Raw genomic sequence first — 42,334 nt, 5'->3', positions numbered from 1 at the left:
AAACGAACCCGCACCGTCATCCCGCCACGCCGCCAACGAGGCATCCCCGCACGGGGCTTGACCGGCCTCAACGCCCGCCCCTGAACCACCACGTTCCCGAGCAGGGCGGTTGCGGGACGCCGGGGAACCGACAGGCCCTGAAGGTCCGCCAGCTTGCGCCACGACCAGTAGAACCGCAGCACCGCCACCGGGTACCCGCACAACGGCCACCACACATTCGGCACCCGATTGCGCAGCACCGGCGACACCACCGCCAGCAGCAGCGCGACCGCCCCCAGCGCACCCGCCGCCCACACCACCGGCGGCGCCGACGCCCCGGCCGCCATCTCGATCGTGCTCACTTCCTCACCTCCGCGATTTGGTTGATCACATCGATGTCCACGACCACCGACCGGCTGATCTGATCGGCCCACGTCTGCCGGCGGTGATGCACCAGCGGCCGGACGAACCCGAAGAACCCCGGCGCCGCATCCACCACGTGGAGCAGGCTCCGCACGATCGATCGGGCCGGGCCCAGCGGACGCGCGGTGTCCTCATCCACCGTCACGATCCGCATCACGCGCTGCCCCAGCGACTGACCCGTCCGCCCCCGCACCGCCCACTGCCACACCAGGAACACCAGCGGCAGCGCCCAGTACAGGAACCGGTACACCGGCTCCAGGTGCACGCCCAGCAGCAGCGCGACGGCTTGCAGCAGCGCCAACGGCGGGCGCGCGTAGTACAGGAGAGCCGTGTACGTCGTCATGATCCCCCCGGCGATCGAGACCTCCAGAAGGAAGGCACACGCCCGGGTACTCCAGTCCGCTATCCCCGGCACGGCCGGCCGAGGTTCCTTCCTCGCCCGCCCCGGCCCGACGAGGGCCTTCCACCGTTCCTCGCTCACCGGCTCTCACCGTCGCCCGGGTCCGACCGGGGCAGGATCACCCCGTGCTTGGCCGCCAGCACGTACAGCTCGCCCTCAAGGTCCCGGGCCAGCAGCGCGGCGTCCTCCGCCATCGGCGCGATGATCGCGTACAGGAACCGCGCCCGCCCCCAGTCCATGTCCGGACGCATCTCCTCCGCGAAGGCCCCCAGGTCGTTCAACCGCTCCCGAAGGTCCAGCCAGGTGCGATCCGCCCTGCTCACTCCGAGCCCCCAGCAACGGCACGGGGATCAGCCGACTGCCGGGCCGCACGCGCCGGGGCGGGGGCCGGGACCACCGAGTCCGCCCGGTAGGACAGGCCCGCGCGCCCGTTCATCTCCCACCAGAACGCCTCCAGGCCCTCCAGGCTCACCACCTGACCGACCATCACACCCGTGGGCTCGCCACTGACCGCCACCTCGATCAGCGCGGTCCGCCGACCCTCCGGCCGCACCGCCACCCCGACCGTCCACACCGGAACCCCATCGCGGTCCGCCTTGACCTCACCCGTCTCGGGAACGGTCTTAGCCTCCACGGAAACGCACAGAGCGACACCCAGACGCCCGGCGTCCAACGGGAGATTCTTCAAGGTCATGCCCTACTCACCCCTCCCGGACGACCCCCCAGATAGGTCAGTCGTCATGATGAATTGTGCGGGAGGTCGATGATGAGCCCCCTTGACGCCGGACGCAAGGGCAATCATCCTGACGACTGCTGAATTTAGGTCGCGGCACGCGGCTTGAGCAGCGCCGATGTCCGTTGGAAAACGAACGTGACGGATGCGAACGACCCGTCACCAATGGGGCCGAGGGGGCCGAAGTGGCGGTTGTGAAAGGACAAGCGCTCTACAAGCAGGTGGCCAGCGAGATGCGCAAGGCCATCGCCAAGGGCGCATGGAAGCCAGGCGAGAAGATCCCGACCGAGGACAAGCTGACCGCCCTCTACGGAGTCTCCCGACCCACCGTCCGCCAAGCGGTCGCCGAGCTACGGGCGGACGGACTGCTCGACGTCCAGCAGGGGCGCGGCACGTTCGTCCGGGGACCGCAGCCCGAGCAGAACGCGACGATCAACATTCAGCGCACCGTCATCTGCAACGGCGATCAGTACCACTGCCCGGCCGGCTGGCAGGACGCCGAGACGCCCACGGTCTATCGAGTGCGACTGGAACCCAGCGCGGCGGCAACCCTGGAGACCGACGAAGGGGAAGCCGCCTTTTTGGTGCAGCGGCTCTACACCCATGAGTCCAGCGGAGTCCGGGCCCGCTACTCAGGCCTGCTGCCCATGGAACAGATCACCAGCACCGTGCTCGCCCAGCGCCCCGAGGTCTTCAACACCGACGCCTACGCCGCACTCGCCGCAGCACACGGCCCCATCGAATGGCAGGAGGCCGTCAGCGCGCGCATGCCCAACCCCGACGAACGCGCCGCCCTTCACGTCCCCGAGAACACCCCACTCCTCGTCTCCCAACGCGTCACCCGCACCCAGACCGACGCCCGCCCCCTCATGCTCGAAACCCTCACCATGACCGCAGCAGCCACCCAACTCACGATCACCCACCGCCCCGTCAACCGATAATTGGCTCTAGCAGGAGTCGAATCAATAGGCTGCAATGGCAAGAAAAGGGCGGTCCGCACTATTTGAACGGACCGCCTTTCAATATATTTGAGTCGCCAAAACGGACCGGATAGTTTAATGTAAACCGATCAGCCCGCGATACACAACCCTTTTCCCGTCCTCGACTATGGCAGCGGCTCCAGTGGCTGAGCATTAGGCAGAACAGCCGAGTTGGCCTGCTGCCCAGGAATGGCTGGCACGCGACCAGGCCCACGCCGACCCTGGCCTGTAGATCGCTGCCGAAGAACGAACAACGATGCAACACCAAGCATGGTGGGACCTGCCAGCGTCACAGCCAATACCGCTTGCCCGTTGACTGCTTCGACAACCGATCCAACAAGCATTCCAGCACACAGCGAAAAACCAGCAATGAGGCCTGTCATGTATAGGCGGTAGGAGCGCTGCGCGTGCCGCTCCTCCGCTTCGCGCGCCGCAACCCGCTCCTGCTCCTCCATGTCCGCGCGCTTCATTCGCAGCTCGTGCGCACGCTTGAGCTCCGGCTCAAGCGCCTTCAGCGCTGCGGCCAGGTGCTCCGGCGGGAGCTTCCCCCACTCCAAGGCAATGTCTAGACCGCTCAACTCGCGGCCGGCATCGCGTCGTGCCCTCGTCACTGCTTCCCGCCCCCATCGCCAATCAGCACCACTTTCGCGTCTCCGGCCTGTGACGTCGGAGGAGGCCCCAGAGTGCGAAACAAAGAATCCAACCCCTCGGCCAGATGGCTTGAAGCTAGCAACGCGTCCGGATCGCTAGCCATTCGGACAAGATTCGCGCTCTGCTCGCCATATTGGGTTGCAATCTCGTCGGAATCCCCATGGAGAAACTGCCGAATATCGAGACGGTCTGCGTTGATCCGAATATCCCCAGAGATCATCAAACCGTTAATTGTCGGAGATTTGAACTGCGCGTCGACAGTCGATTGACTTTCCGATGCTGCCAAATTGCCGCTCTCGGCAACCACGCGAGTCAAATGCCGCTCAGTATTTGCAGTGAAGACGGCGAGGGTGGTTATGCGGCTTTTGACTCCCCATATTACGCGCACCAGCAGCACGAGCAGTAGAAACGTCACTCCCGCACCAAGGCTAAAGATCAAAACCGCCTCAAGCATCGTCCTCCCCAGATCCTTGGACCCACCCCGGCATCTGCCCCAGATTCTCCGAGGTGGGCACGGGCAGGCGCAAGCGAATCGCCGAACCCAGTGCGGGGCGTCTACCATGCCGACCTCATGCCAGCGCAGTTAGGGCGGCATCACCCGACCGCCGCCGAGTCAGGCCCACCCCACGGCGGGGCCGATCTGCCGCCCCGGGCCCGTCGGTCTTGCGCCTGGTGATGACGGTCGTTGCCCGCGAGATGATCTTCATCATGTCCGACGGTGGAACTGACCGGACCAGCATCAGGTGGAGCAACCAGTCCCTACCTAGCCGGTTACCGGACGACCTTTCTCAGGCTGTCGAATACTTTCTTCACTCACTCAAGGGGCGGCGCACAGCGCCGCCGGTCGCCCATGGCGCCCCGGCCGGGCATGCGGCCTGACGGCCGGTCCCGGCCGGGCGCCGGGCTCCCGACGGCCACACGCAGCCCGGCATGGTGATCAGCTACCAGCCGACGTCTCAGGGTTGGGATCCGCGTCGTCGACAGCGCCGCCCCGGGTCGCCATGCGGTCGAGCGTGGCGCCGAGCTTCCGCGCGCCCGAGAGCGTTCCTCTCAGGAACACCACGCCGTGACCGTCGTCCGACCAGCCGGCTTGGGCCTTGACCTGATCATCGCCCTGCAACCCCAGCGCCGCGAGCACCGAGTTCAGATGGATCGCTGCGGCCCTGGCCTCAAGCCAGGCGGCCTCATAGTCCACCCCTTCGACCGTCGGCCCGCCGCCAAGGAAGACGTCCCCGCTCTCGTCGCCGCCGTCACGCCAGTTCGACATGCCTGCCGCTCCCCGCATACCCGTCCCGAGCACCCCCGCGCCGATGGGCATCGGCTGTCTGAAAATCGATACCACACCGCACCGACAGCGACACGGCCATACGGTGAACACACAGGCGAAAGCCCCCGAGCACAAGTCTCCCGGGGCTGCCAACGGCCGATCGAGCCGTCCAAGTTACTCGCAGTTGCCAGCCACCGCCACTGTCTCAGCCACGCCCAGCCGCCCCTCCGCAAGTCCAGGCAGCGAAGTGCCCCGCCCGGATACGGTCCGCGCGGGGCAACGTATGTTCTGCTAGCGGCAGTTCGGCGAACACACCCACCTGGTGAACCCGGGACCGGTCGCCGCCTCCTCATGGCCGCTCGCAACCGGGCTCATGGCTTCCTTCCCGCACCGGGCGCAGTAGACCGGACCGACGCGCGGCCAGCCTTCCCCAAGCGCGTTCACGTGACCACCTCCGTGGAACGGGGCGAGTGCGCAGGGAGACGTGCGGCCAGGGCTCCGAGCGCCACACACCGGCTTTCGATTGGTCGCCGGAGTCATGACGCCACCGCCCCAGTGAGGGCGTGCGCACCCTCATACGAGTAGCCGGGATCGGGAAGCCCCTTGGAAGCCGCCACAAGGGCGCGTCGGCGCTCAGCGCGACGGCGCTCTTCATCCCGCTCCCACAGCGGCACCACGGTCACGGGTGCCGGCTCGATCGCCTCGGGAACGTGCACGGCACGCCGCTCCCGCTCGATCGCTGCGGATTCGATGTCCTGCCGGGTGGGGACCAGGGACGGCACGACCGTCGGCGCGGGCAGCACGGCGGGTCGAGGTGCCGGTTCGGCACGGGGCGCAACCGGCGCGGGACGGTGGTGGTACGCAGGGGCCCGGAGCCCTTTCAGGTCGATCCGGATCGAGTCCCCGGTCGCCCGGTGACGCCCCTTGGGAGTGGCGTCAGGGGTCAGCCAGAGCGCGAGGACCGCAGCAGCAGCTAAGCAGCCAGCGGCCCCAACGCACCAAACCCAGAAGGTAAGGTCAGACATGTCGAGTGCTCCCTATAAGCCTCGGCGGTTGACCCCCGGTGGCCCGGCCAGGCTGCTGGGGGTTCTTTCGTTGGCGACGATACTCAACCTGTCCATGCCTGTCCATGGATAGCCTTGGCTATGCCTGGTAGGCCCTCGCGGCTACGGTCGAGGCGTGTTTGAGTTCAGTCCAACCCGCTCGAAGTGGGAACAGATCGCCGAGGTAGTCACTGAGCGGATTACTTCCGGCATGCTTCGACCCGATGACAAGCTGTCCGAGGTGGAGCTGACCGCCGAGTTTGGGGTAGACCGGAAGACGGTCCGCAAGGCAGTCGCGCACCTGCGGGCGGGCGGCATGGTGGTTACCCGTACGGGCATGGGGAGCTTCGTGACTTCCCCTGCCGAACGCGAGTAGGGCCCAGTCCTGCTGGAGTTCACCAGAGGGACGGGGCCGAGGGGCGCGGGGTGACATGGGTCGAATCAGTCACAGTCCCGCGCCCCTGTCTCACTCTATCGGCGCCCCGTCGGGCCGCTTCGCCCGAAGGTCATCCAGCTTGCCGCGGAACAGGGTCTTCGCAGCCCATGCGCCGTACTCCCGCGTGGGCACCGCCGTTTCGATCACGTGATGCGCCCTAGCCTTGAGTTCGGAGCCCCAGATAACCGCGTGCTGTTGGGCACTGCGCCCGCACTCGTTCGGCTCACCGGGCAGGCACAGCGGCAACGGGTCGCCGAGCTTGTTCGCGGCATGCCGGACGTACCGGGCCACGGTCAACCACTCGTCGGGGGTCCTCGCCGGCCACCCGTTCGGCGCGTCTCCGGGCCACGGGGTCCAGTCCCCGCCATAGTGGTCGCCGTGGTCGTCCATGCCGCTCCCTTGGTACCTGGTTGGGGCTCCGAGCCTAGGCGATCGCCGCCCCGGGCGGGTCGCAGTGGCCGATGGTGGGGACACAGGGCTGGCACGGCCCACAGGTGGGCAAGAATTGCGGCGGCGTGCACGACTGGGCGGTGTCGCACTCGCGCTCGATCTCGGCGAGGGCGGCGGCGAGCCGGGGGCCCGACCAGATTTCGGCGAGCGGCTGGTCGAGCACGTTGCCGACCGGCATGAAGCGGCCGAGCACGCACGGCACGACGTCACCGGACGGTAGGACGGCGCACTTCTCATGTGCGCAGTGCCCGCACAAGTCCTTGACCTGTGGTGCCGCGCCCTGGCTCGCTCGCCCGAACGCGCGCATCCGGTCGCCGCCGACTTCCACGACCCCGAGGCTTGCGAGATCAGCCATCGCCTCGTGTGCGCGCTGCCCCGGCAGAGCGGTCACGACCCCGCCACGGATGGGGATTCCGAGGTCGACCGCCTTCGCCACGTTCGCCCGGGTCTTTCGGTGCGACCCACGGTGACGGGTGATGGTGTCGTGTTCGTCGGCCTGGTCGCTGTAGTAGGACGTGGCGAGGCTGGCACCGGTCGCCTTGAGCACGGTCCACAGCGAGTCCGTGATGTAGGTCATGTTCGAGAAGACCTCGACCCCGAGGCCCCGCTCGTGGGCGTGCGTGATCAGCTCGCCGATGTGCGGGTGCAGGGTCGGTTCCCCGCCGATGACGCTCACGCTCTCGGTGCCCATGGTGGCGAGCTGGTCGATCACGGATCGCCAGGTGTCCAGAGTCATGGTGCCGTGCGTACCCTGCGGCCCGGAGTCCGCGTAGCAGTGGTCGCAGGACTCATTGCAGAGCCCCGTCAACTCCAGCCACACGAACTTGAGCGGGGCCGGGGAGTGGGGCGTCAAACCGGCCTCGATGGTGGTGATGGCCACTGGTGCTCCCTCCGTAGAGTCGGCCGCCGACTTGGATCGGTCGGCGGTGTCTCGCTGGCGGTGCGGCCCCGCCCCGGTCGTCCGGGTCCGTCCTGTCCCGTCACCGGGGCGGGGGCTGTGCGCCCGTCCCTGGGCAATCAGCCATGACAGCCAGGGGCGGGGGTCTGTGTGCTACGCGGCGGGGCCCAGCGACGCGCATTTCAGCGCCCACTCGAAAGTCCGGCCGTCCGCGTTGCAGTGCGCGAACACCACGGCCGTCTGAGCGACCATGAGTGTGGTCGGGTCGTGTCGGCGCCACCGACCGATGAGGTTCCCGCGACGTCCGTCGTGGTGGACGTACAGGCCCAGGCGGGGCGGCAGGGGTAGGTCGTCGACACATCCTCGGTACCGCCGCCACGGGCACCGGCACCGGCTGTCGTAGTCCTCGAACGCACGCGCCCAAACCAGGCCCTCGATGCTCTCGTACGCGTCCGGTGCGGTCGGCTCGGCGTATCGCGGTCGCGGGGTGAGCATTGCGTCTCCTAAACGGCCGGCTCGCCCCAGTACAGAAGCGGGATGCGCGTTCCGTACAGGACTGAGGTCACGGCAGCTCGGATGCGACGCACCATGAACAGCTCGCAACGGTCGGACAAGTTGTCGAGCGGCACCCACTCCACGGCACGGATCTCCGCCGCAGCCTCGATCGGCGGCACCAGGGCACCAGCGGTGTTCACGACCCCGCCGTCGCACACGATGTTCACGCCGGCGGGGGCGCCCGTGTGGGGGTTGTACGGCACCTGGTCGACGACCAGGCCATGGGTGATCAGCCTGTCGAGCCCCAGCTCTTCGCGCAGCTCGCGCCGAGCAGCATCGGCCACGGACTCTCCGGGCTCGACGCCGCCACCCGGCAGGATCCAATCGGTGCGGTAGGTCGGGTGGACCAGCAGAACGGACGTGGCAACCGGGTTGAGCAGGAGAATCTGCGCGCCGAGCCGAAGAGGGGCCAGCGGAGCGGGAGGAGGTGCGCCCATGGCGGCTAGTCCTTCTTCTCGTCGTCGTCGCCGTTGCCCTTGCTCTTGTCCCAGAACTTGTCCAGCAACTTCCCCTTGTCGGCGCCCTGCTTCTTCTTGTTCGCCGTCGCCTTCGTGTCCGTCCTGCGCGTGATGTCCTGCTTTTTCTTACCGAGCGCCATGCGGAAAGCTCGTCTCCTTGCGATGGTCAGTAGAGGGTGCCCGCCCCGGACAAACGACCCATGTCAGGGGCGGGCAAGTGGGCGCTCACGGCGTGCAACGCACGGCCGGAGCGGCCCGACCCGAAAAGGTTGCTCCCTGCCCTCTCCGGGGGTTTGCGTGGCTCCGCCCGCCCCACGCTGGGGACGGAGGACGGACGGAGTGGTCCCGGCCGCTGGTCGCGAGAAACGGCCGGGGGCTTGGGTGCCCGCCCCCGGACAAACAACCCATGTCAGGGGCGGGCAATTGGGTGCCCACGGACAAGACGCTCAGTCGTCCCGGCACCCGCCCGGAGGTCGGCGCACTCCATGTACCTACTCCGGGAGTGTGTGTGGCTCCGCCCGCCCCCGTTGTGGGGGACCGAGCCGGGCGGAGCCTTCCCCGCTGGCGCTGTAGCGGGGTGTCGCCCGTCGGATCACCGCCATGGGCGGCCCGGACGACTCCCGGCCCGCTGGTTAACCAGCAGCGGACCGGGGTTGGGTCCCGCCCTCGCACCGGGTGTCGGATGCGGTGCGGGGCGGGGGTCTTGGGGGGCTAACTGCTGTGGAAACTGGCGGTCGGCCGGTCGCGCTCCGGCGCCGGGGTGTCCGGGGCCGGGACGGGCGCCGTGTCGCCCTGGCGGTCACTGCCGGACGCGTCGGACGTGTTGGACGTGTTGGACGAGTCCTTGGGCGGTTCGTTCAGCGTTGCTCCGTTCCTGGCTACGTCGGGACGGGGTGGTTGTGGTTGTACAGGTCGGCACGCAGACCGGCCCGGTTGATCCAGCGGGCTCCGCGTTCGAAACAGGAGCGACAGAACGGCAGGGTGCGGCCCCAGAACACAACTGCGGGCGCAACCTCGGTGACCGCGTCGCATCGAAAGCACCGCGCGTCCACCCACCCACGTTCGGGCAGGACATCCGCGGGATTCACGCGGCCGAGTCGATCGGCTCGATCTGGGTGGGCTTGACCGTCCACTCGGCCCCGCCTTTGGGGAGCCGGAGGAAAAGTTCTCCGCCCTCGGTGCCCATGTAGACACCGACCCGCCCGCCATGCGCCAAGTCCCTAACAAGTTCGCCGACTTCAGGAACATAGGTGTTCTGTCGGCGCGTTCTGTGCGTTGCCATTGAATCCACTCCGCTCCGTGGCCGCAGGAACAGGATTGCTCGGCAAAGAAGTGGCCAACAGGGATGGAACGTCCTACTTCTGAGCACTAATCGGCTACGCCGAGCGCCTCAGCCAGCTTCCGCAGGCCCGCCGGTCGAACGGGTCCGGCCCACAGGTCCGCAACAATGGACACCGCGAGGGTGTGGTGTCGCATCCAGCCGGGGGCCACCCGTTGCAGCTTCTCCAGCGTCGACACAGCCCCGGCAGCATCCCCGACGTCTGCATAGGCACGTGCTACGTCCAGCAGTAGCCACGTTCTCCAGGACACAGGGGTGTCCATGCTGAGCCGTGTCCCCCGGGCCAGCGTCAACGCCTCCTCCGGCCGGGCATGCTGGACAGCCAGGCGAACCCGTTCGATGCGCACGGACGACCGGCTAAAGACACTCACCATGCGCCCGTCAGCGGGAGCCGGCAACCGAGCAAGCCGAGCCGTTGCCGCTTCCGCCACCAGCATCATGTCTGCCGCACCGTCGTAGTCGCCGCTGCGGGCCGCGCTGGTGGCAGCCGACATAACCAACCCACCCCATACGCGTAGCCCCTCAGCGCTGGTCACATGTTCCCGCTCGACCGCGTCGGCAGCGCGAACGGCTAGGGCCTGCGCGTCAGTCAGTCGGTTCTGTCGCTGGTATGCCCACGCCACAGAGTTGTAGATCATTCCGGACAGCAGTGGGTCCTCGGAAGAGTCGGCCGCCGTCACGGCCCGTTCCAAGCTTGACAGTCCAAGATCCGTTTTTCCCAAGCGAATTGACAGGTGACCGCCGAGTTGAAGCGCCTTACCCAGAGCGTGTTGGGCTGCCAATCGGCTGCGTCCCTGGCCAACGGCGGCAGCCAAGCGAGCGTCAGCGAGTATGCCGGGAAGGACGGCCATCACCCGCCCAAAGTCTGCCGCGTGGTAGAGGCTCCATGCTTCCGCAATCTCGGCCCGGAGCATTGGTAGAGACAGCCGGTCGGCTCCATCCGGCTCGGGTGCTAGCGAGAACAGTGGAGGCATGATCGCGCGGCGGACAGCCACCAGTTCCGGCGGATCAGCATCACCCGTGGACGGGACCGCCGGAGGATCGCCCAGCAACGCCGTAAGCTCCATGCTAAGCCCTTTAGCCAGAGCGTGGAGAGTTGGCAGTCTGGCAGATTGCTTCCGGTGCTGCTCCAACTTCCGCACCACGTCAACGGAAACACTGGATGCTTCCGCCAAGCCTTCCTGCGTCAAACCCGCCATGCGGCGCAGACGTGCCAACCGGTCGCCGAGGTGATCGCTAGCCATAGACTCGACAGTACGCCTCAGCAGCCGCGCTCTGGACTCGTCCGGTCCCACGCTGGTCTTCCCGGCCGACGCGTGGCGCGCGAGTTCGACGCCGTCTGATGTTGCGCCCCGGGGCTCGGAGGCTGCCGCGCCCTGGTTGCGGCCGGTGGCGGGAAGTTTTACGCACCCACCACTGGCGGGGCCCGCGTCGGGCAAACCCGGGGGGCCACTCGGCCAAATTGCGGTCAGGCCCAAAGAGCCCTGACCGAGTCGCAACAGCTTACGGCCCCCCGGCCATGCCCGACCCCACCACCGGCAGGACCCCGCCCAAAGCTTCCCGCCACCTCGTGGGTTGCCCGCCGGCCCGCACCGGGTGATCCGTGGAAGGGGCTCTGACCAGCGAAGCTATACCCCCGTGGGGGTTTGAATCCAAGCGTCCATGGGCAAAGTATGTATAAGGGAAGTCGCTGCTCGCCCAGTCCTTCCGCGACTTCGAGGCGCTGGTGGTCGTCGACCGCTCCCCCGAGTGCCCGGCGCAGCTCGCCGAGCGCTACGCCGCCCGCCACCCCCAGGTCTCCGTGCTGCGCCTGGACGCGGCCGTCGGCGTCGGCGTCAGCCGCAACGCGGGCGCCGGCCACGCCCGGGGCGAGTACCTGCTCTTCCTCGACGCCGACCACCTGCTCGCCCGCGACGCCCTGCGGTCCTTCGCCGACCGGGTGGCCGTGACCGGCCCGGTCGACCTGCTGCTCTTCGGCCACACCCGGCAGCACGCCGGGCGGGACTGGCCCGGCGCCGCCGAGCCGCTGCTCGCCGAGGCCGGACCCGAGGTGTTCGGCCCGCTGGAGCGCCCGGAGCTGCTGGGCGCGCCCGCGCTGATCTGGGACCGCCTGGTCGGCCGCGCGCACTGGCACCAGCAGGGCCTCACCTTCCCCGACGGCCGCTACGAGGAGATCCCGCCGGTGCACCGGGCGATGCTGACGGCCGGCCGGATCGCCGTCCTGCCGCGCGCCTGCGTGCAACTGCGCCGTCGGGAGACCGTCCACCCGACCGGCTCCCCGGGCGACAGCAGCTTCGACGTCTTCGACCAGTACGAGCGGACCTTCGCGCTGCTGGACGTCCTGGGCTCCCCGGACGCCGTCCGGGAGGCGCTGTTCACCCGGATGATCCGCCACTACCTGTTCGTCTTCGAGCTGGCCGGCTGCGTCGCCCGCGCCGAGCGCCCGCAGTTCTTCCACCGGGCGGCCGAGCACCACCGCCGCTTCCAGCCCCCCGGCCACCGCCGCCCGGCCGGCCGCGAGGGCGTCAAGTTCTCCCTGCTGGCGGGCGGCGCCTACCCGGCGTTCGAGGTCGCCAAGCTCTCCCACATCGCCGCCGGCACCCTCACCGGAGCCGCCCGCCGCCGCTGACGCCGGCTCGGCGTCAGCGCGGCCCGCGGTACTCCAGGCGGACGGCGTCGAGGTCCACCGGCCGCTCGTCGTACGCCTCGGCCCCGTCGCGGAAGGCCTCCGGGGTGCCGTCGACCAGCAGCTGGAACAGGTGGTCGGCGCCGTCGGGGTCCTCGCCGTCGGCGGGGTCGAAGCGGACGTCCCCGGTGCGCCACCGATCGTCGCCGGCCTCCCGCCACAGACAGACCGTCACATCGGGCACGTCGTCGCCGGCCGCCTCCCCGGGCAGGGGTCGGAACACCTCCGGCACCGCGTCGAGCACGCCCGGCCACACCGTGCCGTCGCCCGCGTGCGGGCTCAGCGGCGACTCGTGGTCGAAGCCCAGGGCCACCGCGCCGTCGGCCGTGAAGACGATCGCGTAGGAGTCCCCGGCGCCGTTGTCCATCCAGGCCACGTCGCGGCCCGGCGCCTCGTCGGCGGCGAAGCCGTGCCGGCGGTACGGGTCGTCCGGCGCGAGAAGGGCCTCCGCCGCGGCCGACGCGCGGCAGAGCTCGCGCGGGGCGGGGACGGCGGGCAGCCGTCGGGCGACGTCGTGCACACTCATGGCCGCATTCCAGCGGACGCCTCCGACAACGGCGCCGGTGACCGGGCGGTCAGCGGTGCGCGGTGCCGCCGTCGGCGGCGAGGGCGGCGGCGATCCGGCGCAGGCTGTCGGCGCGGACGTCGTCCGGCAGCGGCGGCAGGAGGTCCATCCACAGCGGCAGGGTGGAGCCGAGCAGCTGCCGCTGGCCCTCGGGACGGGCGATCAGCCACAGGTGGAGGTGGGCCGCGCCGTCGCCCCAGCGGCTCACGTGGACCCTGCCTATGCCGCCGAGCCCGAGGATCGCCCGCTCCGTGCGCTGGAGCACCGGGCCGAGCTCGGCGGCCCGGGCCGGCGGGAGGTCGAGCAGGTCGTGGTGGCCGCGCGGGTTGAGCAGCAGCACGGCGGGCAGGCCGTGCGGCTCGCCGTAGGCGCGCAGGCGCCAGTGCTCGTCGGTCCAGACGTAGTCCTCGTCCGGGCGACCGCACTCCCCGCACTCGGCCGGGCCCGCCTCGCCGTGCCGGGGCGGTTCGGGCAGCTCGGGGGCGTCCAGCGTCCGCACCCGCAGCCCGCCGCCCTCGGAGGGCTCGTACGGGAAGATCGACCAGGACGGCGCGGCGTCCTCGGGGATCGGGAGCCGCTCGCCGACCGGCAGGTGGGCGAGGAAGGGGCGGGGGGCGTCGTGAGGGTCGGTGATCATGGGAAGGACACTGCCAGACGCCCCGGGTACCCGGCCAGCCCTTTCCCGGTACCGCCCGCCGGTCGCGGCTGCGATGATCGGCACAGCCGCACAGCCGCACAGCCGCACCCCTGCACAGCCGTGCCTTCGCGCCGCCGCACCCCCCGCACCGCTCCGCGTCCCGCCCGGGAGGACCCGCCCGTGAGCCGCCCCGACACCGCGCCCGGCACCGACCTGGCCCGCGAGCTGTCCGCCGTGCTGCGCGGCGACGTCCGCTTCGGCGCCGCCGAGCGCACCGTCTACAGCCACGACGCCTCCAACTACCGCCAGCCGCCGCTCGGCGTGGTCAAGCCCGCCGACCTGGACGACGTGCGCACCGCGCTCGCGCTGTGCCGCCGTTACGAGGTGCCGGTGGTGGCGCGCGGCGCCGGGACGAGCATCGGCGGGCAGGCGATCGGCCCCGGCGCGGTGGTGCTCGACTTCCACCGCCACCTCGGTGCCGTCCTCGCCGTGGACCCGGAGCGCCGCACCGCACGGGTCGAGCCCGGCACCGTGCTGGACGACCTGCAGCGCGCCGCGCGACCGTACGGGCTGCGGTTCGGGCCGGACCCGTCCACGCACAGCCGCTGCACCCTCGGCGGCATGATCGGCAACGACTCCTGCGGCGCGCACTCGGTGGCCTGGGGCCGGACCGCCGACAACGTCGAGTCGCTGGACCTGCTGCTCGCCGACGGCACCGAGCTGACCGTCGGCGGCCCGCTCGGCCCGGAGGAACGCGCCGCGCTCGCCGCCCTGCCCGGGCGCGTCGGCCAACTCCACCACCGGCTCCAGGAGTTCACCGACCGGAACCTGTCCGTCATCCGCCGGGGCATGCCCGCGCTGCCGCGCCGGGTCTCCGGCTACCCGCTGGACGCGCTGCTCCCCGAACGCGGCCACCACCTGGCCCGGGCGCTCACCGGCACCGAGGGCACCTGCGCGCTGCTGCTCGGCGCCACCGTCAAGCTGGTCGAGGACCCGCCCGCGCGCGCCCTGGTGGTGGCCGGCTACCCGGACGAGACGGCCGCCGCCGACGCCGTCCCCGCCCTGCTGCCGCTCGGCCCGCTCACCGTCGAGGGCATGGCCGCCGACCTGCTCGCCGCGCTGCTCGCCGCCGGTCCGCGCCCGCCCGTCCTGGACCGGCTGCCCGACGGCGCCTGCTGGCTGTTCCTGGAGGCCGGCGGCGCCACCCCCGCCGAGGCGCTGGACGCGGCCCGCCGGCTCGCCGACGCCGTCCGGCGCGAACGCACCGCCACCGCCGCCGTGGTGACCGACCCGGCCGAGCAGCGCCGACTGTGGGGCGTGCGGGAGGCGGGCGCCGGCACCGTCACCCGGCTGCCCGGGGGCGGTGAGGCGTGGCCCGGCTGGGAGGACTCCGCCGTCCCGCCGGAACGGCTCGGCGACTACCTGCGCGAACTGCGCGTGCTGCTGCGCCGGCACAGCCTGCGGGGCGTCCCGTACGGGCACTTCGGCGAGGGCTGCGTCCACCTGCGGATCGACTTCCCGCTCGCCCAGCCCCACGGGGTGCTGGTGTTCCGGGAGTTCCTGGAGCAGGCCGCCGATCTGGTGGTCTCGCACGGGGGTTCGCTCTCCGGCGAGCACGGCGACGGCCAGGCCCGCGCCGAACTGCTGCCGCGCATGTACCCGCCCGAAGTCATCGACCTGTTCCGGGAGTTCAAGCGGATCTGGGACCCGGAGCGACTGCTCAACCCCGGCAACCTGGTCGACCCGCGCTCACTCGACGCCGACCTGCGGTTCACCGGCCCCGCGCCGACGCTGCCACTCGCCCTGCCGTACGAGCAGGACGACGGCAGCCTCGCCAAGGCGGTGCGCCGCTGCGTGGGCGTCGCCAAGTGCATCGATACGAGCACCGGGGTGATGTGCCCCAGTTACATGGCCACCGGCGAGGAACGGCACTCCACCCGCGGCCGGGCCCGGCTGCTCGCCGAAATGCTGCGCGGCGGCGGCCCGTTCGGCGGCGCGATCGCGGACGGCTGGCGCTCGGCGGAGGTCCGCGAGGCACTGGACCTCTGCCTCGGCTGCAAGGGCTGCGCGAGCGACTGCCCGGTCCACGTCGACATGGCCACCTACCGGACCGAGTTCCTGTACCAGCACTACCGGCACCGGCCGCGGCCCGCCGCGCACTACGCGCTGGGCCGGCTGCCGCTCTGGCTGCGCGGCACGGCCCTGGCGCCCGCGCTGGCGCCCGCCCTGGCCAACACCCTCGCCCGCTCACCGGCCGCCGGGGCGCTCAAGCGGCTCGCCGGGATCGACCCGCGCCGGGTGCTGCCGGTCCTGCCGCCGGAGACCTTCACCCGCTGGTACCGGCGCCGCCGCGCCGCCGCCGGCCCCGCCCCGGCGGGTGTGCCGCCCGTGCTGCTCTGGCCGGACACCTTCGCCAACCACCTGCAGCCGGAGGTACTGCGCGCCGCCGTCGAGGTGCTGGAGCACCTGGGCTTCGACGTCCGGCTGCCGGCCGGTCCGGTCTGCTGCGGCCTGACCTGGTACTCCACCGGCCAACTCACCGGCGCCCGCCGGGTGATGCGGCGCAGCCTGGCCGCGCTCGCCGCCACCGGTCTGCCCGCCGGCACACCGGTCGTCGGGCTCGACCCGAGCTGCACCGCGACGCTGCGCGAGGAGGTGCCGCGCCTGCTCGGCGCCGAGGGCCGCCCGCTGGCCGAACGGACCCTTACGTTCGCCGAGTTCATCGACGCGTACGCGCCCGACGCGCCGCTGCCGCAGCTGCCGGTGGACGCGGTCACCCAGACCCACTGCCACCAGCACGCGGTGCTCGGCAGCGCGGCGGACCGCCGGGTGGAGCGGCGGATGGGCGTCAACAACCGGGTGCTGGACTCGGGATGCTGCGGGCTGGCGGGCAACTTCGGCTTCGAGCGCGGCCATTACGAGGTCTCGGTGGCGATCGCCGAGCGCGTCCTGCTGCCCGAGCTGCGCGCCGCCGGGCCGGACACCGTGGTCCTCGCGGACGGCTTCAGCTGCCGCACCCAGATCGCCCAGCTCGCCGAGGGCCGACGGGCCCTGCACCTGGCGGAGCTGATGCGGCGGGCGCTGCACGCCCAGACGTCCGGCGACCGGCGGCCCCCTCGGTGACGGCGAAGCCCTGACACCGTGCGGCGCAGCCGTCACACTGACCGCACGGCCACGCTCAGCATCGGCCTGAGCGCGGAGGACGGAGAGCGGAGGGCGAGCGACGAGGCGGCCCACGCCACCGCGGTCCACGCGCCGGCCTGAGCCTCCTCATTCGGTCCTCACACGGTCTGCGGCGTCTCCAGCACCTCCTTCGAGCGCGGCGAGTCCTCGGCGCAGACCGCCGTCACGAACTCCGCCACCCGGGCCTGGGGCATGCCGCGCGCGATGTCCGCCTCGCTGATCATGCCGACCAGCTCGTGCTCGGGGTGGTTGATCACCGGCAGCCGGCGCACCCGGTACTGCTCCATCACCCGCAGCACCTGCTCGACGTCCTCGTCCGCCTCCACCGTCATCGGCCGCCCCTGGGCCACGTCCCCGGCCGTCACCCGCTCCGCGTCGAGGCCCTCGGCCACGCACTTGAGCACGATGTCCCGGTCGGTGAGGATGCCCAGGAGCTTCTGCCGCTCTCCGCAGATCGGCAGTGCCCCGACTCCGCGTTCCTTCATGATCCGGGCCGCGGCGGCGAGCGTCTCGTGCTCGCCCACGCATTCGGCGCCCCGGTGCATGATGTCGCCCGCATTGGTCATGATCGGCCTCCTGACGTGCCTGCCACTGCCACTTCTCCATCGTGGTCCGGCGCCGGGAGCCCCGCCACCGGGCCCGCTACGTCCTTCCGTCGCTCTTCTCGCTGTCGTTCTTGCCGCCGTTCTTGCCGTCTCCGGCGTACCGTTCCGGCGGGTCCACCGGCGAGCTGTCCAACACCTCCTCCAGCGGAGGCAGTTCGAGCTGCTCCATGCCGGGCAGCGGCGGGGCCTCGACCTTCCCGGGCTGCACCGGTTCCACCCCGTCCACGCCCGAGCCGCCCTGCTCCGCACCGCGCCGGTGCGTCTCGGTGGCGCTGTCCAGGAACCGCAGCAGCTCCACCGGGAACGGCAGCACCAGCGTCGAGTTCTTCTCCGCCGCGACCTCCACCACCGTCTGCAGCAGCCGCAGTTGCAGCGCCGCCGGGGTCGCGCTCATCACCTCGGCCGCCTCCGACAGCCGCGCGGACGCCTGGTACTCGCCGTCCGCCGTGATGATCCGCGCCCGCCGCTCCCGCTCGGCCTCCGCCTGCCGCGACATCGAGCGCTTCATCGCCTCCGGCAGGGCGACGTCCTTGATCTCCACCCGGTCGATCTCGATCCCCCAGCCCAGTGCCGGACTGTCGATCATCAACTCCAGGCCCTGGTTGATCGGTTCGCGGTTGGCCAGCAGGTCGTCCAGCTCGCTCTTGCCGATGATCGACCGCAGCGAGGTCTGCGCCACCTGGGAGATCGCGAAGTTGTAGTCCTGCACGTTGACGATCGCCTTCACCGGGTCCTCCACCCGGAAGTACACCACCGCGTCCACCCGGACGGTCACGTTGTCCCGGGTGATGCCCTCCTGCGCCGGGATCGGCAGCGTCACGATCTGCACGTTCACCCGGCGCAGCCGGTCCGCGACCGGCACCAGCGCGACCAGCCCCGGATCGCGCACCTCGTCGCGCACCCGGCCGAAGCGGAACACCACACCCCGCTGGAACTGCTGCACGACCCGCAGGCTCATCCCTCCCACCACGGCCGCCAGCAACAGCACCGCGACTATGACCCCGACCACCACATCGACGACCATGACGGCCTCCTCGCGCAGCAGCGAGCCCCGGCCGTCGCCGACCCGCTCCGGCCGACGGCCACCGGAACCACTGGTTCCACGCTACGCCTGCCCGGTCGGTGCCAGAACGAACCCGATTCGCGGGCCTAGGATCGTCGCCATGCCGCAGTCCCCCGCCGACCCGGCGCGCCCCTCAGGCCCGTCGGACCCCGCCGGCCCGCCGGACCCCGCCGACGACCCGGGCCACCCGCGCCACCCCGCCGAGGCGGCCGCCCGCGCCGTGGACCTGGCCGCCCTCGACCGGGTCGTCACCGGCTGCCGGGCCTGCCCGCGGCTGGTCGAGTGGCGCGAGGAGACCGCCCGCACCAAACGCCGCGCCTACCTGGACTGGGACTACTGGGCCCGCCCCGTCCCCGGCTTCGGCCCGCCCGACGCCCCGCTCCTCCTGGTCGGCCTCGCCCCCGCCGCGCACGGCGCCAACCGCACCGGCCGGATCTTCACCGGTGACCCGTCCGGCGACCTGCTCTACGCCGCCCTGCACCGGCTGGGCCTCGCCAACCGCGCCGAGTCCGTCCGCCACGGCGACGGCCTGGCCCTGCACGGCGTGCGGATCACCGACCCGGTCCGCTGCGCCCCGCCCGACAACAAGCCCAGCACCGCCGAACGCGACACCTGCCGCCCCTGGATCACCCGCGAACTCGAACTCTGCCGCCCCACCGTGCGCAGCGTCGTCGCCCTCGGCGGCTTCGCCTGGCAGGCCCTGCTCCCCGCACTCGACGCGGCCGGCTGGACGCTCCCCCGGCCCCGGCCGCGGTTCGGCCACGGCGCCCACGTCACCCTGCCGGCCCGCGACGGCGGCCCGCCGCTGGAGCTGTTCGGCTGCTACCACGTGAGCCCGCGCAACACCAACACCGGCCGCCTCAGCACCGCCATGCTGCGCGACCTGCTCCGCACCGCCGCCCGCACCGCCGGCCTCGACCCGGCCGAGGAGTAGCCCCCGCCCTCACCCGAACCGCGCCAGCTTCGGCCGGGCGGCCCGCGCCCACACCTCCGGCAGCGCGCGCCGGGCCCGCTCCGCCTCGGCCAGCTGCTGCCCGTAGAGCACGCCGTAGGCGAACGGCTCCCCGGTCGCGCCCGCCCGGTCCCGCAGCGCGGCCGACGCCACCACCGCGTCCTGGTGCTCCCCCAGCACCTCCTGGACGGCCCTCATCCGCTCCACGTACCGCTCCGCCGCCCGGCCCGCCACCGGCACCGCGGTCTCGCCCGCGTACCGGGCGCGCTTGGCCGCCTTCCGGGCCTCGTGCAGGGCCGCGTCCGGTGCCGAGGCGTCCGTGAGCGCCGACCGCACCCGCTCCGCGGTCCGCCGCTGCTCGCGCCCGGCCACCCGGGCCAGCTCCGGACCGGCCGCCCGGTCCGCCCGTCGGCGCAGCGGCGGGTCGGCCAGCAGCGCCGCCAGGCCGGCCGCCAGGGCGCGGCGGCGCGGGCTGTCCAGCGCGGCCACCACCTCCGGCCGGACCCGCCGGTACTCGGCCCGCCCCCAGTGCTCCAACTCCGCCGCGATCCGCTCGGGCCCGCACTCCGCGGGCAGCTCCCGCGCCCGGGCCGCCAGCCGCTCGCCCAGCACCTCGCGGTCCCGGGCCCGCCCCAGCGCCGCCGCGAGCCACCGCAACTCGGCCACCAACTCGTCCGCGGCCCCGGGCGCGAGCAGCCGCCGGTAGGTGCGGAAGGCGCTGCGCAACCGCCGGCACGCGACCCGCATCCGGTGCACCGCGTCCGGCTCGTCCGCCCGTACCGCCTCGTCCAGCCCGGCCAGCACCTCGGCCTGCGCCCGGATCCGCCCGAGCACCACCTCACCCACGGTGACCACGTCACCCGCCATCCGCCCGCACCCCCTCCAGGGGCCGTCCAGAACCCCTCCAGGCTAGCCCGGCCACCCCACCCGCCACCAAGCCGCAGCGGCTCGAACTGACAGGAGCAAGCGGCGCAGGAGGTCGATCCGGCCGACCTTTGGCGCCAGAACCGCGGACCGCATCACCGGATCGAGAAGTCGGCGCAGCTGACTCTCCGGGCCGCGCCGGGCCGCTGTCGCCTTGGCGGGGTCGCAGGGACGGTGGGTGAGGGAGCGGATCCGCGCTCGGACGGACGCCGGGTCGGACTTCCCCCGTGTGGGCCCGGGCGGGCTTCAGCGCCGCGAACACCACACTGGCCACAAAGACCGCCGCACAGCCCGAAGCGAGCCACAGCCACCCCCGGTGATGCCCCCGCCTCCTGGGCCCCGGCCTCACCCGAGGCCCCCGCACCCCACGGCGGACGGGGCATGAAGCCGACGCGGCAGGGCGGCACAACTGGCGTGCGAGCAAGCTGACATGACATCAGGATGCCCCGCGAGCAGTGGGCGACCACAAAACCCGTCCTTCGCGCGCCACCGCGTACCCCGGGTTCGCCCGGTCTCGACGAGCGCCTCGGCCCAGCTCGGAACCGGGCCGGTCCGGCACCCGGAATCCCGCCGAGGCGCGGCGGCAACCGACACCGGAAGTCGGCCAGGCCGACTTCCGGTGCCATCCCCCCGGCTTCCGCACCCCCGCCCTGTCAGGAAACCGCAGCGCCCGATCCGGCACCTGCCCGCCGACACCTGGCGCCGGAACCCCGCACAGCAGCGCCGGATCGAGAAGTCGGCGCAACTGACTCTCCGGGCCGCGCCGGGCCGATGGGGGCGGGTCAGGGGCGGAGCTGGACGGCGAGGGACATGGTGTAGCCGACGAGGGCGGCGAAGAAGACGACCGCGGTGGTGTAGCGGGTGGTGAAGGGGAGGCCGGCGAGGGCGGGGTAGAGGAGGACGGCGGTGCCGGCGGCGAGGTCGGCGAGGTAGAGGCCCCGGGGTGGGACGGTGCCGGTGGTGCGGGCGGCCCAGCCGGTGGCGACCAGGAAGCCGGTGAGCAGGATGAAGCCGGACAGCAGGCCGGAGCCGATGCTGGAGAGCACGGGGTGGGGTTCGGGCGGGAGTTCGCCCTCGGGAACGGCCGGGCGCACCTGGTGGGCGATGGCGAGGGCGCCGACGGCGACGGTCACGCACGCGGCGGCGCTCAGCAGGGGGGCGGGGTTCATCGGCGGCTCCGGGAGGTCGTGCGGTGGTGGCCCAGGGCCGCCGCGAGGGCGGCCGGGAGGAGGACGGTGAGGACGAGCACGGCCGTCCAGGCGGTCGGGTCGAGCTCACCGGCGGGCGGTGCGGCGGGCGGCGGGGGCGCCGCGGCGACCACCGCGACGGTGGCCGTCGGGCCGGGGGCGGGCGGCGGCGCCGGGGGCGGGGGCGGGGGTTGCGCCGTCCAGCTCGGCGAGGCCTGCACCGGGGCGGGGGCGGGTGGCCGGACGGGCGGGACCGCTTCCACGGTGATCGGGGCGCGTGGCGGGGGCGGGGGCGGTTTCACCGCGTGCGGCGGCGGGGGCGGTGAGGGGGCCAGGGCGGCCGGGGAGGTCGGGGAGGTCGGCACCGCCGGCGAAGGCGGAGCGGGTGTGGACAGCGGCGAGGGCGAGGGGGCCGGCGAGGGGTCCGGGGATGGAGTCGGCGCGGCGGTCGACACAACAGGCGACGTCGACGTCGGCGAGGGCGAGGGCGGCGGGGCCGACGGCGACGGCGACTGGCAGTGCCACGGCCAGGGCCAAGGCGGCCACGGCGGCCACGGCCACGGCGGCGCCGTCGGCCCCGGGCCAAGGGCGTAGTCCATCGCCCGATTGTCGGACCGTCCCACCACCCCCGTCAGGGCCTGACGGCCCTTCACCCGACCCGCGCCCCGTCAAACCCATCGCCGCGGTGAACTCCTCACCCCCGATCCCCGAACACACGACCGCTGCGGGACAACCTGTGCCCGGATCCGGCCGTACCCTGGGGACGCACCCTCGTGCCCGATGTAAACGCCGTGACATACTCCCGAACGTGATGACGACCTCCACCCACGCGACGAGGGCCCTGCGGGCCGCGGTGTTCACCGCGCTCGCCGTGCCGCTGTCCGCGCTGGGCCAGGTCCTCATCACCGGCCGTCCGCTGCCGCTCGCACTGGTCGGGATGGCCACCGCCGTCGTCTTCCTGGTGTCGGCCGCGCTGGCCGGCGGGGAACGGCGGCTGTCGCAGATCGCGGCCGTGATGGTCCCGGTCGAACTGCTGCTCAACACGACCTTCAACCTGGGCCAGACCAGCTGTGGTCCGGTCCTCGGCGGCGACCTGCCGGCCCGCGGCATGAACCTGCTGGTCTGCGGTGGCGGCTCGGTGGACGGATCGTCGCTGTTCTACGGCCAGTTGGGCCATTCCGGACGGCTGGCACCCGCCGCCACCCAGGTACTGCTCCTGCTGGTGCACCTGGTGATCGCGCTGGCCGCCGCCGCCTGGCTGCGGCTCGGGGACGCCGCCCTGTCGAGCCTCGGGCGGGCGCTGCGCGCGCTGCGCCAGGCCGTCGCCGCGCCGCTGCGGGCGCTGGTCCTGCTGCTCGTCCCGGCGCCGGCCCGGCCGGTGCTGCGGGTGCCGCTGCCGGTCTCGGACCGCCGCCGCCCGCGCCGCGAGGACGTGGTGCTGAGCCCGGCGCCGCGCCGCGGCCCGCCGCTGCTCGCGCCTGCCTGCTGACGAGCCCCTGAAACCCGGTCCCTCGCCCGAAGTCCGAAGAAGCGACGGCCGGTCCTCCGTGGGCCCGTGGCGGGCGGCGCACGACTCCGCCTCCCGTCCAGTCACCCCTCCGACCCCGCGCGCCCGTGCCGAGCACGCCGTGCCGCGCGCCGGAGCGGGACACCCCCGTGCGCCCTGTTGCGCGCCCCCAATACGGAGTTGACCGAGCATGGCTCAGCCCACCCAGAAGCCCTCCCAGAAGCCCTCCCGCAAGCAGGCCCAGAAGATCAGCGCCCGCGAGCGCATCCAGGAGGCCCAGCGCCAGGAGAAGCAGGCCGCCAAGCGCCGTCAGCGGATCGTCGTCGGCGTCTCGGCCGTCGTCGCGCTCGCCCTGGTCGGCGGCACCGCGCTCGCGATCAGCATGGCCGGCGACAACAAGTCCTCCTCGACCGCGGCCGAGCCGACCGCGCTGGTCGTGCCGGCCAACACCTCCGGCCCGGACGGCACCGTGATCACCTACGGCAAGCCCGACGCCGCGCACACCCTCCAGGTGTTCGAGGACTTCCGCTGCCCGGTCTGCAAGACCTTCGAGGCCACCAACGGCGACACCATCAAGAAGCTGGCGGACGACGGCACCGTCAAGGTCGAGTACCACCTGGCCGCGTTCCTGGACAAGAACCTCGGCGGGAAGGGCTCGCGCACCGCGCTGGCCGCGATCGGCGCGGCGGTGAACGAGGGCGTGGACAAGTTCAAGGCCTACCACGACGTGCTGTACGCCAACCAGCCGGACGAGCGCGAGGACGGTTTCGGCGACGTCAACCACCTGCTGCAGCTGGCCGACCAGGTGCCGGGGCTGAAGTCGGACGCGTTCGTCAAGGCGGTCACCGACCGGACGTACGCGCCGTGGGCGAAGAAGGTCGCGGACGCGTTCAACGACAGCGGGGTGACCGGCACCCCGACGGTGAAGGTGGACGGCAAGCCGCTCACCCTGTTCAGCGGCAACCGCGCGATGACGCCGGAGCAGTTCACCGCCCAGGTGAAGCAGGCCGCGGGCTTGCAGTGAGCACCACCGGCCCGGCCGATTCCCGGCCGGGCCGGCCCCTTCCTCACCCACGGAGTGCTCTGCCATGACCGCATCGACCGCTCTGCCCCCCTCCTCCCCGTCCTCCCGCCCCGCCTCCCCCGCGCCGGCCGCGCCCGGTTCGGCGCCGATCGGCGCGGGCCGCGCGTTCTCGGTCTTCCTCCTGATCGCCGCCCTGATCGGGCTGGCCGCCTCGGCCGTGCTGACCTTCGACAAGCTCCGCATCCTGGAGGACCCCTCCTACATCCCGAGCTGCAACCTCAACCCGGTGATCAGCTGCGGGTCGGTGATGCGCACCGACCAGGCCGAGGTGTTCGGCTTCCCCAACCCGCTGCTCGGGCTGGCCGCGTTCGGCGCGCTGGCGGCGGTCGGTGCCGGGCTGCTGGCGGGGGCCGCGTACCGCCGGTGGTTCTGGCTCGGTCTGCAGGCGGGGACGCTGTTCGGGGTGGGCTTCGTGCACTGGCTGATCGACCAGGCGCTGTACGACATCGGCGCGCTCTGCCCGTACTGCATGGTGATCTGGGCGACGGTGGTGGCGCTGTTCTGGTACACCACGCTGCACAACCTGCGCTCCGGGGTGATCCCGGTCGGGCCGCGGCTGCGGCCGGTGGTCCGGGAGGCGGCCCGCTACCACTGGGCACTGCCGGTGCTGTGGGCGGCGGTGATCGCGCTGCTGGTCCTCAACCGGTTCTGGTCGTACTGGTCCACGCTGATCTGACGCCGCGCCACCCGGACGGTCCGCCGGTTCGCCGATCCGTACGGCGTTCGCGACCCCGTACGCGACCAGTTCTCGCCCTGGACCCGAAGTGTTCGCGAGGCATCGAGTACAGCCCTCCTCCCCTGCTAGAGATGACGTGTCCCCGACGGATCCGGGTCGGCCGCAGCTGCGGCGGCCGGGTCCGGTCCGGGGGCACCGTCGTCCCTACACCCGGTGAGAGGAGGTGACCTTCATGAAGAAGATCGCCATTCGCAAGGCGGGCTCCGTCCGTCTGACCAGCGGCGCCTCGCTCTACGGCGGCGGGCCCTGTGGCCCGACCTGGCCGCCCGTGGTGCTCCCGGCCTAGTCCCGAGCGCTACGACCCCGGCGGCGGGCGTTCCAGATCCCCGCCCGCCGCCGGTGGCCCGCGCCCACCGGCCGCGCCCACCGGCCATGCCCGCGAACCGCACCCGCGAACCGCGCCGAGGACCAGGCGCGCCGACGACCCGTGCCCGGCGATCCGCTTGGAGGAGCGATGCCAGACCGGCCTGCCACCGCACCGCCGCCCGGACCGGCGAGCGACGACCACCCCGCCTCCGAACAGCCGCACGGAGCAAGCCCGTTGGCGTTCCACCCGCTGGTCTTCCAGTCGGAGGGCGACGAGGTGACGGTCGGCCGGCTCGACGAGGGCACCTTCGTCGTACTGCCCGCCGACGGCGCCGCCCTGCTGCGGCGGCTGGTCGACGGCGCCGAACCCGCCGAGGCGGCCCGGTGGTACGCCCGGAGCTACGGCGAGACGGTCGACATCGCGGAGTTCGTCACCGACCTCGGCGAGCTGGGCTTCCTGCGCGACCCCGACCAGGCGCCCGCGCCACCGCCCGCGCCGGTGCGCTGGCAGCGGCTGGGCCGTGCGGTGTTCTCCCCCGTCGGCGCCGCGCTCTACCTGGCGCTGCTGGCCGGTTCGGTGGTCGTCCTGGCCCGCTCGCCCGAGCTGGTCCCCGGCTACCGGCACCTGTTCTTCACCCCGTACCTGTCGGTGCTGGTCATCGTGATGTTCGTGGCCCAGGCGCCGCTGATCCTGGTGCACGAGGCCGCGCACGCGCTGGCCGGCCGCCGGCTGGGCCTGCCGTCCCGGCTGTCGGTGGGCCGGCGGCTCTACTTCGTGGTGGTGCAGACCGAGCTCGACGGCCTGGTCACGGTGGACCGCCGGCGCCGGATCCTGCCGATGCTCGCCGGGGTGCTCGCCGATCTGGGCGTCCTGGCCGTGCTGACGCTGGTCGCGGCCGGCACCCGGCACTCCGACGGCGCGCTGTCGGCGGCCGGCGGCGTCGCACTGGGCCTGGCCTACTCCACCGTGCTGCGGGTGATCTGGCAGGCCCTCTTCTTCCTGCGCACCGACGGGTACTACCTCGTCGTCACCGTCCTCGGCTGCGTGGACCTGCACACCACCGCCAAGCAGCTGCTCGCCGACCGCTGGGCGCGGCTGCGCGGCCGCCCGGCCCCGTACGACCCGGAGGGCTGGCACCCCCGGGACCGCGCGGTGGCGCGCTGGTACTCGGTGCTGATGGCGCTCGGCTACGCGACGGCCCTGGCGACGCTGGCGGTCAACCTGCCCCCGATCGTGGCCAGGGCGTCCCGGTCGGTGCTCGACCAACTGTCCGCAGGCGGCGGCCACCGCTGGGCCGGGCTGGCCGACAGCGTCGTCTTCCTCTTCCTGACCGTCGGTGAACTCGCCGTCTCCACCGCCCTGTACCTGCGCGAGCGGCGGGCCCGGCGCGCGGCGGCCGTCCCCGACGCGCTCCCGGCGGCCCCGTGATCCCGCGCCGTCCTCCGCCCCGCGATCCAGCCCCCTCCCGCCCCGCTCCCGCCCCTCCCGTCCCGCCCGCTCCCGTCCCGCCGCCCCTGGAGGTCCGATGTCCACACCGCCCACCGGATCCGGCCACCACGTCCTGGTGACCGGGAGCCTGCGCCGCGACCGCGCCGCCGCCCGCGCCGCGCTGGCACTGCCGGCGCCGCTGCTGCCCGGGCTGCCCGAGGTCTCCGCGCACCGCCGCCTGCGCGGGCCGTACACGGCGGCCGGTACGGTGCTGCGCGCCGTGGTGCCCGCGGCGGCGGAGCGCTGGCCGGAGCTGGTCGCCGCGCACCAGGTGGAGCTGCTGACCGCCGCGCCGGAGCTGCGCGAGCGGGTGCCGGCCGACCGGGAGACGCTGACCTCGCTGGCCGTCCCGCAGGAGCGGACCAGGTTCTACTCGCGCTGGCGGACGCTGCGCATCGCCCACGGCCTCCAGGAGTTCCTGACCGAGCTGCTGACCCGGCGGGCCGACGGACCGCACGCCCTGGTCCTCGAGGACCTCGACCACGCCGACCCGACCGACCTGGAGTTCCTCTCCGTCCTGCTCCGCCGCACCGACCCGGCGCTGCTGACCGTGGTCGCGGGCGGGACCGCGGCGCTGCTCGACCCGCTGCCCGTGGACCGGGCGGTGGAGGCCGGCACGCCGCTCGGCGAGAACCTGCCCGAGGTGCTGACCCGGTACTGCGCCCTGGTCGAGGCCCCGGCCGCCCCGAACGACGAACCGCAGGACGAGCCGCAGCGCGGGACCGACCCGGGCGCCCTCGCCGCCTGCTACGTAGCCGCGGACGGCACCGACGACGACCCGGCCGTCCTGGCCGGCTACCGGGCGCTGCCCGTACGGGAGCGCCGCGAGCTGCACGACCGGCGGGCCGCGGAGCTGGCCGCGCTCGGCGAGCCCTCGCTCGACCTCGGCGCCCTCCCCTACCACCTGGAGCACGGCACCGACGTGGGCGGCGCCGGCCTGCCGGCCCTCGCCAAGGCGATGGACGCCTGCATGCTGCTCGGCTTCTACCACGCCAGCCTGGAGTTCTGCCGCCGCGGCCGCTCCCACCTCGACCCGGTGGCGTTCCCGCAGGCCTGGTGGCACTTCACCGGCAAGATGCCCACCTCGCTGTCCGCCCTCGGGCGCGCCGACGAGGCCGAGGCGGTCTGCCAGGAGGTCCGGGTCCACTCCGTCGACCCGACCGCCCACCTGCAGTGCGCGTACGCGACCGCGATGCTCTACACCCGGCACCGCTCCCCGGACCGCCGCGACCACGAGCGGGCGGTCGCCTGGATCAACCAGGCCATCGCCATCGCCTCACTGCTGCCGGACCCGCGCCAACGCGCCTTCAACACCGTCTTCCACAACAACGGCCTGGCCCTCATCGAGGCGCACCGCGGCCGCCCGCAGGCCGCGCTCGACCTGGTCACCGCCGGGCTGGCGGAGCTCGACCGGGACCTCGGCGCGGACGAGCACGGCCTGCACCGCTCGGTGCTGCGGCACAACCGCTCCACCGTGCTGACCGGCCTCGGCCGGCTCGACGAGGCGCTCGCCGACCTGCGGTCCGTCATCGACAGCGACCCGAACTACCCCGAGTACCACTTCGACCTCGGCAACCTGCTGCGCCGGCGCGGCGACGAGGAGGGCGCCCTGGCCGCGTACGAGACGGCGCTGCGGCTCGGCCCGCCGTTCCCCGAGGTGTACTACAACCGCGGCGACGTGCGCTGCTCGCTGGGCGACGTCGAGGGCGCGCTCGACGACTTCGGCTACGTCCTGGTGCTGGACCCGAGCTTCGTCGACGCCTACGTCAACCGGGCCGGGCTGCTGCTGGACGAGGGCGATGTGGCGGGGGCCGAGCGCGACGCCCTGGCCGGCCTGGCGCTGGCCCCCGGGAACGCCCACCTGCTGGCGGTGCTGGGCCGGGTGCACGCCGAGCAGGACGACCAGCGCTCGGCGATCGAGGCCTTCGACCGGGCGCTGAGCACCGATCCGGACCTGCTGCCCGCGCTCTGCGGGCGCGCCGGGGCCGCCTACCGGGCGGGCGAGCCGGAGGCCGCACTGGCGGACCTCCAGCACGCCGTCAGCCTCGCGCCCGGGGATCCGCTGGTCCGCTACAACCGCGCCTACGTGCTGCTGCGCACGGACCGCTGGGAGGCGGCGCTGGCCGACCTGGACATCGCCGCCGCGCTGCTCCCGGACGACGAGGACGTGCTCGCCGCCCGCGCCGAGTGCCTGGCCCGGCGCGCCGCGACCACCGGCTGACGGCGAGCCCGTCGCGTTCCTCACCCGCGCCAGCGGTCGACCACGACGCGGGTGCGGGAGAGGACCGCGACGGCGAGCCGGGCGGCGGCGTCCAGCACCGAGTCGGGCGCGGCCGGCCGGTGCGGACCGCCGCCGGGGACCGTCCGGGCGGGCTCCGGCGGCACGGGCGGGGACGGCGGGGCCGGTGCCGACGGCGCTGCGGCGACCGCCGGGCGGTCGGTCAGCCGGCGGGCCCGGTCGGCCAGGGCGCGCCGGCGCAGCGGCAGCAGTGTGCCCGGCGGCAGGCCGAAGCACTCCTCGTAGGAGCCGGTCAGCGACTCGGAGGGGATCCGGCGGCCGGCCTCGATGTCGGAGAAGACGCTGTGCGCGCTGTAGCCGAGCCGCTGGGCGAGCGCCCGCATCGACAGTCCGCGCTCCAGCCGCAGCCGCCGCAGCGCCGTTCCGAACTCCTCGCCCGCCAATTCCGCGCGGGCCGCTTCCGAATCCGGCCGAGCGGCCTTGTCGGACACTCCCGCAAATAACTCCCGACCGCCACCCGGGAAGGTCCGGCGCCGGTCGCCGGCGGAGTTCTGGACCACCATGGAATCACCGCATTCCTGAAATCGTGCGCTGCCCTGGAAACTCACGGTCGCCGCCGCCCGGGCCGTGTTCCTCCGGGCAGAACGGCGCTGACCTCGGCCGATCCCGGCCGAGGCGGAGCGGCCGACACCCCCCGAGAGGCCGGAGCGGATTCACCCCCCAGAAATCTGGGGGTCTTCCGGCCCTGTTTCCGGCACCCTTCCCCCGGGGCGTCGGAAATATCGGTGACAGCCTTGCGCAATAGTCCCGCAACAGGGATCAGCATGCCCCTCGGCGCCGCCCCCGTCAATGGCGTGAAGCATCGTCCGAAAGGCCCACGGAATTCCCGGCGGACGCCTTTCGCCGCAGGTCTAACCGAAGACCGCCCGGCGGAAGGCGTTGCGCAGGTCGGTGAGCGGCCGGAAGTCCCGGTCGTAGTGCACCTTGTTGGTGAGCAGCAGCGCCCAGCGGCCGCGGCGGCGGGAGACCCAGACGCCGGTGCCGGTGAAGCCGTAGTGGACGAAGGTGCCCTCGGCGGGGTCGGTTCCGGCGGCGCAGAGCCAGGACAGGCCGCGGGCGGGCGCCAGCCCACCGGTCTGCACCCTCAGCGATTCGGCGATCCACGGCTCACCCCACGGTGGCGCCGCCCCGGCGGGCGGGGCGAGCAGCGCGGCGAGGAAGCGTTCCAGGTCACGGGCGGTGGAGAAGGCGCCGGCGTTGCCGGAGACGCCGCCGAGCAGCCGGGCCGAGGGGTCGTGGACGACGCCGCGCAGCACCGCGCCGACCGTCGCCTCGTACGCGGTGGGGGCGGTGCGGTCGGCGGGTTCCGGGCCGAGCGGGCCGTAGCGGGTGTCCGTCATGCCGAGCGGTCGCCAGGTCTGCCGGGCGGCGAGTTCGTCGAGCGGCGCACCGGCCAGGGACTCGACCAGGTGGCCGAGCAGCACGGCGGCCCGGTCGGTGTACTCGACGGCGGCGCCGGGCGGACGGTGCAGCGGGGCGGCGAGCACCCCGGACAGGATCGCCGCCGGGTCGGTCCCGTAGAGTTCGGCGAACCGGGTGCGCAGCGGCAGTCCCGCCGTATGGGTGAGGAGTTGACGGGCCGTCAGCATTCCGACGGGGCGGCCCCCGGCCGGCGGCCAGTACTCGCCGACGGGCCGGTCCAGCGGAAGGCGGCCGGCCTGCCACAGGGCGCCGGCGCACGGCCAGAGCGCGACGATCTTGGTGACGCTGGCCAGGTCGAAGACCGTGTCGTGGTCCATGGGCCGCTCGCCGCACGGGCCTCGGCCGAGAACGCCGACCCGGCCGCGGCCCCGGACGCCGTCCGCGTCGCCGACCGACCAGACGCCGCCGGTCCCGGCGGTCCGCAGCCCGGTCGCGACCAGTCGTTCCAACGGACCGCCGGGAGCCGCGAGTTCGGCGAGCGGGGCGGGTCGCACCGATCCGGTCATGCGTGCCGCCCCCTGTCCCGCGGTCCCTCCCGAGCGGGCCCCTCGGACCCGTCGGGAGGCTACCCGCCCGGAGCCCGGGTCAGACGGCGGGCGCGCCGCCGAACTCCTTGCCGAGGCAGATGCTCTGCTCGTGCTCGCGGTAGAGGCCGAACTTCTCGATCGCCGTGTAGCCCTCGGAGGTGTACAGGGCGACGGCCTCCGGCTGCTCGGTGCCGGTCTCCAGGATGAACCGGGTGCGCCCGGCCTCGGCGGCGGTCCGCTCCAGGTGACGCAGCACCACCCGGGCCAGCCCCCGGCCGCGGGCCACCGGCCGGACGAACATCCGCTTCAGCTCGGCGTCGGTGGCGCGGATGCCGAACGGCTCGGCCTGCTTGGCGCGCCAGCCGCCGCAGGCGACCGGCTCGCCGTCCAGGTAGGCGACCAGGAAGAGCCCGGCCGGCGGGTCGAAGTGCTCGGGGTGCAGCTCGGTGAGGTCGGCCTCGCCGTACCGGCGCACGTACTCCTGCTGCACCTCGGCCGCGAGGAGCTGGGCGTCGGGGTGGCCGAAGCCGGTGATCCGGATCTCTGTGCTGCCGCCCTTCGCGTCGCGCACGAAGGTTCCGCCGTTGGTGGTGCTCTCCATGGTGGTCAAGCGTACGGCCCGGGCTCAGCCCGCCTCGGGGCGGCCCTCGAAGCGGGCGACCAGCGCCTCCTTGCCGAACATCCGGGCGGTGTCGACGGCGGACGGAGTGCCCGCGGCGGGGTCGGCGCCGGCGGCGAGCAGGGCGTCGAGCACGTCGTCACCGCCCTTGAAGACGGCCCCGGCGAGCGGGGTCTGGCCGCGGTCGTTGGCCCGGTTCGGGTCGGCGCCGCGCTCCACCAGGGCGGTGACGGTGGCGGCGTGGCCGTGGTAGGCCGCGAGCATCAGCAGGGTGTCGCCGCGGTCGTTGGTGAGGTTGGCCGGGGCGCCGGCGTCGACGTACGCGGCGAGGGTGGCGGTGTCGCCGGCCCGGGCGGCGTCGAACAGCTTGCCGGCCAGGGCGATCACATCGGCGTCGGGGGTGTCGGTCATCTCGGGGCCTTTCTCCGGGGACGCGCCCGCGCGGGGGCCCGTCGGGGGTGGTCGGTGTCGCGCCGGACGCACGCTAGCGCACGCCGCGCGGGCGCGAGGGCCGCGCGGCCGTTCGGAGGAACTTTCCGGACGGGAGCGGCAAGTCCGGCAAACCACCCATTTGCCCCGTTCCATCCTCTATTACCTTTTGTCACGATTGTGGCACTTTCCGTGGCACCGTCCCCGCACCCTCCCCCGAGGAGCAGCTCGTGATCCTCTCGATTTCCGGCATCGTCCTGTTCGGCACCATCGCCTTCCTCTTCTTCCGCAGGGACGGACTCAAGGTCTCCCATGCCCTCGTCTGCGCCCTCTTCGGCTTCTACGTCGCCGGCTCCTCGATCGCACCGAGCATCACCGCCGGCGGCGCCAGCCTCGCCGGCCTGCTCGGCGGCATCAAGTTCTAGCGCGTTCTCCGAGACACCCCCGGGCCCGGGCGCGGATCCCACCGCCCGGGCCCGGCCGTTGCCGCAAGCCCTTCCCACCGACCGTCCCACTCGCCCGGGGAGCCAGGAATGCCGCTCAACCGCCACCACCTCAGCAAGGGCCGCGACCTCGTCCGCACGGCCGGCGACCACGCCTCCGACATGTTCGCGCCGCTCACCGTGATCGGCCGCGGGCTGCGCCACCACACCGCCTGGGCCAAGGAGCGCTGGCGGACCACCCCCAAGGACCGGCGCGGCCCGACGCTCTTCCTGACCGCCGCGATGCTGACCGGGATCTACCTGCTGCCGCACGGCCTGCTGTTCGCGCTGATCGCCCTGATGGCCAGCGCCGCCTGGACGGGCCGCGCGCCCAAGGCCCCGCCCGCCGCGCCCGAGCCGGACGTCGCCGACGTGAAGCTCACCGCGCTGTACGCCGCGCTCACCCCGTACCTGGCCGGGCCGGAGGGGTTCGGCCCGCTCTACCACCACGAGGGCGGCTACCGGGACGTCTTCTCCGGGTGGGAGTTCGACACCGAGGGCCGGCTGGCCCGGCTGGAGATCGCCTACCCGCCCTACTTCACCGACACCGAGCCGGCCGCCCGGGCCCGGATCGAGCAGGTCGTCCAGGGCAAGGCCGGCCGGGCCCGGGAGTACCGCTTCGACTGGGACGAGGAGTCCAACAAGCTGCGGATCGCCGCCCTGGCGCCGCTGCCGACGGACATCGCCGCCCAGCGGTTCGTGGCGGCCCCGGGCGAGATCGTGCTCGGCTTCACCGACGAGAACGGCAGCGCCCGCACCATCCCGGTGCACCAGGGCGGGGCGCTCGCCCAGCAGCCGCCGGTGGTCTGGCGCACCGGCCCGCGCTCGGCCGAGCCGCACCTGCTGGCGCTCGGCGTCAGCGGCTACGGCACCTCCAGCCTGATCCGCTCGGTGGCACTGCAGGCCCTGCCGTTCGCCGACCTGGTGGTGATCGACGGCGCCGGGACCGGCGAGCACGCCTGCTTGGTCAACCGGCCCGGGGTGCACACGGTGGAGACCAGCCTGCACGGCGCGCTGGCCGCGCTGCAGTGGGCGGCCGGCGAGACCGAGCGCCGGCTCACCGTGCTGAACGCCGCCCGGCACGCCGGCACCGCCCCGCCGGAGGACGTCTCCCGGCCGCTGTGGCTGCTGCTCGACCACCCCACCGAGCTGAGCGAGCTGGCCCACGCCGAGGGCCGCCCGGACCCGCAGGACCTGCTGGAGCTGCCGCTGCGGCACGGCCGGGCCGCCCGGGTGACCGTGGTGGTCGCCGACGACGTCGAGGCCCGGGACCGGATCTCCCCCAGCGTGCGGGCCACCACCCGGGCCCGGGTGGTGCTCGGCCCGGCCGGCCCCGAGGAGGGCCACGCGGCGCTCGGCGTGCCGCTGGACATCGTGCCCGCCGCCCAGGCCCCCGCCGGGCGCGGCTACGCCCGGATCGGCACCGGCGCCCCGGTCCGCCTCCAGGTCCCGGCCACTGTCGATCCGCTGGACGAGGACGCCCCGGCCGCGCTGCGGGACGCGGTGATCGCCCTGCTGCCGCACCGCGACACCCGCACCGAGGCGCCCGCCCTGGCCGAGCCCGCCGCCGGGCCGCACGCCGGGGTGGACCTCGCCAAGGGCCCGGGCGCGCTACGCTTCCGCCCGCTCGCCTGATCGCCCGGCCGGCACCCGGACGGGGAGGGGCGGCGCACACCGCCACCCCCCGTCCCGGTACGCTCGTCCAGGAACGGCCGATCGATCACCAGATGTGAAATAGGTGACACCTGGGGTGATATCACCGGCCAGATGTGACAAATCGGGCGCCGGTGGGTACAAACAGGGGCGGCACGACAGACGACGCATGTCCCGGGACGGGAATCTTCGTCGGAAGCCGAGCGTTAACCGAACGACGAAGAACAGCGACCACTAGTCCTGTGGGCCATAAGCCCGGGAGGCACGATTCATGAGCGAGCGAGCTCTCCGCGGCACGCGACTCGGGGCCACTAGCTACGAGACCGACCGCGGTATCGACCTGGCTCCCCGCCAGACCGTCGAGTACGCATGTCAGAACGGACACCGATTCGAGGTTCCCTTCTCGGTCGAGGCGGAGATCCCCGCGACCTGGGAATGCCGTTTCTGTGGCCAGGAGGCAGCACTTCTCGACGGCGACGAGCCGGAGGAGAAGAAGGTGAAGCCGACGCGCACCCATTGGGACATGCTGATGGAGCGTCGGACGCGCGAGGAGCTGGAGGAGGTGCTGGCCGAGCGGCTGGCCGTTCTCCGGTCCGGTGGGATGAACCTCGCGGTGCACCCGCGGGACACCCGCAAGAGCGCCTGACCCCGCTCCCGCCCGCCGGCGGGAGCACGCGAAAAGGGACCCTGGTCACCAGGGTCCCTTTCGCGTTGCCGGGCCGGGCCACCCGGTTCGGGCGGCCCGGCCCGCGGTCAGCCGTTGATCGGCGGGCGGTAGGTGGTGTCCGGACCCTGCGGGCCGGCCTGCGGGCCATCGCCCGGCTCGACCACCTCGCCCTGGATCACCTTGCCGTCCGGGCGGTGGATGCGCAGCTGCTCCTGCAGCCGCATCGCGTCCGCGAGCGGGTCGGCGCCGACGCCCGCGGTGGAGCGCAGCGCCTTGTCGGCCACCCGGCGCCCGGCCGCCCGCCACAGCACGCGGGTCGGCGGGAACAGCAGGGTCAGTGCCAGGGCGTCCGAGAGGAAGCCGGGCAGGATCAGCAGCAGGCCGGCCAGCACGGTCAGGCTGGTCCCGGTCTGCGGCTGCTTGGACTTCGGGTCGCGGGTCTGCTCGAAGGCCGCCGACAGCGCCCGCGCGCCGGCCCGCTTGATCAGCGAGCCGCCGATCACCGCGCCGGCGATCAGCAGCAGCACCACGGTCAGGCCGCCCAGCCACGAGCCGACCTGGACCAGCAGCCAGATCTCCAGCACCAGCCAGGCGGTCAGCAGCAGCGGCAGCACCCGCCGCAGCTTCGAGCGCGGCGCCGGACGGGCGGGGGAAGCTTGCTGGGTCACGGTACGAATCCACTCCAGGCGGTGCTCTGCGCGCCGCACGGGAGGTCCGGGCCGGCTACGGCACCACCTGGTCCAACGGTCAGCCGGCGGCCGGTGTTCCATCCGGGGTGCCGGCCGCGTCGCTCCGCCGCCTGCGGGCGAGCAGGACGCCGCCGGCGCAGGCGAGCAGGCCGGCCACGGCGAGGGTCCACTCGGGGACGGCGCCGACCCGGTCGGCGACGGTGGTGCCGTCGCGCAGCGGGACGGTCGCGGACAGCTCGGCCGCGGTCAGCTCCTCGGTGCGCTGGACGACGGTGCCGTCCGGAGCGATCACCGCGCTGATGCCACTGGTCGCGGCGATCAGCACCGCGCGGCCGTGCTCGACGGCGCGCAGCCGGCTCATCGCGAGCTGCTGCTCCGGCTGGCCGGTCTTGGCGTAGGTGGCGTTGTTGGTCTGCACGACGAGCACCCGGGCGCCCTGGTCGACGGTGTCGCGGACGATCTCGTCGTAGGCGACCTCGAAGCAGATGACGTCGCCGATCCGGGCCGGGCCGAGCTGCATGACGCCGTTGTGGTCGCCGGGGTAGAAGTCCCGGGCGACCCGCTGGAGCCGGGTGATGACCTTGGACAGCTGGTCGCGGAAGGGCACGTACTCGCCGAACGGCACCGGGTGCTGCTTGGTGTAGGAGGCGCCGGGGCCGGTCGTCGGGTCCCAGACGATGCCCTCGTTCTGCACGTGCTGCTCGTCGGGGCCGTCCACCAGGGTGCCGACCAGGGTGGGCACCCCGATCGCCCGCACCGCCTCGTCGATCCGCGCGTAGGCCAGCGGGTCGCTGAACGGGTCGAGGTCGGAGGAGTTCTCCGGCCAGATCACGATGTCCGGCTTCTCGGCCCGGCCGGCCTTGATGTCGGCGGCGAGCTTCTCGGTGGCGGCGGCGTGGTTGTTGAGCACCATCATCGGGCGGCCGAGGAAGTCCATGCCGGGGTTGGGCACGTTGCCCTGGACGATGGCCACCTTGACGGTGTCGGCGGGCGCGGTGGGCACCGGCACCAGGTAGCCGGCGAGCAGCGCGGCGACGGCGCCGAGCCCGGCCGCCGCGGCCTGCACGGGGCGGCGCGCGGTGCCGCGGCCGGCCGCCCGCACGGCGGCCCAGGCCAGCAGGGTGCCGGAGAGGGCGACCGCGAAGGTCACCAGCGGGGCGCCGCCGAGCGCGGCCAGCGGGGTGTACGGGGTGGCGGTGTTGGCGAACGCGAGCCGGCCCCAGGGGAAGCCGCCGAGCGGCAACCGGTCGCGGGCCCACTCCTGGGTGATCCACAGGCAGGCGCCCCAGAGCGGCCAGGCGGGCAGCCGGGAGGTGACCGCGAGGCCGGCGCCGAGGACGGCCAGGAAGAGCGCCTCGACGACCGAGAGGCCGACGGTGGCGTCCCAGCCGATCACCCGCAGCCAGCTGAGCAGCATCAGGAAGAACGGCAGGCCGAAGGCGAAGCCGGTCCAGGCGGCCTGCCGGGCGGTGCGGCCCCGGGTGAGCAGCGAGAGCGCGGTGACACCGAGGACCGAGAACGGCCACAGGTCGAAGGGCGGGAAGGCCAGCGCGAGCAGCAGCCCGGCGAGCGCGGCCAGCCCGGTGCGGGGAAGGCCGGCCCGCAGTCTGGCGAGGGCGCGGGCGCCGCGGCCCGGGCCTGATGCCTCGTCGGGGGTCTCGGGTGCGGTCCCGGACCGCTCCTGGGTGACGGGCATGGCCACCGTCGCACCATCTCTCTCGCCGCCGCCCCGCGGGGGGTACGGGGACGGCTGTTCGGACGCTGTCCGAAGAAGGTACCCCGGAACGACACCCGGCCGTGAGCTGAGGGTCGTAGCGGAGGCGGGCGGGTGGTCCGGGGACCTCCTGCCCGCCTCCGTGGCGCCCGGTGCTACTCGGCGGCGGCCAGGTGGACTGTGCGGCCGCGGACCACGGTGCGCAGGCAGGTGGGCAGCGGCTCGCCGGGGGTGAGGTCGGGCAGGCCCGGGGTGCCGGAGCGCGGGTCGGTGGACCAGCCGGCCACCCGGTCGTCCGGGGCCTGGACGACCAGATCGCCCGCGGCCCAGACGGCGAAGCTGGCGACCGCGCCGGGGACGAGCACGCCGTCCTGGTCGCGGCCGATCGCGCGCCAGCCGCCGCGGGTGTGGGCGGTGAACGCGGCCCGCACCGAGATCCGGTGCTCGGGGGTGCGGTGGAAGGCGGCGGCCCGGACGGTGCCCCAGGGGTCGAGCGCGGTGACCGGGGCGTCCGAGCCGAAGGCCAGCGGGACGCCGGAGCGCAGCAGCGCGGCGAAGGGGTTGAGCGCGGCGGCCCGCTCGGCGCCCAGGCGCTGGACGTACATGCCGTCCGGGCCGCCCCAGGCGGCGTCGAAGGCGGGCTGCACGGAGGCGGTCAGGCCGAGTTCGGCGAAGGCGGCGACGGTCTTGTCGTCCAGCGCCTCGGCGTGCTCGACGCGGTGGCGCAGCGCCCGGATGCGGTCGGCGCCGACCCGGTCGCCGGCGGCCCGGACGCCCTCGACGACGGCGGCGATCGCGGCGTCGCCGATCGCGTGGAACCCGGCCTGGAGGCCGGCCTCGGTGCAGGCGGCGACGTGGTCGGCGACCTGGGCGGCGGTGAGGTAGGCGGCGCCGGTGTGCGCGGCGTCGCTGTAGTCGCGGTGCAGGCAGGCGGTGTGCGAGCCGAGCGCGCCGTCGACGAAGAGGTCGCCGCCGGCGCCGACCGCGCCGAGCCGGCGGGCGGTCTCGACGCCGCCGCGCTCGCTCAGCTCGCCCCAGTAGCCGAACACCTCGGGGCCCTCGCCCTCGGCGGCCAGCTCCAGCAGGGCGGCGAGGTCCTGCTCGGAGGAGACCTCGGGGCCGGCGCACTCGTGCAGGGCGCCGATCCCGAGCTCGGCGGCGCGGGCCAGGGCGGCGCGCTGGGCGCGGCGGCGCTGCTCGGGGGTGAGACGGCCGAGCGCGGTCTGCCGCACGGCGTGGTGGGCGTCGCGGGTGAGCGGGCCGTCGGCGTCGTGGCCGGGCCGCTCGGCGAGGCCCTCGGTCAGCGCGCGCAGGGCGCTGGTGGCGAGGCCGGAGTGCACGTCGGTGCGGGAGAGGTAGACGGCGGCGCCCGCGGCGGCGTCGTCCAGCTCGGCGAGGGTGGGCGGGCGGCCCTCCGGCCAGCCGGTCTCGTCCCAGCCGTGGCCGATCAGCACGCCGCCGGGCTGCTGCTCGGCGGCGACGAAGGCGCTGATCGCGGCCAGGGCGGCGGCCAGCGAGGGGACGCCGGTGAGGTCGAGGCCGGTGAGCGCGAGGCCCGCGGAGGTGGTGTGCACATGGGCGTCCACGAAGGCGGGGGTGACCAGGGCTCCGTCCAGTTCGACGATCTCGTCGGCGGTCTGCGCGTACGCCTCGGCGGCGCCGTCGCTGCCGACCCAGGCGACGTGCTCGCCCTCGACGAGCATGGCGGTGGCGAAGGGGTCGGCGGGGCTGTAGACGGCGCCGCCGCGCAGCAGGACGGTCCGGAGGGTGCGTTCGGTCATGCGGCCTAGTCTGCACCCCCGCGCGGACCGGTCAGAGCTTCGGGGGTCGGGCCTCGTAGGGGGTGGACAGGACGACGGTGGTGCGGGTGGAGACGCCGGCGGCGCTGCGGATGCGGGCCAGCAGGTCCTCCAGGTCGCCGGGGGCGCCGACGCGGACCTTGAGGATGTAGTTCTCGTCACCGGCGACGCTGTGGCAGGCCTCGATCTCGGGCAGATCGGCCAGCCGCTCGGGCGTGTCGTCCGGGGCGCTGGGGTCGAAGGGTTTGACCGAGATGAAGGCGGTGAGCGCCAGGTCGACGGCGTCCGGGTCGACGATCGCGGTGTAACCGCGGATCACCCCGCGCTGTTCGAGCCGGCGCACCCGCTGGTGCACCGCCGAGGTGGACAGGCCGGTGGCCTTGCCCAGGTCCGTGTAGCTCATCCGGCCGTCCTGGAGGAGCAGCTGGACGATGCGTTGGTCGAGATCCTCCACAAGGCGCAAACCTACCCCCTCGGGGGCGCGCGGATCGCGGCACGGGGGGCGCACGGCCTCCGGCCTCGGAGGGCGCGTGCGGCGGCAAGGAGGGGGGCGCGCGATGTCACCCTGCGCGCCCCGGGGTACCGCGGGGCACATGCCGGACGAATGTGGCGAAGGACACACCCGGTGCATCACAGTGCGACGGACCGCAGGGTTATGAGTCCGTTTCGGCGGGAAGTGCTGGTTGTGGCCCCGGGCGACCACGCCGGGCCCGATCCGAGGGGGATCACCATGCGCGTTACCGACCAGCGCCCGACGGGCGCGGACGACGCCCACGATACGACCGACCGCGCGGACCTCGCGGTCCCCAACGAGACCGCGCCGGAGGTGGATCCGGGCGAGGTCGACGGCTGGGAGATCGTCCGGGTGCACTGCCCGTCGTGCCGGCGCCCGATCGCCCTCGTGGGCGACGAGGAGCGGCTGCCGCAGCACGCCGTCCTGCCGCGGCCCTGGCACCCCTTCTCGCCCACCCTCTGCCCCGGTTCGGGCGCGCCGACGGACGACCTCTTCGAGGTGGACAGCGAGGAGGAGGCCGGGTCCGCGGGCCCGGACGCGCTGCTCACGCCGCCGGGCGAACTCGACTGGCGCACCCAGCCGTTCTCCCACGCGACGGTGCACCGCCCGGTCCGCTCGGCCGTCGCGCCGGCCATCCCGGAGCAGCGCGGCCGGTTCTCGCGGCGCTGAACCCCCGCCCGCCGCACGGTCGCCGACGGTACGTCAGAACGGCCCCCGGGCGTCACTCCGCACCCTGGAGTGACGCCCGGGGGCCGTTCCGGGCCGCCCCGCCCGGCGTCCGCGCGGGGCGGGCGCCGGGGGCGGCCGGTCAGGGGGGCCGGGACTACTTGGTGAGGTGGCGGCCGATCACCAGGCGCTGGATCTGGTTGGTGCCCTCGACGATCTGCAGCACCTTGGCCTCGCGCATGAAGCGCTCGGCCGGGAAGTCCTGGGTGTAGCCGTAGCCGCCGAGCACCTGGACGGCGTCGGTGGTCACCCGCATCACGGTGTCGGTGCAGAACAGCTTGGCCATCGCCGCCTCCTTGGAGAACGCCAGACCGGCGTCCCGGCGGCGGGCCGCGGACAGGTAGAGCGCGCGGCCGGCCTCGACCTGGGTGGCCATGTCGGCGAGCATGAACGACAGGCCCTGGAAGTCGGCGATCGGACGGCCGAACTGGCGGCGGGTGCGCGCGTAGTCGACGGCGACGTCGAGCGCGGCCTGGGCGACCCCGATCGCGCAGGCGGCGATGCCGAGCCGGCCGGAGTCCAGCGCGGCGAGCGCGATCTGGAAGCCCTGGCCCTCGGCGCCCACCAGCCGCTCGCGGGGGACCCGGGCGCCGTCGAAGTGCAGCTGGGCGGTCGGCGAGGACTTCATGCCCATCTTGTGCTCCGGCGGGGCCGCCGAGAGGCCGGGCTGGGTGCCGGGCACCAGCAGGCAGCTGATCCCGCGCGCCCCCTCCTCGCCGGTGCGCACCAGCGCGCTGTAGAAGTCGGCCTGGCCGCCGTGGGTGATCCAGGCCTTGGTGCCGTTCACCACGTACTCGTCGCCGTCCAGGTCGGCGCGGGTGCGCAGGGCGGCGGCGTCGGAGCCGGACTGCGGCTCGGAGAGGCAGTAGGCGCCGAGCTGCTCGCCGGAGAGCATGCCGGGCAGCCAGCGCTCGCGCTGCTCGTCGGTGCCGAAGGTGGCCAGGGCGTGGCAGGAGAGGGTGTGCACGCTGACGCCGAGGCCGACGGCCAGCCAGCCGGCCGCCAGCTCCTCCAGGACCTGGAGGTAGACCTCGTAGGGCTGCTCGCCGCCGCCGTACCGCTCGTCGTAGGGCAGCGAGAGCAGGCCGGCCTCGCCGAGCGTGCGGAAGACCTCGCGCGGGAACCGGCCGGCGGCCTCGTCCTCCGCGGCGCGCGGCTGCAGCTCGCGCTGGACGAGGTCCCGCGTCAGGTGGAGGAGCTCGCGGGCCTCCTCGCTGGGCAGCTGGCGGTCGACGGCCTTCGCGGGGGAGGTGGTCATGGTGGCTGGTTCGCCTCCTCGGTCGTGCGCCGGGCCGCCCGGATGTGGTCGGGCCCGCGCGGGGTGTGGCAGCTCGGCGCGGCCGGCACCGGGTCGCGGTGAACGGCCGTTCACATGCTCGGCGATGCGAGTATGCCCGATCGCGGCCCCGCCGTCACGACCTGCACCGGATCACTGTCCGCATCGGCACACCGGTCCCCGTAGGGTTGCCGATGTGGCTTCTTCCGAGACTTCCGCCGCCCCGGTAGTGGGGACACGCACCGCCGACGCGCCCGACGCGCTCGACCCGCGCGCCGAACTCGACGCGCTCGCGGCCGAGCTGCGGGCGCTGCCGCCGTCCTGCGGCCCGGTGCGGCTGGTCGCGGTGGACGGGCACGCGGGCTCGGGCAAGACGACCTTCGCCGGCCGGCTGTCGGCCGCGCTGGGCGGCGCCCCGGTGGTGCACCTGGACGACCTCGCGACGCACGCCGAGCCGTTCGAGTGGTGCGGGCGGCTGCGCGCCCAGGTGCTGGAGCCGCTGGCCGCCGGCCGGGACGCGCGGTACGCGGTGTACGACTGGACGCTGCGCCGGTTCGCGGGGACGGCCGCGGTGCCGCTCGCGCCGGTGGTACTGGTCGAGGGGGTGGGCGCCGGGCGGCGCGCCGTGCGCCCGTGGCTGAGCCGGCTGGTGTGGATGGAGCTGGACGCGGCGGCGGCCCGGCGGCGCGGCGAGCAGCGCGACGGTCCCCGGCTGGCGGAGTTCTGGGCCGGCTGGGCCGTCGCCGAATCGGCGCATTTCGCCGCGGACCCGAGCCGTCCGTACGCCGCAACGGTGGTCGACGGGGTGACCGGCCGGATCGCGCCGAGCACCGTCGGTGAACCTTCAACAATCCCCTTGACCTGCGGCGTCGCCAGGAAATAGGTTCACACCTGTTGCCGGAATGACGCATTCCGCAACCTCGGACCCGGTATTCCCGGCTTGTTCCCCCGTGAGCCGGGGATACCGTCCGACCTCCCCGCG

Annotated in this window: 41 protein-coding genes and 1 pseudogene; 15 read left to right on the top strand and 27 right to left on the bottom strand. The window is 73.5% G+C overall.

The window, feature by feature from the left end; translation table 11 throughout:
- From ACFVUH_RS24210 to ACFVUH_RS24195, 4 genes and pseudogenes are all read right to left on the bottom strand, one after another.
- Window positions 1–341 (bottom strand): annotated as a pseudogene (locus tag ACFVUH_RS24210) (hypothetical protein); the annotation flags it as partial.
- On the bottom strand, window positions 338–883 hold the full coding sequence (locus ACFVUH_RS24205; RefSeq protein ID WP_387915309.1) for an RDD family protein: 546 nt from the start codon (window positions 881–883) through the stop codon (window positions 338–340). The gene ACFVUH_RS24205 and the pseudogene ACFVUH_RS24210, both read right to left, overlap by 4 nt.
- On the bottom strand, window positions 880–1,125 hold the full coding sequence (locus tag ACFVUH_RS24200; protein WP_387915308.1) for a hypothetical protein: 246 nt from the start codon (window positions 1,123–1,125) through the stop codon (window positions 880–882). Before ACFVUH_RS24200 ends, ACFVUH_RS24205 begins: the two co-directional genes overlap by 4 nt.
- Entirely contained in the window at window positions 1,122–1,361 is a 240-nt protein-coding gene (locus tag ACFVUH_RS24195; protein WP_387915307.1) for a hypothetical protein, read from the bottom strand. The genes ACFVUH_RS24200 and ACFVUH_RS24195 overlap by 4 nt, the downstream gene beginning before the upstream one ends.
- 359 nt (window positions 1,362–1,720) lie before the next feature.
- Between ACFVUH_RS24195 and ACFVUH_RS24190 the strand changes: the two genes are divergently transcribed.
- Window positions 1,721–2,476, top strand: a complete 756-nt coding sequence (locus tag ACFVUH_RS24190) for a GntR family transcriptional regulator (RefSeq protein ID WP_387915316.1) — start codon at window positions 1,721–1,723, stop codon at window positions 2,474–2,476.
- Between the two features lie 646 nt (window positions 2,477–3,122).
- Here the strand turns inward: ACFVUH_RS24190 and ACFVUH_RS24185 are convergent.
- Both ACFVUH_RS24185 and ACFVUH_RS24180 read right to left on the bottom strand, forming a co-directional pair.
- Complete coding sequence (locus ACFVUH_RS24185) at window positions 3,123–3,620, bottom strand: hypothetical protein (protein WP_387915306.1); 498 nt, start codon at window positions 3,618–3,620, stop codon at window positions 3,123–3,125.
- A 483-nt stretch (window positions 3,621–4,103) separates the two neighbouring features.
- Entirely contained in the window at window positions 4,104–4,433 is a 330-nt protein-coding gene (locus ACFVUH_RS24180; RefSeq protein WP_387915305.1) for a hypothetical protein, read from the bottom strand.
- A gap of 1,179 nt (window positions 4,434–5,612) precedes the next feature.
- Between ACFVUH_RS24180 and ACFVUH_RS24175 the strand changes: the two genes are divergently transcribed.
- The gene (locus ACFVUH_RS24175) at window positions 5,613–5,852 is read left to right on the top strand and encodes a GntR family transcriptional regulator (RefSeq protein ID WP_387915304.1); all 240 of its coding nucleotides are present in this window, start codon (window positions 5,613–5,615) and stop codon (window positions 5,850–5,852) included.
- 90 nt (window positions 5,853–5,942) lie between these two features.
- On the opposite strand, the gene ACFVUH_RS24170 is transcribed toward ACFVUH_RS24175, so the two are convergent.
- The 5 genes from ACFVUH_RS24170 to ACFVUH_RS24150 all read right to left on the bottom strand — a co-directional run bounded on the left by ACFVUH_RS24170 (window position 5,943) and on the right by ACFVUH_RS24150 (window position 10,856).
- Window positions 5,943–6,302, bottom strand: coding sequence for a hypothetical protein (locus tag ACFVUH_RS24170; protein ID WP_387915303.1), 360 nt, complete (start codon window positions 6,300–6,302; stop codon window positions 5,943–5,945).
- A gap of 34 nt (window positions 6,303–6,336) precedes the next feature.
- Window positions 6,337–7,242, bottom strand: coding sequence for a radical SAM protein (locus ACFVUH_RS24165; protein ID WP_387915302.1), 906 nt, complete (start codon window positions 7,240–7,242; stop codon window positions 6,337–6,339).
- Between the two features lie 521 nt (window positions 7,243–7,763).
- The gene (locus ACFVUH_RS24160) at window positions 7,764–8,252 is read right to left on the bottom strand and encodes an NUDIX domain-containing protein (protein ID WP_387915301.1); all 489 of its coding nucleotides are present in this window, start codon (window positions 8,250–8,252) and stop codon (window positions 7,764–7,766) included.
- A 5-nt stretch (window positions 8,253–8,257) separates the two neighbouring features.
- Entirely contained in the window at window positions 8,258–8,413 is a 156-nt protein-coding gene (locus ACFVUH_RS24155; protein ID WP_387915300.1) for a hypothetical protein, read from the bottom strand.
- Between the two features lie 1,228 nt (window positions 8,414–9,641).
- Entirely contained in the window at window positions 9,642–10,856 is a 1,215-nt protein-coding gene (locus ACFVUH_RS24150) for a helix-turn-helix domain-containing protein (RefSeq protein WP_387915299.1), read from the bottom strand.
- A gap of 446 nt (window positions 10,857–11,302) precedes the next feature.
- On the opposite strand from ACFVUH_RS24150, the gene ACFVUH_RS24145 reads away from it, so the two are divergent.
- Window positions 11,303–12,241, top strand: coding sequence for a glycosyltransferase family 2 protein (locus tag ACFVUH_RS24145; protein ID WP_387915315.1), 939 nt, complete (start codon window positions 11,303–11,305; stop codon window positions 12,239–12,241).
- Window positions 12,242–12,254: 13 nt separating this feature from the next.
- Here ACFVUH_RS24145 and ACFVUH_RS24140 read toward each other — a convergent pair whose 3' ends face one another.
- Together ACFVUH_RS24140 and ACFVUH_RS24135 are read right to left on the bottom strand one after the other, a co-directional pair.
- Window positions 12,255–12,824 carry a hypothetical protein gene (locus tag ACFVUH_RS24140; protein ID WP_387915298.1) on the bottom strand — a complete coding sequence of 190 codons (570 nt, stop codon included), beginning with the start codon at window positions 12,822–12,824 and terminating at the stop codon, window positions 12,255–12,257.
- A gap of 49 nt (window positions 12,825–12,873) precedes the next feature.
- Window positions 12,874–13,500, bottom strand: a complete 627-nt coding sequence (locus ACFVUH_RS24135; protein ID WP_355365503.1) for a hypothetical protein — start codon at window positions 13,498–13,500, stop codon at window positions 12,874–12,876.
- Window positions 13,501–13,680: 180 nt separating this feature from the next.
- Here ACFVUH_RS24135 and ACFVUH_RS24130 point away from each other — a divergent pair, with 180 nt between their 5' ends.
- The gene (locus tag ACFVUH_RS24130) at window positions 13,681–16,623 is read left to right on the top strand and encodes an FAD-binding and (Fe-S)-binding domain-containing protein (RefSeq protein WP_387915297.1); all 2,943 of its coding nucleotides are present in this window, start codon (window positions 13,681–13,683) and stop codon (window positions 16,621–16,623) included.
- Between the two features lie 158 nt (window positions 16,624–16,781).
- Here ACFVUH_RS24130 and ACFVUH_RS24125 read toward each other — a convergent pair whose 3' ends face one another.
- Window positions 16,782–17,249 carry a CBS domain-containing protein gene (locus tag ACFVUH_RS24125; protein ID WP_355365509.1) on the bottom strand — a complete coding sequence of 156 codons (468 nt, stop codon included), beginning with the start codon at window positions 17,247–17,249 and terminating at the stop codon, window positions 16,782–16,784.
- A gap of 76 nt (window positions 17,250–17,325) precedes the next feature.
- Window positions 17,326–18,312, bottom strand: coding sequence for a slipin family protein (locus ACFVUH_RS24120; RefSeq protein WP_387915296.1), 987 nt, complete (start codon window positions 18,310–18,312; stop codon window positions 17,326–17,328).
- A 139-nt stretch (window positions 18,313–18,451) separates the two neighbouring features.
- Between ACFVUH_RS24120 and ACFVUH_RS24115 the strand changes: the two genes are divergently transcribed.
- Window positions 18,452–19,285 (top strand): uracil-DNA glycosylase, encoded by an 834-nt coding sequence (locus ACFVUH_RS24115; RefSeq protein WP_387915295.1) that lies wholly within the window; start codon window positions 18,452–18,454, stop codon window positions 19,283–19,285.
- 9 nt (window positions 19,286–19,294) lie between these two features.
- Here the strand turns inward: ACFVUH_RS24115 and ACFVUH_RS24110 are convergent, their stop codons facing one another.
- The 3 genes from ACFVUH_RS24110 to ACFVUH_RS24100 all read right to left on the bottom strand — a co-directional run bounded on the left by ACFVUH_RS24110 (window position 19,295) and on the right by ACFVUH_RS24100 (window position 21,939).
- Window positions 19,295–20,170, bottom strand: coding sequence for a CHAD domain-containing protein (locus tag ACFVUH_RS24110; RefSeq protein WP_387915294.1), 876 nt, complete (start codon window positions 20,168–20,170; stop codon window positions 19,295–19,297).
- 839 nt (window positions 20,171–21,009) lie between these two features.
- On the bottom strand, window positions 21,010–21,396 hold the full coding sequence (locus ACFVUH_RS24105; protein WP_387915293.1) for a hypothetical protein: 387 nt from the start codon (window positions 21,394–21,396) through the stop codon (window positions 21,010–21,012).
- A 105-nt stretch (window positions 21,397–21,501) separates the two neighbouring features.
- Complete coding sequence (locus tag ACFVUH_RS24100; protein WP_387915292.1) at window positions 21,502–21,939, bottom strand: hypothetical protein; 438 nt, start codon at window positions 21,937–21,939, stop codon at window positions 21,502–21,504.
- Window positions 21,940–22,225: 286 nt separating this feature from the next.
- Between ACFVUH_RS24100 and ACFVUH_RS24095 the strand changes: the two genes are divergently transcribed.
- From ACFVUH_RS24095 to ACFVUH_RS24075, 5 genes are all read left to right on the top strand, one after another.
- Window positions 22,226–22,903: a hypothetical protein gene (locus ACFVUH_RS24095; RefSeq protein WP_355365529.1), complete on the top strand. Its 678-nt coding sequence runs from the start codon at window positions 22,226–22,228 to the stop codon at window positions 22,901–22,903.
- A 208-nt stretch (window positions 22,904–23,111) separates the two neighbouring features.
- Complete coding sequence (locus tag ACFVUH_RS24090; protein ID WP_355365532.1) at window positions 23,112–23,945, top strand: thioredoxin domain-containing protein; 834 nt, start codon at window positions 23,112–23,114, stop codon at window positions 23,943–23,945.
- A gap of 64 nt (window positions 23,946–24,009) precedes the next feature.
- Window positions 24,010–24,681 (top strand): vitamin K epoxide reductase family protein, encoded by a 672-nt coding sequence (locus ACFVUH_RS24085; protein ID WP_387915291.1) that lies wholly within the window; start codon window positions 24,010–24,012, stop codon window positions 24,679–24,681.
- Window positions 24,682–25,195: 514 nt separating this feature from the next.
- Entirely contained in the window at window positions 25,196–26,476 is a 1,281-nt protein-coding gene (locus ACFVUH_RS24080) for a hypothetical protein (RefSeq protein ID WP_387915290.1), read from the top strand.
- Between the two features lie 97 nt (window positions 26,477–26,573).
- A complete protein-coding gene (locus ACFVUH_RS24075; protein ID WP_387915289.1) occupies window positions 26,574–28,757 on the top strand; it encodes a tetratricopeptide repeat protein in 2,184 nt (727 codons plus the stop codon).
- 20 nt (window positions 28,758–28,777) lie between these two features.
- Here ACFVUH_RS24075 and ACFVUH_RS24070 read toward each other — a convergent pair whose 3' ends face one another.
- The 4 genes from ACFVUH_RS24070 to ACFVUH_RS24055 form a co-directional block, all read right to left on the bottom strand.
- Window positions 28,778–29,338, bottom strand: coding sequence for a helix-turn-helix domain-containing protein (locus ACFVUH_RS24070; protein WP_387915288.1), 561 nt, complete (start codon window positions 29,336–29,338; stop codon window positions 28,778–28,780).
- 348 nt (window positions 29,339–29,686) lie between these two features.
- On the bottom strand, window positions 29,687–30,763 hold the full coding sequence (locus ACFVUH_RS24065) for a serine hydrolase domain-containing protein (protein ID WP_387915287.1): 1,077 nt from the start codon (window positions 30,761–30,763) through the stop codon (window positions 29,687–29,689).
- Window positions 30,764–30,842: 79 nt separating this feature from the next.
- Window positions 30,843–31,385 carry a GNAT family N-acetyltransferase gene (locus ACFVUH_RS24060; protein WP_355365550.1) on the bottom strand — a complete coding sequence of 181 codons (543 nt, stop codon included), beginning with the start codon at window positions 31,383–31,385 and terminating at the stop codon, window positions 30,843–30,845.
- A 24-nt stretch (window positions 31,386–31,409) separates the two neighbouring features.
- Window positions 31,410–31,814 (bottom strand): ankyrin repeat domain-containing protein, encoded by a 405-nt coding sequence (locus ACFVUH_RS24055; protein WP_355365553.1) that lies wholly within the window; start codon window positions 31,812–31,814, stop codon window positions 31,410–31,412.
- A 248-nt stretch (window positions 31,815–32,062) separates the two neighbouring features.
- On the opposite strand from ACFVUH_RS24055, the gene ACFVUH_RS24050 reads away from it, so the two are divergent.
- From ACFVUH_RS24050 to ACFVUH_RS24040, 3 genes are all read left to right on the top strand, one after another.
- On the top strand, window positions 32,063–32,257 hold the full coding sequence (locus tag ACFVUH_RS24050; RefSeq protein ID WP_355365556.1) for a hypothetical protein: 195 nt from the start codon (window positions 32,063–32,065) through the stop codon (window positions 32,255–32,257).
- A 108-nt stretch (window positions 32,258–32,365) separates the two neighbouring features.
- Window positions 32,366–33,949 (top strand): hypothetical protein, encoded by a 1,584-nt coding sequence (locus ACFVUH_RS24045; RefSeq protein WP_387915286.1) that lies wholly within the window; start codon window positions 32,366–32,368, stop codon window positions 33,947–33,949.
- Window positions 33,950–34,238: 289 nt separating this feature from the next.
- Window positions 34,239–34,613, top strand: a complete 375-nt coding sequence (locus ACFVUH_RS24040) for an RNA polymerase-binding protein RbpA (protein WP_355365562.1) — start codon at window positions 34,239–34,241, stop codon at window positions 34,611–34,613.
- Window positions 34,614–34,720: 107 nt separating this feature from the next.
- Here ACFVUH_RS24040 and fxsA read toward each other — a convergent pair whose 3' ends face one another.
- From fxsA to ACFVUH_RS24020, 4 genes are all read right to left on the bottom strand, one after another.
- The gene (gene fxsA / locus ACFVUH_RS24035) at window positions 34,721–35,302 is read right to left on the bottom strand and encodes an FxsA family membrane protein (RefSeq protein ID WP_387915285.1); all 582 of its coding nucleotides are present in this window, start codon (window positions 35,300–35,302) and stop codon (window positions 34,721–34,723) included.
- 79 nt (window positions 35,303–35,381) lie between these two features.
- Complete coding sequence (gene lnt, locus ACFVUH_RS24030) at window positions 35,382–37,019, bottom strand: apolipoprotein N-acyltransferase (RefSeq protein ID WP_387915284.1); 1,638 nt, start codon at window positions 37,017–37,019, stop codon at window positions 35,382–35,384.
- Window positions 37,020–37,192: 173 nt separating this feature from the next.
- On the bottom strand, window positions 37,193–38,818 hold the full coding sequence (locus ACFVUH_RS24025; protein WP_387915283.1) for an amidohydrolase: 1,626 nt from the start codon (window positions 38,816–38,818) through the stop codon (window positions 37,193–37,195).
- 31 nt (window positions 38,819–38,849) lie between these two features.
- Window positions 38,850–39,290 carry an Lrp/AsnC family transcriptional regulator gene (locus ACFVUH_RS24020; protein ID WP_350541033.1) on the bottom strand — a complete coding sequence of 147 codons (441 nt, stop codon included), beginning with the start codon at window positions 39,288–39,290 and terminating at the stop codon, window positions 38,850–38,852.
- A gap of 276 nt (window positions 39,291–39,566) precedes the next feature.
- On the opposite strand from ACFVUH_RS24020, the gene ACFVUH_RS24015 reads away from it, so the two are divergent.
- Entirely contained in the window at window positions 39,567–40,019 is a 453-nt protein-coding gene (locus ACFVUH_RS24015; RefSeq protein ID WP_387915282.1) for a hypothetical protein, read from the top strand.
- A gap of 154 nt (window positions 40,020–40,173) precedes the next feature.
- On the opposite strand, the gene ACFVUH_RS24010 is transcribed toward ACFVUH_RS24015, so the two are convergent.
- The gene (locus tag ACFVUH_RS24010; protein WP_387915281.1) at window positions 40,174–41,334 is read right to left on the bottom strand and encodes an acyl-CoA dehydrogenase family protein; all 1,161 of its coding nucleotides are present in this window, start codon (window positions 41,332–41,334) and stop codon (window positions 40,174–40,176) included.
- 247 nt (window positions 41,335–41,581) lie between these two features.
- On the opposite strand from ACFVUH_RS24010, the gene ACFVUH_RS24005 reads away from it, so the two are divergent.
- Window positions 41,582–42,235 carry a uridine kinase gene (locus tag ACFVUH_RS24005; protein ID WP_387915314.1) on the top strand — a complete coding sequence of 218 codons (654 nt, stop codon included), beginning with the start codon at window positions 41,582–41,584 and terminating at the stop codon, window positions 42,233–42,235.
- Window positions 42,236–42,334 lie beyond the last annotated feature (99 nt).

Source organism: Kitasatospora sp. NPDC058032 (assembly GCF_042885845.1).
Classification (GTDB): Bacteria; Actinomycetota; Actinomycetes; order Streptomycetales; family Streptomycetaceae; genus Kitasatospora.
Note: the sequence above shows the minus strand (reverse complement) of the source record. Positions and strands in the feature narration are given on the sequence as shown.

Coding starts and splice junctions, on each gene's coding strand:
- ACFVUH_RS24185 (WP_387915306.1), bottom strand. CDS start 3,620: ATGCTTGAGGCGGTTTTGATCTTTAGCCTTGGTGCGGGAGTGACGTTT.
- ACFVUH_RS24180 (WP_387915305.1), bottom strand. CDS start 4,433: ATGTCGAACTGGCGTGACGGCGGCGACGAGAGCGGGGACGTCTTCCTT.
- ACFVUH_RS24170 (WP_387915303.1), bottom strand. CDS start 6,302: ATGGACGACCACGGCGACCACTATGGCGGGGACTGGACCCCGTGGCCC.
- ACFVUH_RS24160 (WP_387915301.1), bottom strand. CDS start 8,252: ATGGGCGCACCTCCTCCCGCTCCGCTGGCCCCTCTTCGGCTCGGCGCG.
- ACFVUH_RS24155 (WP_387915300.1), bottom strand. CDS start 8,413: ATGGCGCTCGGTAAGAAAAAGCAGGACATCACGCGCAGGACGGACACG.
- ACFVUH_RS24150 (WP_387915299.1), bottom strand. CDS start 10,856: ATGGCTAGCGATCACCTCGGCGACCGGTTGGCACGTCTGCGCCGCATG.
- ACFVUH_RS24140 (WP_387915298.1), bottom strand. CDS start 12,824: ATGAGTGTGCACGACGTCGCCCGACGGCTGCCCGCCGTCCCCGCCCCG.
- ACFVUH_RS24135 (WP_355365503.1), bottom strand. CDS start 13,500: ATGATCACCGACCCTCACGACGCCCCCCGCCCCTTCCTCGCCCACCTG.
- ACFVUH_RS24125 (WP_355365509.1), bottom strand. CDS start 17,249: ATGACCAATGCGGGCGACATCATGCACCGGGGCGCCGAATGCGTGGGC.
- ACFVUH_RS24120 (WP_387915296.1), bottom strand. CDS start 18,312: ATGGTCGTCGATGTGGTGGTCGGGGTCATAGTCGCGGTGCTGTTGCTG.
- ACFVUH_RS24115 (WP_387915295.1), top strand. CDS start 18,452: ATGCCGCAGTCCCCCGCCGACCCGGCGCGCCCCTCAGGCCCGTCGGAC.
- ACFVUH_RS24110 (WP_387915294.1), bottom strand. CDS start 20,170: ATGGCGGGTGACGTGGTCACCGTGGGTGAGGTGGTGCTCGGGCGGATC.
- ACFVUH_RS24105 (WP_387915293.1), bottom strand. CDS start 21,396: ATGAACCCCGCCCCCCTGCTGAGCGCCGCCGCGTGCGTGACCGTCGCC.
- ACFVUH_RS24095 (WP_355365529.1), top strand. CDS start 22,226: ATGACGACCTCCACCCACGCGACGAGGGCCCTGCGGGCCGCGGTGTTC.
- ACFVUH_RS24090 (WP_355365532.1), top strand. CDS start 23,112: ATGGCTCAGCCCACCCAGAAGCCCTCCCAGAAGCCCTCCCGCAAGCAG.
- ACFVUH_RS24085 (WP_387915291.1), top strand. CDS start 24,010: ATGACCGCATCGACCGCTCTGCCCCCCTCCTCCCCGTCCTCCCGCCCC.
- ACFVUH_RS24080 (WP_387915290.1), top strand. CDS start 25,196: ATGCCAGACCGGCCTGCCACCGCACCGCCGCCCGGACCGGCGAGCGAC.
- ACFVUH_RS24075 (WP_387915289.1), top strand. CDS start 26,574: ATGTCCACACCGCCCACCGGATCCGGCCACCACGTCCTGGTGACCGGG.
- ACFVUH_RS24070 (WP_387915288.1), bottom strand. CDS start 29,338: ATGGTGGTCCAGAACTCCGCCGGCGACCGGCGCCGGACCTTCCCGGGT.
- ACFVUH_RS24065 (WP_387915287.1), bottom strand. CDS start 30,763: ATGACCGGATCGGTGCGACCCGCCCCGCTCGCCGAACTCGCGGCTCCC.
- ACFVUH_RS24060 (WP_355365550.1), bottom strand. CDS start 31,385: ATGGAGAGCACCACCAACGGCGGAACCTTCGTGCGCGACGCGAAGGGC.
- ACFVUH_RS24055 (WP_355365553.1), bottom strand. CDS start 31,814: ATGACCGACACCCCCGACGCCGATGTGATCGCCCTGGCCGGCAAGCTG.
- ACFVUH_RS24045 (WP_387915286.1), top strand. CDS start 32,366: ATGCCGCTCAACCGCCACCACCTCAGCAAGGGCCGCGACCTCGTCCGC.
- ACFVUH_RS24040 (WP_355365562.1), top strand. CDS start 34,239: ATGAGCGAGCGAGCTCTCCGCGGCACGCGACTCGGGGCCACTAGCTAC.
- lnt (WP_387915284.1), bottom strand. CDS start 37,019: ATGCCCGTCACCCAGGAGCGGTCCGGGACCGCACCCGAGACCCCCGAC.
- ACFVUH_RS24025 (WP_387915283.1), bottom strand. CDS start 38,818: ATGACCGAACGCACCCTCCGGACCGTCCTGCTGCGCGGCGGCGCCGTC.
- ACFVUH_RS24015 (WP_387915282.1), top strand. CDS start 39,567: ATGCGCGTTACCGACCAGCGCCCGACGGGCGCGGACGACGCCCACGAT.
- ACFVUH_RS24010 (WP_387915281.1), bottom strand. CDS start 41,334: ATGACCACCTCCCCCGCGAAGGCCGTCGACCGCCAGCTGCCCAGCGAG.